The following is a 55,543-nucleotide window of genomic DNA, read 5'->3' as shown; positions in this document are numbered from 1 at the left end:
AACCTGACCGGCAACTATGCGATCATCGCCTTCCATTCACCCTTTTGCTACGGCGTTGGCATTACGGTGATGGAGGTTATTCGAAATCGCGGCCAAGGTGGCCCCCGCATGGTCAAATCCATCTTGTCGGCCATGTTCCGCAACGCACTGATCCTTGGCATCGCGCTGGGTTTTGCCGTGAACCTGTCGGGTATTGGCATACCTGCGGTCGTGGACGAAGCGCTGGGCCTTGTGACTCGCGCCGCCCTGCCCGGGGCGCTATTCGCGCTTGGCGGAGTGCTTGTGAAGTACAAGCCTGAAGGTGACCTGCGCACCATCGCGTTTGTTTGCGCAATATCACTAATGCTGCATCCCAGTCTTGTCTGGTTATTCGGCTCAACAGTTGGTCTGCCGCAGGACCTGTTCCGCTCGGGCGTGCTGACGGCGGCGATGGCGCCTGGTTTCAATGCTTACATCTTTGCCAATATGTACGGACGGGCAAAACGGGTCGCGGCCTCGTCCGTCCTGGTCGGAACCGGCGTCTCGATCCTGACAGTCTGGCTTTGGCTGACATTATTGGGATAGCGTGACGTCCCACGGATTGACTTTGCACCAGCCGGACACACCTATCTGAAAAGCCACAGGATACTCCTAAATGCCGCACGCCCTTATCGTAGCCCACGGCCAACCCTCGGACCCGGCCCCTGCCGAAGCGGCGCTAGCTTCCTATGCGGCAGAGGTCGATGCGTATTGCGATGGCGTCAGCGTTCAATCAGCTACTCTTGCAGCACCAGGAATGCTGGAGGCTCGTTTGGATGAACTGCCCGACGAAACCGTCATCTATCCCCTTTTCATGGCCAAGGGGTGGTTCGTGACACGTGCGCTGCCCAAGCGTCTGGGTGATAGAAACATCCAAATTCTGGACCCGCTGGGCGTTGACCCTGAACTCCCCGCTTTGGCTGCGGGCGCGTTGCAGGATACGCTATCAGGCAAGGGGTGGGACGCGGACAAAACGGATCTGGTTTTGGCGGCACATGGATCGGGCCGGAGCCGCAATCCGTCAGCTGTCGCTATTGAGTTTTCCAGGGAATTGGCCGGGTGCGTGACCTTCCAATCCATCCGCGTCGGGTTTGTGGAAGAGGCCCCGTCCATTGCCGAAGCCGCGACCGGGGCTGGCGATCAATCTCTGTGCCTACCCTTCTTTGCCTGCACCGGCGGGCATGTTTTGGAGGACGTGCCACAGGAGCTAGAGCAAGCGCGGTTCAAAGGCCACGTGATGCCGGTTGTCGGAGAGCTTCCCCCGATCAAGCGCCATATTGCGGAAATTCTGACACGGGCTATTGCGCTGGATTAACTTAAATACCCGCCCCGCGCGGAATTAGAAGTCATTGCGAACTGGCCGGCTTCAGCCCAGTGGTCGCAAGTGCCGAGTACAGACAATGCCGCGACCGTCCCTGCCGCTTTGCCTCGTACAGCGCCTGATCCGCTGCATTTAGCAGCTCTGCCGCATCCGGCGTGCCAAACTGCGTGGACAGAGCCGTTCCGATGCTAGCTGAAATCTTACACTGGGCACCCTGAAACATCATGGGTTGGCATAGCCTGCTGATCAGGCGCCCCGCTATGTCAGACAGGACACTTTCGTCGACCAGACCTTTAAAAATGATAACAAACTCATCACCACCGATCCGGGCGACCGTGTCCTCATTTCGGGTCTCTTCCTCCATAATGCGCGCGGCCTGTTGCAACACAAAGTCCCCCGCCGCATGGCCAAGGCGATCGTTGACACTTTTGAAGTAATCCAGGTCCAAATGCATAAGCGCAAAAGCGCAATTGCCCGAGATCAGGTGGCCGAGAACCACATCCATCGCGCGGCGGTTTTTCAACCCCGTCAACATGTCTGTCACCGCCTGCTCTTCAGCGGCCAGCATAGCCCCCTGCAGTCGCAGGTTCAGTGAACGCGACGCCTCCATCGCGGCTGTTTTCGCCTCAACCAGGTACAACAGTTCGATCGCCAGATCCGTGCCAGAGAAATCCGCGCTGGTCAGGGCATAGTCACGAACAGCGTCCAGGATAGAAATCCCGAAGGACAGGTTGATGATGGCCCCGTTCCCTTTTGGCAAGGGCGCGATCAGCCCCGTCAGCGCGGTCCGAGGCTCGTCGTGAAATTTCAGATGTACCTTGCCACCGGTCAGAGACAACAGCGTGGGAATCGTTGTTACTGTTCGTGGTCGTACCAACTCAAAAACGTCCAGAAAATCGCGACCCCGCATCGGGTGACCCGGGCGAAGCTTTTGTAACGTCGGCCCGGCATTCACGATCCTGCCCTGATCATCCACCATCACGAACATGGGGCATAGCGTGTCCAAAAGAGCCGAGAGTTCAGAGGTTTGCATCATGATTTGCGCGCCCCCAGATCGAAATGACGCCCTTCGGCGAACGCGCTTTCGATCAGAACGATCGTGATGACCTCAGCGTCGCCGGACTGCCCTTCATGCGACAGCATAGCCAATGCTCCATAATCGTCTGCAATTGCCCGTAATACGCCGACCATCACGCTGGAATAGCCCGGCAGACCGGGGTAGCAGTACAAATGATATTCTGCCGGTGACACCTCACACAACTCCAGCATTGGTAGACGCAGATCGGATACTGCAAGGCGGGCACGATCCGATAAGTCATCCAGCGAGTGCAGGAATTCGACATATGTCACACCGCCGAACCGAAGCAGTCGGCGCAAATCTTCCATATTGGGGTGCGACACCAGATAGGTTCCAAGATCCTCCAGTATCTCCGCCCGTGGGCGATTTAGGTCAGCACATAGCGCGTCCAAAACCTGCGCGGTCATGGCGTTGTCATAAAGCAGCATTGCCTCAAACTCGGCAAAACCCAGGCCCGCAGCCTCGGTCACCCGCAGCCAGCAGGGTTGTCCATAAGTCGCGCAAACAAATGATTGTATTGCCCGATTGATCAGACCATGCATGAGATGCCCCAGATTGGTTACACCCCAATCTGCTCAGATAATCCTTAACAAATGCCAAAAAAACACGATGCGTTGATGACAATCCGACAGAGTCTCAATCTGGAAGTCACTGTTGTTACATTAGAAATCCGTCGGCGCGCCGCCTTCAGCCTTTCGGCGGGCAACAAAGTCCTCCAGCTCTTCGCGAATCCCGTCATCTATCGGCGGGGGCTCAAAGCTGGTTACGATTTCCTTGAACATGTGGTGGGCGCGCTCGGCCGTCCAGATGCCGCCAGCCACGTCCCAACCTTCGTAGTTTTTCCAATCACTCAGGAAGGGTTGGTAGAATGCGGTCGTGTAGCGGTCCTGGGTGTGTTGAATACCAAAGAAATGGCCATCGTTTCCAACGGCCTTGATCGCATCCAGCGCGATTTCGTCCGGGCCTGTCGCTGTAATTTCCGGTTGCATATACCTTTGGATTTGCTGCAGAATTTCGCAATCCATGATGAATTTTTCGGGGCTCGCAATCAGGCCGCCCTCAAGCCATCCAGCCGCATGATACACCATGTTGGTGCCCGACTGCACAGCAGCCCAGAGCGAGTTCGACGTCTCCCACACAGCTTGTCCATCGGGTACGTTCGCCGCACACACACCTGACGAACGCATCGGCAGACCATAGTAGCGCGCCATCTGGCCGGTCATCTGGGTTGAGCGCATATATTCCGGCGTTCCAAATGCAGGTGCGCCGGATTTCATGTCAACATTGGACGTGAACGTCCCGATAACACAGGGAATTCCGGGCCGGACATATTGGAACAGCGCAATTGCGCACAGAGCCTCGGCCAAGGATTGCGCAACCGCACCGGCCATCGTAACGGGCGCCATTGCACCGGCCAATGTGAACGGCGTCACGACAATTGCTTGCCCGCGCCGCGCAAGACGCAGGCAGCCGTCAATCATCGGATGGTCGTGTTTCAATGGTGAGGTCGAGTTGATGTTGGTATACATCCGCGGGGTCGCTTCGAACTCTTCATGGCTGTGACCCCCAGCGATCCGCACCATCTCCATCACGTCCTCAACGCGTTCCTTACCCAGCGAATAGGCATGCATCGCCTTGTCGGTCAGCGTTAGCTTGTCATAGAGCACGTCCAGATGTCGGACGCTGGCGTGGATATCGACCGGCTCGACCGGGTAGCCCCCGGCAAAGTGGATACAGTTGAAATACTGTGTCAGCTTCAGCAAATTCCGGCACATCTCACGGTTACCGGCCACCTTGGTTCCGATCTCAAGGTCCCAGTAGTTCGGAGGAGAAGACACGTTCCCGAACAGCAGGGTTTTGCCACCAACCTCAATCGTCTTGTCGGGGTTTCGTGGCGTGATCGTGAACTTTGATGGCGCTTTGGCCACCATTTCCATCACAAAGTCACGACCCATGCGAACGTTGTCGCCGTTGATCGTACAGCCCGCTTCTTTCAGGATGCCAAGGGCTTCTTCGTTGTAGAACTCGATCCCGATCTCTTCGAGGATGCGCATGGCCCCCTCGTGGATCGCTTCGATTCCAGCTAGGTCCAGCGGTTCGGTGGGTTTGTCGGTATTGATCGGCGGGTTCCACGGCATTTGGTCGATCACCGCGCTGCCCCTGCGTGCCGCCGCACCTGCCCGTCCCCCTCCGCGCCGTTTGCGAGTATGTGTGTCAGCCATTGGATCCCTCCGGAACTTGCTTTCTTCAAGCAAGCCCTGAAGTCGGCCCAGTGGCCGCTCTGTCTGCGACAAGGTTTGTCGGTTTTATTACTTGGACAGTCGAATTCAGCCGAAGCTGGATCAGTTTTCTGCCAGCCAGGCGGGAATGTGACCGATGTCCGGCAGCACGACATCTGCCATCGGCGCGAGCGCTTCGGCCGGCGCCAACCCCGTCAGCACACCGATTGTGGTCATTCCGGCAGCTCGCCCGGCCTGCAGGTCATGCAGGCTGTCCCCCACCATCGCCACGCGCGACGGGTCAATGCCAACATGGGTCGCAAAAGCAATCAATTGCCCGGGTCCGGGTTTGAATCCATGGCCGCTGTCGTAGCCAGCAACAAAATCGAAGTGGTCGCGAATCCCGACTGAGGCGAGATGTTGCAACGCAGGCATTTCCCCGTCATTCGTGGCTACACCCAGTTTTAGGCCCGCCTGCCGCAAAGCATCGAGGAAGGGAACCAGTGGAACAGCCGGAGCCTGTGTCGCCGTAGCCGATTCCGTGTTCAGAATGTCGATCAGCTCATCGCTGGGCATATCCGGGAAATAGGGTGCAAGGGCTTCGGCGATCTCATCGACGGTCCCCGCAATCACGATGCTGTCTTCAGCATATTCTTCCGAAACCGGATCAAACCCGATGGCCCGTCCCAGTTCGGCGGCCCGCTTTTGGTCGCCATCTGACAGCTTTTCCAACACGCTGCGCCCGAAACCACCCCATGTGTCCGCAAAGTCAAACAGTGTTCCGTCCTTGTCGAACAAGATCGCATCGATGGGCATTACATGCTCCTGTCAGTGAATTGAATCAGGTCCAGTGAACGTCGCCACCAGACAAAACAGCCCGCGCCTGACCCGGCAGATCATAGGGCACGGAATTGGCGTCACAAAAGGCGATCACCCACGAATCGTCAAGCATCAAGAATTCAAGAACCGAACTCAGGAACTCCGACTCTGATGCGCGAACTCGCAGATCCTCGGTGGATGCACCCGTCGAGCCCAAAAAGATCGGCAGCAATTCGTCATTCCCGACCAGCCAGCCAAGGACGTTCAGGGCAAGCGTTTCGGCGGATTGGGCGGTGATCGGCATAAAGAGGCCTCGAATATGCACTTGGAAAGGGTTTGTTAACCAGACTCATAAACACTTTGGCAACGCATGCAATCAACGGTGACAGATATGTCCGTGCAGGGAACCATCCTTGTCCTCGACGGGACTTCGACCAATCGCATTATGCTAAAAGTCCAACTGACAGCCGCGTGGTATCACGTGGTTCAGGCTGAAAAGCTGCAGGGGCTGGCCGGGCTGCTAAGTCGCACACGCCCCGATCTGGTTCTGGTGGCGCAAACGCTGCCCGATGGCTCGGCTGCGGACGTCAAAAGACTGGTGATGGCCAACCCGGAACTGGCCGATGTACCGGTCGTTGCAATCGCGCCGCAGAACGACAAAGCGGCAAGATTGCAGGCATTGGCAGATGGGTTGGACGACGTGTTGGCGGCCCCGTTCAAGGACACCCTGCTTCTGGCGCGAATTCGCAGTCTGCTGCGCGCGCGCGCTGATACGCAAGAGCTTCAATTGGGCGACGAATCACATCCAGTCGGATTTGCAGAACCCTCGACTGTGCTGATTACGCCGTCGAAATCGGCCCATGTGGCCATACTGACCCAAAGCGCCCGGATCGGGACATTGTGGAAAACCGCGTTGTCCGAGAGATCACATCACAGCCTAAGCACACATGCAGCTTCGAACATGCGTGCCTTGCTGTCAGGGCCAGTGCCAGACGCGATCCTAATCGAAATAGATACGACGGCCGCGGGCCTGAGTACGTTGGCGGACCTGAAGTCACGGGGGGCAACTCGGCATACCGTATTGATCGCCGTCTTGGCCGATGAAAATGCGACAATGGCGAGCGAGGCGCTGGATCGTGGCGCTGACGCCGTGTGTATGGGGGGGCTCCACCTCGAAGAGGTTAAACTACATCTGGATAACCAGATCGCGCGAAAGGCCCGAATGGACCAAATGCGCGCCTCATTAAAGCGCGGGCTGGCCGAGTCGTGGGTCGACCCCCTGACTGGGTTGCACAACCGTCGCTATGCTATGCAAGCTATGGATAAGTTGGCACGACAACCATCGCAAACCGGTCACGGTTTCGTTGTCATGTTGGCAGACCTGGATCATTTCAAAACCATCAACGACCGTTTTGGGCATGTCAGCGGCGACCAGGTTTTGACCGAGGCCGCAAAGCGCATGAAGCGCACGGTTGGCGCGGCGGGTTTTGTCGCGCGCATCGGGGGAGAGGAGTTTATGATAGGTCTGCCTGACAGCTCTCAGGCTGGGGCGATGGATCTGGCTAAAACCCTGCGCGACTGTATCAGCAAGACACCATTTTCTCTGCCCGATACCTCGGCCCCTGTGCCAGTCACCATTAGCATCGGCCTGACGGCGCCGATCCCGCCCCTGCCCCCTGGTGACCCGGTGGAGCGGTTGCTGAAATCCGCCGATACTGCGCTTTATGCAGCCAAGAAGGCTGGTCGCAATCAAGTAAGGATCAGGCAGAGCGCTGCCTGAAACCCTCAGTCCTTTTTCTTGTGGCCACGCGGGCCTCGTTTTACGACCTCTTCCAACCGGTCGGCATAGACTAGACGATCTTCATCGCTCATGGCTTCAACCCGGGCCAACCACTCTTGCTGCAGGGCATCCTGCAGGTCCGCCATGGACTGCGCTTGTTGGTCCAGCAGGGCCTGAACCGCTACTGCGTCAAAGGGATTTGCCCGCAAAGCAGTGCTGAGTTGGGCAAAATCCTGGGATCGGTTGTGTGCACCCTTTTTGTGTCGGTCGAACAGCTCGCCCCGCATGGCTTTACGCTCTTCCTTTGGCAGCGCACGATACAGCGCCGAACCAAAACCTGGCGGAGACTTTGCATGATCCCCCCCTTTGACCCGCAGCGCAGTTCCCAGGGCGACACCAACAATCAACAGGTTCAGTGCCAGCGAGATGACCAACAGAACCGACATCCAGCGGTTTTTGGGTTTGGGGCTATCGCTCATTCGGCGTCCTCCAGAAAACTCGTATCCAGACTTAGGTCAGCGACCACGAAACTAACATCCTGCGCGTAAATGTAATTGGCGGGATCAGGCAGAAATTCCGGTGCTGAAAAGCCGATCCAGACGCCCGCCATACTGGCAGCAACCAAACCGCCCATTCCCTGCCAGCCGCCAAACCCGGCCAGCAGGCGCGCCCACAGAGAGTTTGTCTTTGGCTCATCTGGCTTCAGGCGACCCAACCGAACAGATTCCGCGTCGGTGAGAATGCGCACAGCCAGATCATCCGACAACTCATGCCGATCCTGCCGGGCTTGGGCGAACAACAGATCCAGATTGTCTTTGTCGTCAGTCATCGTCGTACCCCAGTTCATCTCGTCGCCCGGCCAGAATTGCCGCTAACGACCGTTTTCCTCGTGCCGTAAGGCTTTCCACCGCTTCCACCGAAATACCCATGATCCCAGCGATTTCAGGGTTGGGCAATTCCTCAATATGCCGCAAAACAACAGCTTGCCGCTGACGTTCGGGCAGTTGTGATAGTGCCATTTGCAGTGCATCCTTTCGGGCTGCGTCCTGTAGACGGTCGGCTGCACTGGCCTTTTCATCTGCTGGCTCTGGCACATCCGCCAGTCGGTCCGGCGTCTTTTTGCGGCGCAGATCAACACACAGATTTAGCGTCACGCGATAAAGCCATGTCGATACTTTGGCCTGACCGGGTACCCAATCGGGTGCCATTTGCCACAGGCGCATCATCGCATCTTGTGTCACATCTTCAGCCTCGGCGCGGTTGCCCAGAAACCGAAGGGCCACTGATAAGCTGCGCGGCGCAAGCCGATCGGTGAGAACGCGCGCCGCCGCGGCATCGCCATCGGCAAACTGCCTGAGCAACACATCGTCGCCCAATTCGTCCGCGGCGTAATCCACGCCGCGAACGTATTGTGGAGCAGAGGTCAGGTCCTCCATCCCGCATCAGCTGTCGTCAGAGTCCGCTTTCCCATGTTTCTTGTGGCGCTTTCCCATTCTGTCTTTTGCATCGGCAAATTCCTCTTCCGAGATAGCGCCGTCCTCGTTCGCGTCGATCCGGTCAAACATCTTGTCAGCACGGCGCGGCTTGGGCAACTCGTCCTCGCTCAGAAAACCGTCCTTGTTGGCATCGTTGCGTTCAAACATCTTCGTAACACGGTCGTTGGCCTTCTTTTGACCTGCTGCCTGCATCTCTTCGACGCTCAGCTGGCCGTCGCCATCGGTGTCGGCATTGGTGAAACGCTGATTCCGATGAGCCTGCATTTCTTCCTTGGTCACCTGCCCGTCACCGTTCGCATCGAGCTGTTGAAAGGTCACAGGTTCGCGATCTTTACCCCCTGCGGCGAAAACGGATGTGCCAGTGATTGCCAGTGCTGACACAATGATTGCCGGAATGAATTTGGCGCTTTTCATAACGTTTTTCCCTTGTTTTCGCGGCGCCATTGCCGCTGCTTACATAGGTTCAAACGGGGCAGGCATCCCATTCCGTCGCAGGAAGTGAAACTTTTTTAAAAACGTTATAGCGATGCAAAGCGACGCACCCCCTTTCCCGAAGCTGCAAACAAGCGTTATATCCTCACCATTGGAACGCGCGAGTATCAACATGACAGATCAGACGATCGAAACCCACGATGTAGAAGACCGCCCGACAAAGCCAGCACTGGTCAAAGGGTTCCGTTGCCGTTGCCCAAATTGCGGCGAAGGCAAACTGCTGCACAGCTACCTCAAGGTTAACAACGAATGTTCGAATTGCGGGCAAGAGCTGTTTCACCATCGCGCCGATGACGGGCCGGCCTATCTGACTATTCTTCTGGTGGGTCACCTGCTGGCACCGGCGCTGCACTTATCTTATGTCCATTGGCGCCCAGAGCCCCTGACGATGTTCCTGGTTTTGGCATTTGGCTGTACCGCCCTGTCACTATTCCTGCTGCCACGATTGAAAGGGGCAGTTGTCGCCTATCAATGGGCTCGTCGCATGCACGGCTTTGGCCAGTCCACGTGATCTTGGACCACAAGTTGAGCAACGGATGACGGTGGACAAAACAGCCATACGCGACGCGGCGACAGTCATCGTTTTGCGGGATCGTCTGACCAATCCATCCATCCTGATGGGGCAACGCGGTGCAAAAGCCGCGTTCATGCCCAACAAATTTGTCTTTCCAGGCGGCGCTGTCGATGCGTTTGATGCAGATGTTGCACTGTCAACAGATCTGCCCGCTGTGTGCTGTGATCGCCTTGCGGAGCGGTCACAAGCCGGGCTGCAAAATGCCTTGGCGGCAGCGGCGATCCGAGAGCTTTGGGAAGAAACCGGACTGATTTTGGGCCAACCAGGTGATTGGGCGGGCCCGCGGACCGAAGATTGGGCGACATTTGCGCAGATGGGATACCGCCCATCGGCACAAGCACTTCAGTTCGTTTTTCGTGCCGTCACCCCGCCTGGGCGACCCCGCCGGTTCGATGCACGCTTTTTCCTGGTAGACGCCGCCGCAATACAGGGCGATCTGGATGATTTCAGCCACGCCTCGGACGAGCTGTCACATCTGCAATGGGTGCCGCTGGACCGGGCGCGCGAATTCGACCTGCCGTTCATTACAGAAGTCGTGCTGGCCGAAATCGCCGCTCGGGTGACAGACCCAACGCCACCTGAAACTGTTCCGTTCTTTCTGAACAGTGAGGAGGAAAGCCTTTTCCTCAAACTTCGCGGTTATCCCATGCCAGAAGCAGACTAAGGGCCGGTGGCCCTCAGACACGTTATTTCATGCGGCTGATTACCGTGGTGACTTCGGGCTTTTTCCCAATCTCGGTCTTTGTTGTTTGGCGAACGATCCGGCGTATTGCCTCTTCCAGTTTGTCATCGTCGCGCAGGGTTTTGGCATCGGCCCGCATCAGGAACTGATTCAGGTCTTCTTCCAGAACTTCAACCAATGCAGCGCGGGACGATCCAATCTCGGACAGACCCATCGTATCGCACCACGGCTCGCCCAGTGGTTCGTCCTCTTCGTCCAGAATGACCGTGACAGTGACGTGCCCGTTCAGCGCCATGCGAATCCGGTCACGCACCACCCCATCCAGGGCGCCAACTTTGACCGTGCCGTCCAGGTAGGTCCGACCGGTTTCGACATAATCGACAACCCGTGGCGCATTCCCTGTCAGATCCAGCATGGTTCCGTTGACGGCCAGAATACCGGTACGCCCACCAGCTTCGGCCAGTTTGGCATGCTCGCGCAGGTGACGATGTTCACCGTGCATCGGAATGATCATCTGCGGATCGACAAGCCCGTGTACTTTCTCAAGATCCGGACGGTTGGCGTGACCAGACACATGGTACAGGCCCGCACTGTCATCGACCACATCCACGCCCTTTTCACTGAGCTGGTTCATGATGAAAATCACGCCACGCTCGTTGCCTGGGATGGTTTTGGACGAGAAGAGAAACAGATCGCCCTCTTTCAGTTCCAACCCGCGGTATTTGCCCCGCGCAAGTTGTGCGCTGGCCGCGCGGCGTTCTCCCTGGCTGCCGGTGACGATCAGCATCAGGTTCTGGCGCGGCATGTCCACAGCCTCTTCGGCGCTGACGACGCGTGGAAAGCTGGTCAGAATGCCCGTTTCGGTTGCGGCTTCGATCATCCGGCGCATCGCGCGACCCAGCAGAACGACCGAGCGCCCCGCCCGTTCACCCGCCTCGGCCAGTGTTTTCACACGCGCGACGTTCGACGCAAATGTTGTGGCAACAACCATACCGCTGGCTTCCTCAACCAGCCTGGTGATCTCGGGGCCGACCTCGGATTCCGAACGACCCGCATGGGGGGAAAACACGTTCGTACTGTCACACACCAGCGCTTTGACGCCAGACTTGGCAACCTCAGCCCAGAGATTGGGGTCAAAAGGTTCACCCACGATCGGATTTTCATCCAGCTTGAAGTCGCCGGTATGTACGATCCGCCCCTCTGGCGTGTCGATCACCAGGGCAGCGCTTTCGGGGATCGAATGCGAGACCGGCAGGAAACCCACCTTGAACGGACCAACGGAAATCTGTTCGGGCCAGGCCGATGCAGTATGCACGGCATCCTCGGGGTGTCCGTGCTCTTCCATCTTGCGGCGCGCGATGTTGGCAGTGAAGGCCCGTGCGTAGACAGGCGCACCCAGCGCCTCATAGCAATGCGCCACAGCGCCCACGTGGTCCTCGTGTGCGTGGGTAACGAACACGGCTTCCAGCCGGTCGGCACGTTCGCGCAGCCACGAAATGTCCGCGTGGATCAGGTCAACGCCCGGGGTGGTGTCCATGTCCGGAAATGTCACGCCCAGATCCACAAGGATCAGCCGTTCCTGACCGGGTTTGCCATAGCCGTAGACATAGGCGTTCATGCCAATTTCGCCGGCACCACCCAGCGGTAGGTAGATCAATCTTTCGCTGCTCATGTCGAGCCATTGTCCTTGTTATAGCGATGTATCACGGTAAGTCCGTGCATCGTCAGATCATCTTCGATTGCGTCAAACCCCACGTCCGCCTGATCGAACAGCGGCGCGAGCCCACCGGTTCCAACGACTTTCATCGGCATTCCATATTCCGCCTTGATCCGGGAAATCAGCCCCTCGATCAATCCGGAATAGCCCCAATACACGCCGGATTGGATACATCCAACCGTATTCGTGCCAATCACATTTTCAGGGCGGGTGATATCGATATGCGGCAGGGCAGCTGCGCCCTGATGCAACGCCTCAAGACTGAGATTCACGCCAGGCGCAATGATCCCGCCGACATAGGCCCCATCCGCCGCAACCACATCAAAGTTCGTCGCCGTGCCAAAATCCACGACAACCACATTGCCGCCATGCCGGTCAAACGCAGCCACCGCGTTGGCCAGTCGATCCGGGCCGGGCACTGTACCCTCGTCAACACGCGGATTCATCGGCAGCAGGCAATCGGGCTTGCCCACGACCAGCGGCCGACACCCAAAGAACCGATCCGCAAAGACCCGCAGGTTGAACACAACCCGAGGTACGGTCGAGGCGATGATCACATCAGTGATTTCAGCCTCGATCCCATAATGTTTCACCAGCGTCGAATACCACGTGAAATACGCATCCGCCGTGCGCGCATGGTGGGTCGAGGTGCGCAAGGTGCACAGAAACCTTTCACCGTCCCAGATCGAGAACACAGTGTTCGTGTTACCGCAGTCGATAGCCAGAAGCATCTGAGCCTCCTTCAGAAAAACACATCCGCCGCCGGAATACTGACGCGGCCTTTGGCGGTGTTTAGGACAAGGTTGCCCCCTGCGTCCACCGTTTCAAAGGTTCCAACCGTTTCCGACGCTGCGGTACGGGCGGTGATGACCTCACCCAACTTGGCAGCCCGGGCCAACCACGCGGTGCGGATCGGTTCGAACCCGTAAGTCACGAATTGGCTCTCGTATCCGGCATAGGCGTCGGCAAGTTCTGTCAGGAAATCCTCGGGCGTTACGTTAGCTCCGGCTTCGGATAACAGGGAAACCGGTCGAACGGCACCGGGTTCTACCTGATCTGCTCCGGGTGCCTCTGACAGGTTCACGCCGATGCCGATGGACAAGTGCGAGACGCCGCGCCCCTGCCCTGTGCTTTCCAACAAGATACCCGCGAGTTTGCCGCCGTTCAGCAATACGTCGTTGGGCCATTTTAGGGACAAGCCCGTCGCCCGACCTGTCACTGCAACGCAGGCGTCAAACAGCGCCAGCGCAGCCACAAAGCTGCGTAGTGCGCCCTGTTCCGGATTTCCCTGTGGCCGCATCAAAAGGGTCGCGGCCAGATTTCCCTTGGGATTGGCCCATGCCCGACCCCGTCGCCCACGCGCCGCCGTTTGGTGATGCGCCATGATCCACACCGGACCAGTCGTGGTCGGGGCCATGCGGGCGGCCTCGTTCAATGTGCTGTCGACCTCTTGCAGAACGTGCAGGCCGTATCCCTGTGGCCAGTCTGTCATGTCAAAAAGGCCCGGTCCGCTGACCGTGCCCCCAAGTTTGATGTGTTACGCTGATCAATTGACAAGAGTAGCCGCCGCAGCTGCTGCTGCGCCTTCAATACCGAACTGATAGAACACGCCCACCAGCATCAACGCGGCAGAGCCCATCAAAGCAACCCACAGAACTGGCGAAGAATGTGTTTCGATCGGGTCCTCGTTTTCAGCTCCGAAATACATGTAGAACACGATCCGCAGATAATAAAACGCGCCGATGACAGAGGCGATGGCTGAGGCGATCACCAGCCCGGTCAGGCCCGCGCTTACACCGGCTTGCCAGACACCGAACTTGGCGAAAAAGCCCAGCATCGGCGGCACGCCCGCCAGGCTGAACATCAGGACCAGAACCGCTAGCGCCTTGCCCGGTTCGCGTTTGGAATATTGGCGCAGGGCGTCGATGTCCGTGACCGGTTTACCGTCCCGCTCCATCATCAGAATGAAAGCGAAAGTGCCGATATTCATCGTCACATAGATGGCCAGATACATCAGCATAGCCTTGATGCCCAACTCGGTCCCTGCAGCCAGTCCGATCAGCGCATAGCCCATATGGGCAATAGACGAGAACGCCATCAGCCGCTTGATATCGCGCTGACCAATCGCTGCGACCGCACCTAGCAGCATCGACAGAACAGAAAGCAGGACAATCACCTGTTGCCAGTCCTTGATCACGCCTCCAAAAGCGTCATGCATTACGCGTGCGAACAGGGCCATCGCCGCCACTTTCGGAGCTGTGGCAAAGAAGGCCGTGATTGGCGTGGGCGAGCCTTCGTATACATCCGGTGTCCACATGTGGAACGGCACAGCGGACACTTTGAACGCCAGACCCGAGATCAGGAACACCAGACCAAACAGAAGGCCAACCGAAATCTCACCATCCTGAACCGTCTGGATGATACCCGAGAACAGCGTGGTGCCTGTGAACCCATAAACCAGCGAGGCACCGTACAGCAGCAGGCCCGAGCTGAGCGCACCAAGCACGAAGTACTTCAATCCGGCCTCGGTCGATTTGGCACTATCCCGGCGCAGCGCGGCCACGACGTACAGCGACAGTGACTGCAGCTCCAGCCCCATGTACAGCGACATCAGATCGCCAGCACTGACCATCATCATCATGCCGACAGCGGCCAGCGCGACCAGCAACGGAAATTCGAACCGCAGCAGATCGCGACGCGCCATGTATTCCTGGCTCATCACCAGAATGGCAGCCGCAGATAGCAGGATCGCCACCTTCGAGAACCTTGCGAACCCGTCATCGACAAACATGCCATTGAACGCGACATTGGTACCATCGCCGTTGGTCGCGATCCAAATCGCCAGCAACGCCATCAACCCAGCGGTTGTCCAGACCAGCAAAGGTGCCAGCCCGTCTTTCGTCGTGTAGACAGCCGCCAACAGCGCCGCCATCGCATATACGGCCAGAACAATCTCTGGCAGGATTATCGTCAGATCAGCCTGGATCATTTCTCCAAAGCCCCCTTAATGCGATGCGGCTGACTGGGTCGCGGCCTCAGCCGCGGCCAGAGCCATGTCATAGTTCGAAATCAGCGCTGCGGTCGAGTTGCCAATTACATCGGTCACCAGCGACGGGTAGACGCCCAGCAGGATGGTCATCACGATCAGCGGCGCAAAGATCAGCCGCTCGCGCGAGCTCATATCCGTCATCGCCTTGAGGCTTTCCTTGATCAAATCGCCAAAGACCACCCGACGATACAGCCATAGCGCATAAGCAGCCGAGAAGATCACGCCAGAAGCCGCCACAGCCGTCACCCAGGTATTCACCTGGAAAGTGCCCATTAGCGTCAGGAATTCTCCGATAAACCCACTGGTGCCCGGCAGGCCTACATTGGCCATGGTGAACAACATGAAGACCAATGCATAGGCTGGCATGCGAATGACCAAACCACCGTAAGCCTCGATGTCGCGAGTATGCATCCGGTCATAGATCACGCCAACACACAGGAAGAGCGCAGCCGAGATGAACCCGTGGCTAAGCATCTGGAAGATCGCGCCGTCAATGCCCTGCTGGTTCGCAGCAAAGATGCCCATGGTCACAAAGCCCATATGCGCGACCGAGGAATACGCGATAAGCTTTTTCATATCTTCTTGCACCAGCGCCACCAGCGAGGTGTAGACAACCGCAATCGCTGACATCCACAACACCAGATCAGTCATCACTGCCGAGCCCACCGGGAACATCGGCAAGCTGAACCGCAAGAAGCCGTAGCCGCCCATCTTCAACAGGATCGCAGCAAGAACGACCGATCCAGCAGTCGGCGCCTGAACGTGCGCATCCGGCAGCCAGGTGTGTACCGGCCACATTGGCATCTTCACCGCGAAGGATGCAAAGAACGCCAGGAACATCAGCGTCTGCATACCGCCGACAACGTAGATGCCAAGCACGCTGAACCCTTCGGACGAGAAGTGGTGGCTCATCAGTGCTTGGATATCCGTAGTGCCCGCGTCCGCATACATCGCGACCATCGCCACCAGCATCAGCACTGATCCAAGGAAGGTGTAGAGGAAAAACTTGAAGCTGGCATAAACCCGGTTCGCACCGCCCCAGATGCCGATGATCAGGAACATCGGGATCAGCCCTGCCTCAAAAAACAGGTAGAACAGCACCAGATCCAGCGCCATGAACACGCCCAGCATCAGCGTTTCCAACAACAGGAAGGCGATCATGTATTCTTTGACGCGGTCCGTGACGTGCCAGCTGGCCAGAATGGTCAGGGGCATGATGAAGGTGGTCAACAAGACAAACAGAACGCTGATACCGTCCACGCCCATCTTGTATTTCAGACCCAGCAGCCATTCGCCTTCTTCCACCATCTGGAAGCCGGTGTTGGACGGATCAAAACCAGTGTAAATGCCGATCGAGACCAGGAACGTCACCGTGGTTGCCACCAGTGCGACCCATTTGGCATTGCGCTGAGCCGCCACGTCCTCGCCATGCAGGAACAGGGCCAGAATGCCTGCTGCCACAGCGGGGATGAAGGTGACGATTGAGAGGATATTATCCATTAGTGTGCGCCTCCGCCGATCGATATCCAGGTGACAAGGGCAGCGATACCCAGAACCATCCAGAAGGCGTAAGTAAAGATGTAGCCCGTCTGCGCCTTGCCAGCGAGGCGGGTAAAGAAGGGTACAACACCCATGGCCACCCCGTTGAGGAAACCGTCAATGGTGTTGCCGTCACCCCGTTTCCACAGGAACCGGCCGAGCGCGATGGTGGGTTTGACGAAGACCGCGTCATAGATCTCGTCAAAGTACCACTTGTTCAGCAGAAACAGGTACAGAGGACGCTGGTTCTGCGCCAAACGCGCCGGCAGCGACGTGTTCACGATGTAGAACCAGAAGGCCACGATAAAGCCCAAAGCCATCGCGACAAAAGGCGAAACCTTGACCCACTTGGGGGCAGCATGCGCATCGTCCAGAACATGGTTGTCCGGCGCGATGTAAATCGCGCCCTCGCCCGGCTCACCCGCGAAGACGTAATGGTGGTCGTCGCCGTGCGCCGCTTTTTCTTCGTGTCCGGCTTCATCACCATGGCCTTCATCCGCGTGCGCCTCATCCGCATGCGTATCGTCTCCATGGGTCGTATCGGCTGTACCGTGATCACTGGCCTCTGCATGCTCGGACGCCTCAGCCACCGGTATACCGTAGAACTTGCCGACCTTGTCTGTGTGACCAAAGAAGCTGCCATACCAGATCATCCCGGCAAACACCGCGCCTAAGGACAGAACACCCAGCGGCACCAGCATGGTCATCGGACTTTCATGCGCGTGCTCATGCGTATGCTTGTCGCCACGCTCTTCGCCATAAAAGGTCAGGAAAATCAGACGCCAGCTGTAGAATGACGTGAACGCCGCCGCGATCACCAGCATCCAGAAGGCATATCCGGTGCCGCCGGCAAAAGCGCTTTCGATGATGGCATCCTTGGACAGGAACCCGGCGAACCCAATTTGGGTCAGCGGGATGCCGACGCCTGTAATCGCAAGGGTGCCGATCATCATCGCCCAGAATGTATAGGGGATTTTCTTCCGCAGGCCACCGTATTCGGTCATCTCCTGCTCGTGATGCATCGCGTGGATCACCGAACCTGCGCCAAGGAACAACAGCGCCTTGAAGAAGGCGTGGGTCAGCAAGTGGAACATCGCTGCCGAATACATGCCAACACCCGCGGCCACGAACATGTAGCCCAACTGAGAACAGGTCGAATAGGCAATGACGCGCTTGATGTCGGTCTGAACCAGGCCAACGGTTGCAGCAAAAAACGCGGTCGAGGCCCCAAGGAAGGTGATGAACCCGGTGGCACCCGGCGCAAATTCCATCAATGGCGACATCCGGCAGATCAGGAACACACCAGCGGTCACCATGGTTGCGGCGTGGATCAGCGCCGACACAGGCGTCGGACCTTCCATCGCGTCCGGCAACCAAGTGTGCAGGATCAACTGCGCTGATTTACCCATCGCGCCAATGAACAGCAGAACGCAGATAACCTCGATGGCAGTCCACTCACCCCACAGGAAGTGTAGCTTTTCTTCGGCCAGCGCAGGGGCCGAGGCAAAAATGTCCGAGAAATTGATGCTGTCCGTCAGGAAGAACAGCGCGAAGATGCCCAGAGCAAAGCCAAAGTCGCCAACCCGGTTTACGATGAATGCTTTCATCGCTGCCGCATTGGCCGTGGGCTTGCGATAATAGAACCCGATCAGCAGGTAAGAGGCTACACCCACACCTTCCCAACCAAAGAACATCTGAACCAGATTGTCCGCTGTCACCAGCATCAGCATGGCGAAGGTGAAGAACGACAGATAGGCAAAGAAACGCGGCTTATAGCTTTCGCCCTCGCGCCATTGCGGATCGTGATCCATGTAGCCGAAGGAATAGAGGTGTACGAGCGCCGAAACCGTCGTCACCACGATCAGCATGATCGCGGTCAGACGATCCAGCCGAACGGCCCAGCTTGTCGACAGCGAGCCACTCTCGATCCAGCGCATGATCTCGATCTGCTGGGTCACACCGTCGAACGAGAAGAACACGATCCATGACAGCAGACAGGCCAGAAACAGCAGGCCCGTCGCCGTCCACATGGCGGCTTTCTCGCCAATGAACTTCCAGCCGAACCCGCAGATCAGCGCGCCCACCAGCGGGGCAAAGAGGATGGTGGTTTCCATAATCTCTTACCCCTTCATCATATTGACGTCTTCAACCGCGATGGTGCCACGGTTGCGAAAGAAGCAGACCAGAATGGCCAGCCCGATCGCGGCCTCGGCCGCCGCCACGGTCAGCACGAACAGCGTAAACACCTGCCCGACCAGATCGCCGAGGAAGCTTGAAAACGCCACGAGGTTGATATTCACCGCCAGCAGCATCAGTTCGATGCTCATCAGCAGGATGATGACGTTCTTGCGGTTCAGGAAGAGACCGAAGATGCCGATGACGAACAGCGTCGCCGCGACTGTAAGATAGTGTTCAAGTCCGATCATCGTCTTAAAGCCCCTGCCCCGGTTTCACGTCCTTCAACTCCATCGCCTTGGCCGGGTCGCGCATCATCTGGCCGATGATGTCCTGACGCTTGATGTCCTTGCGGTGGCGCAGAGTCAGAACGATGGCGCCGATCATGGCCACCAGCAGGATCAGGCCCGCCAGTTGGAACAGAAGGAAGTATTGATCATAAAGGATAACACCTAGGGCCTCAGTGTTGTGCCGGTCCACCGGGATCGGCTGCTCCAGATTGGCTGCCGCACCCTGCGCGCTGTCCCAGGCCCCAAAGGCCATGACGAACTGCATCAGGATGACCAGACCAATAAGCAAGGCCAGCGGCATATAGCGCGCCATCTCAGCCTTGAGCTCGGCAAAGTCCACGTCCAACATCATCACCACGAAGAGGAACAGCACCGCGACCGCGCCGACATAGACGATGATCAGCAGCATCGCCACGAACTCGGCCCCCAGCAGCACGAACAGCCCCGCCGCGGACAGGAACGACAGGATCAGCCACAGCACCGAGTGCACCGGCTGGCGGCTGATCACTGTGAACAGCCCGCCGGTGATGGCACTGATGGCAAACAGGTAGAAGGCAAAGACGGTCATTGATCCGTATCCTCATTATCGCCCAGAACCTCTTGCGCCAGTTCCAGCGCGCGGGTCATGGCCGGGATGCCGGCAAAGACCGACATCTGACCGATCGCTTCCACGATCTCTTGTTTCCTGGCGCCCGCTTCCAGCGCGTGGCGCACGGTCTGACGCACGGCTGCATCGGCCTGCGCGCCCTGACAGGTCAGCCCGGCCAGCGTCAGCAGCAGCCGCGTCTTGGCGTCCAGCCCGTCCTTGTTGACGGTGTTGCCAAACATCATCTCCATGACCTCTTTGGGCATGGTCGGCCACAGCGCCTCGAACCCCTTGGGTGAGAAATTCTCCATCGCCGGGTTCATCGCCTTGGCCATGTCCTGCGCCTGTTTCATCATCAGGTCGAACGGATTTTGGGGCGTGTCAGTCATCGGTACGGCGCGTCCATTTCCAGATTGCGGGCGATCTCGGCTTCCCAGCGTTCGCCGTTATCCAGCAGTTTTTGCTTGTCGTAGAACAGCTCTTCGCGGGTTTCCGTGGCAAATTCGAAGTTCGGACCTTCGACGATGGCGTCCACCGGACAGGCCTCTTGGCAGAAGCCGCAATAGATGCATTTCGTCATGTCGATATCATAGCGCGTAGTGCGGCGGCTGCCGTCCTCGCGCGGTTCGGCGTCGATGGTGATGGCCTGCGCCGGGCAAATCGCTTCACACAGCTTGCAGGCGATGCAGCGCTCCTCACCGTTCGGGTAACGTCTCAGGGCATGCTCACCACGAAAGCGTGGGGAGAGAGGGCCTTTTTCGTGCGGGTAATTGATGGTGGCCTTTGGGGCGAAGAAGTACTTCAAACCCAGCTTCATGCCTACCCAGAAATCCTGCAGCAGAAAGTATTTGGCGGCGCGAGTGTAGTCGATTTGGGTCATGATCAGCCTCCTACGCTCCAACGGGCGAACGCGCCCCAGAACCAGTCGAATTTTGCCGCGAAGGCCACAAAGACCACCCAGGCCAGCGAGAAGGGCAGGAAGACTTTCCAGCCCAACCGCATCAGCTGGTCATAGCGGTAGCGGGGCGTGATAGCCTTGACCATCGCGAAGAGGAAGAAAAAGAACGCCATCTTGGCGACCATCCACAGCACTCCGTCCGGCAAGCCGGGGATCGGTGACAGCCAGCCGCCGAAGAACAGTAGCGTGGTCAGGGCGCACATCAGGAAGATGGCGATATACTCACCGGCCATGAACAACAGGAAAGGCGTGGCCGAGTATTCAACCTGATAGCCCGCAACCAGTTCCGATTCCGCCTCGGGCAAGTCGAACGGTGGACGGTTGGTTTCCGCTAGCGCCGAGATGAAGAACAAGAAAACCATCGGGAAATGCGGCAACCAGTACCAGCTGAAGAAACCGAACCGGCCATCCTGCGCCTCGACAATGTGGCCGAAGTTCATGGAACCGGTTGAGATGATAACCCCAATAATAATCAGGCCAATGGAGACTTCATAGGAAATCATCTGAGCCGCAGAGCGCAATGACCCAAGGAAAGGGTACTTTGAGTTAGAGGCCCAACCGCCCATAATCACGCCATAAACTTCCAGTGAGGACACGGCAAAGACATACAGGATTGCGACATTGATATCCGACAACACCCAGCCATCATTGAACGGGATCACGGCCCAGGCGATCATCGCCAATACGAATGAGGTCAGCGGAGCGAGGATGAACACAGTGCGGTCGGCCCCGGCGGGTATGACCACCTCTTTTACCACGTACTTCAGGGCGTCAGCCACCGATTGCAGCAGTCCATAGACGCCAACCACGTTGGGGCCGCGGCGCATTTGGACGGCGGCCCAGATCTTGCGGTCGCCGTAAACAAGGAACAACAGCGAAATCATCACGAAGGCAACAACTGCAAGCACTTGCGCCAGAATGATGATGGCTATTCCGCCTGGGGTGTTAAAGAATTCAGCCATTGGTCCTCACACCGTGGGTATTCAATTTTTCGCGGGTGATGATCAGGCCAAGTGCCTGCGCATCTTGCGGTTGGGTCGGCGCATAGGTGTAAACAGCATCCACAGCCATCGCGCTACCTTTTTCATTGCGTTTCATGCGCAATTCCCTGATGCCCGCACCGCAAGCGATGTTGACTTCTGAAAGCGATATGAAACGGGTCTGGTTCATTCTGCCGCAATCTTCCCGGTATTCCGAGACTGCGCCTGAGCAGAAAGCTCGGCCATCAACTGCGACGCCCGTGCAATCGGGTTGGTCAGATAGAAATCCTTGATCACATTGCGGAACGTTGCCTGACCCAAAGGGCCAGCATCCAAGGGCTGGACCTCATTCTCGATCACGTGGTCGATCTGGGCCAGATGCGGGACAGCTTCGATCAACGCTGTGCGCAGTTGCGCCAGCGAGTCGAAAGGCAACGTAGCGCCCAGCTCCGCCGACAGCGCCCGCAAGATGGCCCAATTCTCTTTCGCCTCACCCGGGGCGAACCCGGCACGCATCGCCAGTTGTGGTCGGCCTTCGGTATTCACGAACAGCCCGTTTTCCTCGGTATACGCGGCACCAGGAAGGATCACATCGGCACGGTGCGCGCCACGATCACCATGGCTGCCCTGATAGATCACAAAGGCCCCTTCGCCGATTTCAACCTCATCTGCGCCGAGATTGTAGATCACGTCAGCCGCACTTACGGCATCCATGCCATTTTCGTTGGTGGCATCCACATCCATCGCCCCCACGCGAGACGCAGCACTGTGCAGGATCAGCAAACCACTTTCAGTATTGGCTGCAATCGTTTGCGCGGCGGCCAGCACAGCTGCGCCGTCGGCCTCAAGCAGCGCACCCTGCCCGACGATGACCAGCGAGGCTTTGCCCTTGATCTCATCATCACCGCCCATATCGACAACCTTTTGCAACGCCGCGCGGTCGTCGCCCATATGGTGATACGCGTAGGTCAGATCGACTGCAGGCCCAACCAAGGCCACCTCGGTCCCATGTGCCCAGGCCTTGCGGATACGCGCGTTCAGAACCGGAGCTTCGTCACGCGGGTTCGTTCCGATCAGCAGAATTCGCTCGGCTGTGTCGATATCCTCGATCGCGGCCGTCCCGGCATAAGCACCGCGATTTCCCGCAGGCAGCTTGGCTCCATCGGTTCGGCATTCAACGACACCGCCCTGCTCTTCGATCAATTGCTTCAGCGCGAACGCGGCCTCGACCTGAGCGAGATCACCAACGATACCTGCAGGTTTTTCCGCCCCTTTCAGCGCTTCGGCAGCTTTGGTCAGCGCCTCGGGCCACGAGGCCGGGCGTAGCTTGCCGTTTTCGCGCACGTAGGGTTTGTCCAGACGCTGACGACGCAGGCCATCCCAGACGAACCGAGTCTTGTCGCTGATCCATTCTTCGTTCACGCCGTCATGGTTGCGCGGCAGAAAGCGCATGACTTCGCGCCCTTTGGTATCGACACGAACGTTCGAGCCCAGGGCGTCCATGACGTCGATGCTCTCAGTCTTGGTCAGCTCCCAAGGGCGCGCTGTGAAGGCATACGGCTTCGAAGTCAGCGCCCCAACCGGGCACAGGTCGATGATATTGCCCTGCAAGTTCGAATTCAGCGTCTCGTTCAGATAGGACGTGATCTCGGCATCTTCGCCACGCCCGGTCTGACCCATCTGTGTGATCCCGGCGACCTCGGTCGTGAACCGCACGCAGCGGGTGCAGCTGATGCAGCGGGTCATCGCGGTTCCGACCAGCGGCCCCAGATCCAGATCGTCCACGGCGCGCTTGGCTTCCTTGAAGCGCGAGCCCGACATGCCATAAGCCATCGCCTGATCCTGTAGGTCACACTCGCCACCCTGATCGCAGATCGGGCAGTCCAGCGGGTGGTTGATAAGCAGGAACTCCATCACGCCTTCGCGCGCTTTCTTGACCATGGGCGAGTTCGTCTTGACCTCTGGCGGCTGACCTTCCGGTCCCGGGCGCAGATCGCGTACCTGCATTGCACACGACGCCGCAGGTTTGGGCGGGCCGCCGACAACTTCGACCAGACACATCCGGCAATTCCCGGCGATCGACAGACGCTCGTGATAGCAAAAGCGCGGCACCTCGACCCCGGCCTGCTCACAGGCCTGGATCAGCGTCATCGCACCATCGACTTCGATTTCCTGCCCGTCGATATTCACTTTGCGGAGGTCAGACATGGTCTAGTTCGCCCTCAAATACACGCCAATGGCGCTGTTTCTTTCGATCTCTGCCTGCCCCAACGTGCAGAAAGATTTCGGATTGTCATAAGACACACCGTTCGCGGCCAGATATGTCTCGCCTTTGGCCCGCATCCGGTCCTTTTCGGCATCCGATTCCACGTAAGCGCGGATTTCGCCGTCCGAATACCCCAGACTGTTCGCTTTGGACTTGAGCCCCCACATCACGCCAATCGCCTTCAGCCTGCGCCCGCTGATTGACGGGCAGTAATCCGAAATCTCGTTTGCGATAGCGATGTAATAGAGTTCGTCGTCAATCTCTTTGACTTCGCGCAAGGGCGGCTTTGCCGCGACCGCAGTCGGAATAGCCAGAACAGACAACACAGTAAGCAGTTTGATACCAGACATCACAAATCCTTTCGTCTTGGACAGGCCAAAACGATCCGGGGCTGGCGCGCTATTCAATAACACGTCTTGCGTCACGCCCTGATATGCGAAAAACCGGTTCATGGTCGCTGGCAGGTTCCTGCAAAGGTCAATTTATTGTCGGTGATGCGCAAATTCTGCGGTTCGGTGTCGGGTCCGACTTTCCAGTTGATTTTAGAAGTCCCAAAGGAATCGATACAGAATTTGGTTCCTTCATGCCGTCCCGCTTCGCGCGCGCCATCCAAAGACGCGGACACGCCGTTCACCACAACTGTGAAATCCGTCGGAGCGTTCTTTTTATCGACGGCTTTCGCCTTGGCCCGGAAGGCCTTGCCATCAAAGAGGATTCGGTCACTGGACGACGTGCCGCAGGCCGAGACAAAAACCGCAGCACCCAAGGCGGCGGTAAATACCACACGTCCCATCCTGAATTTTGATCCAGTCAACGAATAAGTACCTTTCTTTTCCATTAGAACGCCGCCACCAATGCCATGAAGCCCATCACAACCATGCAGGCCCATCCGACAACGTAGGATACCGATCGAACGCCGCTGTGCGGTTGTCCAATACCACGCATGTGAATAACCAACATGACGATGCGCGCAATCAGAGCGACCGATGCCAAAAGGTTCACCCAAAACGGGCTAACCCCAAGCAACATGGCCGCGACCGTGACAGCGACATAGGCTGGCAACGTCTCGGTCCCGTTCAGATAAGCCCGGTTCAGGCGATACGCCTTGTCGGAATAGTCCTGTTCCGGCGTTGCCCCGGGGGCCAAGCCCTTGCCCTGTTTGGCCAGCGCGGAAAACGGCGCAAGCGCCAGAATGATCAACGTAAAGACTACGAGGGATGCGATTGCATGTGAATACTCAGCAAAAGATTCCATTAGTTCAACTCCCTGATCTCAACTTGGTTTGGGTTTGATCCGATATCCCGCAACTTGATCACTCCGCCGCCATCGCGCCCATACGGCCCGATTTCTGGGCCTTGATACGGTCTTCAATCTCTTCGCGGAAGTTGCGGATCAGGCCCTGGATCGGCCAGGCTGCAGCATCGCCCAAAGCACAGATCGTGTGGCCTTCGACCTGCTTGGTCACGTCAAACAACATGTCGATCTCTTCCAGTTCGGCCTCACCCCGCACCAGACGGTCCATAACGCGCATCATCCAGCCGGTGCCTTCGCGGCAAGGAGTGCACTGACCACAGCTTTCATGTTTGTAGAACTTCGACAAACGCCAGATCGCTTTGATGATGTCAGTAGACTTGTCCATCACTATTACAGCCGCCGTCCCCAGACCGGACCCCAGATCATTGCGCAAATGGTCGAAATCCATGATCGCGTCGCGCATGTCTTCACCGCGGACACAAGGAACTGATGAACCGCCAGGGATCACGGCCAGCAGGTTGTCCCATCCGCCGCGAATGCCGCCACAATGGGTTTCAATTAGCTGTTCGAACGGGATCGACATCGCCTCTTCAACCACGCAGGGGTTATTGACGTGGCCCGAGATGGCAAACAGTTTGGTGCCTGCATTGTTCTGGCGGCCAAATCCAGCAAACCAATCCGCACCACGGCGCAGAATGGTCGGCACAACGGCGATGGATTCCACGTTGTTCACCGTGGTCGGGCAGCCGTAAAGCCCCGCCCCAGCCGGGAACGGAGGTTTCATGCGCGGCATGCCCTTTTTGCCTTCAAGGCTTTCGATTAGCGCGGTCTCTTCGCCGCAGATATATGCGCCCGCCCCGTGATGCAGGAACAGGTCGAAATCCCAACCCGAACCGGCGGCGTTTTTGCCCAGCAATCCGGCATCATAGGCCTCATCAATCGCGGCTTGCAGCGCCTCGCGCTCGCGGATGTACTCACCACGCAGGTAGATATAGCAGGTATGCGCATTCATCGCGAAAGACGCGATCAGACAGCCTTCGATCAGCGTATGCGGATCGTGGCGCATAATCTCACGGTCTTTGCAGGTGCCGGGCTCGGATTCGTCCGCGTTCACCACCAGATAGGCCGGACGACCGTCGCTTTCCTTGGGCATGAACGACCATTTCAGACCGGTGGGAAAACCCGCGCCGCCGCGACCGCGCAGGCCCGAGTCCTTCATCGTCTGGATGATCCAGTCACGCCCGTTCCCAATCAGGCCAGCTGTGCCGTCCCAATGCCCGCGGGTCTGCGCGCCTTTCAGCGTACGCTCATGCATCCCGTAGATATTGGTAAAGATCCTGTCCTGATCCTTCAGCATCATGTCTTACCTTCAGCTGTCCTGACGCATGCGCCAGAGTTGAAAAATGTTCACGCCCGCATAGATGAAACCCGCCAAAGCGGCGAAATCAAACAGCAGCGCATAGCGCCCGGGCAATCCCAGTGCCGGGCCGATGAACAACGAAATGGCAAGCCACAAGAGCATGGTCACCGCAATGACCACCCCGATATGTCGGCCCTTGCGGGCCATGGCCTGTTCTTTTTCTTTGTCCATCTCACCTTGATGCCCCGAACGGACACCGTCCTATTCAGTCTTGGTAGGTGCCGTCTTCTTTGGCACGTTTTGCAAATTCGGTTTCTTCGCCTGTCGCCAGTAGGGCTGCTTGTTCGATCCAACCGTCCCGCTCGATCCGGCCCTTGAATTTCAGCCGCGCATCTACCCAGGCCACCTGTTCCGGCGTCCATGCTGCGATCTGGTCAAAGTGGAAAAAGCCAAGTTCGTTCAGCGTCTGTTCAAGCTTGGGCCCGACCCCTTTTAGCATCTTGAGGTCATCCGCTTTGCTATCCCGCGCGGCGGTCAGAGTTTCGGGCTGATCCTCTTTGATCAGCGCCTTCTTTGCCTCTTCCGCCTGCTTCACGGCGGGTTTGGCGGGTGCCGGCGCCTTTGGTGGCTTTGGAGCGGCCTTGGTCGCCGCAGCCTTGCCGTCTTTGCCCAGCCATGGCGTCAGGATCGGAACCTCGGTCCCGTCGATGCGCTTGACCGTATCACCAAGTTCTTCGGCCAGTTCAACACTGGCATTGTACTGCGGTTTTCCGGCATCGTAGTCCGTGAGGCTGGTCAGACCGCTCAGCGGTTCTGCCGCGTATCTGCCATTCTGCGGACCCGTTGTCGGCACCTTGCCGGCGGCCAGATCGTCAATGATTTTGCCAAAACTGTCAGCAGTCAGATCTTCGTAATAATCCTTGCCGATCTGCGCCATCGGCGCATTGGTGCAGGACCCGAGGCATTCCACCTCTTCCCAACTCAATTTGCCATCAACTGAAAGCTCATGCGGTTTGGCAGCGATCTTCTCCTTGCAAACCGCGATCAGGTCTTCGGCCCCACAGATCATGCAGGAGGTCGTTCCGCAGACCTGAATATGCGCGACAGTTCCAACCGGTTGCAGTTGGAACATGAAGTAGAACGACGCAACCTCGAGCACCCGGATATAGGCCATGCCCAGCATGTCGGCGACAGATTCAATCGCGGGACGGCTCAGCCAGCCTTCTTGTTCCTGCGCGCGCCACAACAGCGGGATAACCGCGCTGGCCTGACGGCCGTCAGGGTATTTGGTGATCTGTGCTGTGGCCCACTGCTGGTTGGCAGCAGTGAAGGCAAAGCTTTCAGGTTGTTCGGGGTGCAGACGGCGCAGCATTAGCAGGCATCTCCGATCACGATAACATAGGGGTCTTCCTGATGCGCACGACCTTGATCGACAAGGCGGGCAATCAGATCAGGCGTTTCGGCCTGTGTGAAACCGGCTGGGCTCAATTTGATCTGGGCCTCTTCTTCGACCATGCGACACCCGTTCAGACGCACAAAATCATAAAGCGCATCGGCACGGCCCGCCGTATCCTCTGGCGCAAGCCCATGCGCACCGCAGATCGCCGGAGCAATTTCGAATGTCGCACCGTCCAGCCCGGCCACCCCCTGTTCAGCCCAGGAGTTTATCACAGCGCTGACATCTTCGGGTCGCAAGTCATGGGCAGAAAAGGCTTCCTCGGCGCGCGATACATCCAGCCGGCAGCCGTTTTCGCGCATGACCTCTAGCACTTTTGCCGTCGGATGGGTCGAGGTTGCTTGTAGCGGTGTGGCGGCTGCAAGCGCCAGGATCAAAACAAGGCGTCTCACCGGTCAATCTCTCCGAACACGACATCCATCGTCCCGATGATCGCGGCGACGTCGGCCAACTGATGGCCCCCGGCAATGTGGTCCATGGCCTGCAAATGCAGGAAGCCCGGCGCGCGCAGCTTGGCGCGGTAGGGTTTGTTTGTGCCATCAGCAACCAGATAGACGCCGAACTCTCCCTTGGGAGCCTCGACAGCGGCATAGACCTCGCCGGCAGGCACATGGAAGCCTTCAGTGTACAACTTGAAGTGATGGATCAGACTTTCCATCGAAGTCTTCATGTCCGAGCGTTTCGGCGGAGTGATCTTGCCGCGTGCCAAAACGTCACCGGGGCAGTCACGGATTTTGACAATGGCTTGTTGGATGATCGACAGCGACTGGCGCATCTCTTCCATACGCACCAGATAGCGGTCATAGCAGTCGCCGTTTTTGCCGACGGGGATCTGAAACTCGAACTCGTCATAGCATTCATAGGGCTGCGCGCGTCGCAGATCCCATGCCAGCCCCGATCCGCGCACCATCACGCCCGAGAAACCGTATTTCTGGATGTCATCCTCAGTCACGACACCAATATCGGCGTTGCGCTGTTTGAAGATACGGTTTTCGGTCAGCAGACCGTCGATATCGTCCAGAACGGCAGGGAATTCGTGGCTCCATGCTTCGATATCGTCCAGCAGTTCGGGCGGCAGGTCCTGATGCACACCACCGGGCCGGAAATAGGCCGCGTGCAGGCGGGCACCGCAGGCACGCTCATAGAACACCATCAGCTTTTCGCGCTCTTCGAAGCCCCACAGAGGCGGGGTCAACGCGCCCACATCCATCGCTTGCGTGGTCACGTTCAGAAGGTGGTTCAGAATACGCCCGATCTCGGAATACAAAACCCGGATCAACGAGCCCCGGCGCGGCACCTCGACACCGGTCAGCTTTTCGATGGCCAGACACCAGGCGTGTTCCTGGTTCATCGGCGCCACATAATCCAGACGGTCGAAATACGGCAGGTTCTGCAGATACGTCCGGCTTTCCATCAGCTTTTCAGTGCCACGGTGCAGCAGGCCGATGTGCGGGTCACAGCGTTCGACGATCTCGCCGTCCAGCTCAAGCACAAGACGCAAAACTCCGTGCGCCGCAGGGTGTTGCGGGCCGAAGTTGATGTTGAAATTGCGGATCTTCTGTTCTCCACTCAGCGCGTCAGTGCTGCCGTCATCGTATCTTGAGCCGTCCATCAACGCCCCCGTTTCTTTTTAGCATCAGCCCGAACCCGGACCTTTTCCGTCTCGGCAGCCTTGGCTGCGGCCCCTGCCAGCAGGACCCCCAGCGCACCCAAAGCGATCAGTTCCCCCAGCAGCATCAGCATCTTATCGGCGCTCCAGCTCTTGCAGTTTCAGCCCGACCCACCACAGCAACGCGATCGTGCCAAAGGGAACCAGACAGAGAAGGCACCAGAATTTGTTGATCCCGAAAAACGGCAATATCTTCACCATCGGGATGATGGTCAGCGCAGACAGGATCAGCCACCAAATGCCACCCATTATTCAGCCTCCTGCTTTTCATCACCCGGCAGTATGTAATTCGCGCCTTCCCACGGGGACATGAAATCGAACTGACGGTATTCCTGGACTAGCGACACCGGCTCATACACAACGCGCTTTTGGGCCTCGTCATATCGAACTTCGGTGTATCCTGTGGTTGGGAAATCCTTGCGCAGCGGATAGCCACGGAATCCATAGTCGGTCAGGATGCGCCGCAGATCCGGGTGGCCTGAGAACAAGATGCCGAACATGTCGAACACTTCGCGCTCAAACCAATTGGCCGAGGGATGCACATCCACGATCGAAGGCACCATGTCCTCTTCGCGGATCGAGACCCGCAGGCGGATGCGCTGGTTCTGATACATCGACAGGAAGTGATAAACCACGTCAAAACGCTTGGCCCGTTCGGGATAGTCGACGCCGGTGATATCGACGAGCGTGGAGAACTGGCAGCCGCGGTCGGACTTCAGGAATTCAATGAATTCCACAACGTTCGACAGCGCCACATCTACGTTCAACTCACCATGGGTTACGTCCCAGGACAGAACACAATCAGTTCGCTTCAACTCCAGCTGGGTGCCGAGTTCTTTGAGTGCTTCGCTCATCAACTCTCTCCTCAGCGCACGATGGTGCCGGTACGGCGGATTTTGCGTTGCAACTGCATCAGACCGTACAACAGCGCCTCAGCGGTCGGGGGGCAGCCGGGGACGTAGATGTCCACTGGAACAATACGGTCGCAGCCTCGAACAACGGAGTATGAATAGTGGTAGTAGCCGCCACCATTGGCGCAGGAGCCCATTGAGATCACATAGCGCGGCTCGGGCATCTGGTCATAAACCTTACGCAGAGCGGGGGCCATCTTGTTGGTCAGGGTGCCAGCCACGATCATCACGTCCGACTGACGGGGGGAAGCACGGGGTGCGATGCCAAACCGTTCCGCATCGTAACGCGGCATCGAGGTGTGCATCATCTCAACCGCGCAGCAGGCCAGACCGAAAGTCATCCAGTGCAGCGAGCCGGTGCGAGCCCAGTTGATGATGTCCTCGGTCGAGGTCAGCAAAAACCCTTTGTCCTGCAGCTCGGCATTCAGGGCCTGGGTGGCGACTTCTTTGTCGACGCCGGCGGTGTTTGCACCCGTCATCACTCCCATTCCAGGGCCCCCTTCTTCCATTCATAGGCAAAGCCGATGGTCAGGACACACAGGAACACGATCATGGACCAGAAGCCAACATCGCTGATGTCCTTGAAGCCGACAGCCCAGGGGAACAGAAACGCGATTTCCAGGTCGAATATGATGAAGAGAATCGCGACCAGATAGAACCGGACATCAAACTTCATCCGCGCATCATCGAACGCGTTGAAACCACATTCATATGCGCTGACTTTCTCGGGGTCGGGATTGCGGACCGCCAGAACGACTGCCGCCAGAATCAAAACGATTCCAAGGCCCACAGCTACGGCCAGAAACACCAGAATCGGGAGATACTCCCGCAATAGGTCTTCCACGTACAGCTCCTTTCCTGCGCATACCCTGAAAGGGAGCGCCGTCAATTGGCGTGTTGACTGGACATTCTCTATCCCTGCGGGGTCAGAGGGTCAACCGAACACAAACGCACAGGGGGTTAATATTCGACTTATCGAAGCTCTGTCACAGAAGGTCACCCACACAATCGCGACCACATCACAAGTGGCGCCTAAACCTTACTAATCCATGCAGGTTTTCTTTTTTCAAAGAATGCGCCGATTCCTTCCTTGGCCTCTTCGGTTTCCCACCTGTCAACCAGCTCGCGGATCGTGTGGTCGATCACGGCATCGTCAATGCGCGGCCCCAGCTGGCGTACCAATTGCTTGGCCGATGCCACCGCGCCGGGTGCACAGGTAAGATAGGGCAGGACTTCGGACTCAACCGCATCATTCAGGTCGGCAGCGGGCACAATTCTGGCCAGCAGACCCAGTTCCACTGCTTCTGCGGCTTGGAATATCCGGGCCGACATGAACACGCGCCGCGCGCGGGCTTCGCCCATACGGGCGATGACATAGGGGCCAATCGTGGCGGGGATCAGACCCAGCTTGGTCTCTGTCAGCCCCATTTTGACCGTGTCCACTCCGATCGCCACATCACAAACCGACGCCAGTCCCACACCGCCGCCAAAGGCATTGCCGTGGATCGCACCGATCAGCGGTTTGGGCAACGTGTTCAGCGCCTGCAACATTTCGGCCAGCTTACGCGCCTCGACAAACCGGGTCTCGGATTCTGCCGCCATCTGAGATTGCATCCACCCCAGATCACCGCCTGCACAAAAGCTTTTGCCCGCAGCGGTCAGTACAACAACACGCACTGCGTCGTCGCTTCCAAGCTGGTGCGCGGCTTGCGTAAGATCAGTGATCATCTGCGCCGACATGGCGTTGTGCTTGTCCGCACGGTTCAGGGTCAGAGTGGCCACACCACGCGCGTCCGTGGTCACCGCAATCGTTTCAAACATGTCCGCTCCTTACTGGGATCGCATGGCGCGCGCCATCTGCGCGGCCTCTTCGATGACCGCAAGGTCGAGGCCGGTCTGATATCCAAGCCGCTCCAGATGAACCACAACAGCTTCGGTAGCGACGTTTCCGGCAGCGCCCGGCGCGTAAGGACACCCACCCAAACCTCCAACGGCGCTGTCGAACACCCGAACGCCCAGCGCCAGCGCAGCGTCGATATTGTCGATGGCCCGCCCGTTGGTGTCGTGGAAATGCCCCGCCAGCCGCGTCATCGGTACGCGCTCGCGCACTGCCAGCAACATGTGGGCGATAGTGTCGGGCGTGCCCTGCCCGATCGTGTCCCCCAGCGATACTTCGTAACACCCCATCGAAAACAGCCGGTCCGCAACTTCGGCTACCTTTTCGGGCGGCGTTGGTCCGTCATAGGGGCAATCAGTTACGCAAGACACATACCCACGTACTGGCAGGTCGATGTGGCGCGCAGCTTCAAGAATCGGGGCAAAGCGGTCGATGGATTCTTCGATAGTCGCGTTGATATTGGCTTTTGAGAACCCTTCCGAGGCCGAAGCGAATACCGCGATCTCATCCGCCTTTGCGGCCAGAGCGTCTTCGTATCCCTGCATGTTCGGCGTCAGCGCGCCATAGCGGACGCCGTCGGCCCGTTTGATCCCGGCTAATACTTCCGCGCTGCCCGCCATTTGCGGCACCCATTTGGGCGAGACAAAACTGGCCACTTCGATGCGGTTGAAACCGGCCTTGCTCAGGCATTCGACCAGAGCCACCTTTTCCGCCACTGCAATTTCGCGCTTTTCGTTTTGCAGACCGTCGCGCGGACCCACTTCGAAGATTTCGACCCGTTCACCCATTGCTGTGTCCTTCTCTGATTGCCGCATTCGATCCGACTGTGCCACGTTGTTCGAGAAGGGGACAGTTCATTCCTCCTCCAACCGGACCAACGCCGCCCCGGCCTCGACCTGCGCCCCGGCATCCGCCAGCACTTCGGCAACGATGCCGTCGCGGGCGGCCAGCAGGGAATGTTCCATTTTCATGGCTTCGAGGATTGCCAGCCGGTCGCCTTCTTGCACGGCTTGACCCACCTGCGCAAAGACAGCTTTGACCAGACCCGGCATCGGGGCCTCAATCACATTGGTGTCGCCAGCGGCACCGGCATCGCGGTCCAATGGATCAACAATTTCCAGGACTTGACCATAGTTTTCAAAAACTGTGATCTGCGAACCCGAGACAGACACGCGCGGCATAGGGGCTCCGTCGATCATCCAACCGCCCGGACCGCGTTGGGCAAGGATCGTGTGTTCTCCGACCTGCCAGACCTGACGGTTCTGACCTTCTACCTGAACGTCCAGATCAATATCATCACCTGCCCGCAACTGGACCGCACGATGCAGCGGTGCCCATAGCGAAAACCCTGTTTCCTCAACTGTATCCACCAGATCCAAAGCCGTCATCGCGGCCGCGACGATCGAAGACGCCGGGATCGGCTCTGCACGGGCCAGCGCGTCCAGATCGCGACCAATCAGGCCAGTATCAACATCACCGACGGCAAAGCCCGGATGCCGCGTCAGTGCGCCAAGAAAGCCAAGGTTCGTGACTGTCCCCGCAACCTCAGTGCCTTTCAGGGCGCGATGCAATTGTTCCAATGCGACAGCGCGTGTGGGGCCGTGCACGATCACCTTCGCGATCATCGGATCATACCAGGGGCTGATCGTATCACCCGCGCGCACGCCGCTATCGGCACGACATGCCGCCGGGAAGCGCAGATGGGTCAGCGTGCCGGTCGCCGGTAAAAAGCCTTTTGGCACGTCCTCTGCATAAAGCCGCGCCTCGAACGCGTGACCCGAGATCGACAGGTCACTCTGCTGTTTGGGCAGGCTCTCGCCCGCTGCAACACGCAACTGCCATTCGACGAGGTCCACGCCGGTGATCGCCTCGGTCACCGGGTGTTCAACCTGCAAACGTGTGTTCATCTCCATGAACCAGAACCGATCCGGGCGCAGCCCGTCCGAGGCATCCACGATGAATTCAACCGTGCCCGCGCCTTTGTAACCGATGGCCTCGGCGGCACGTACGCCCGCCTGCCCCATCGCGTCGCGCATCTCGACGGTCATGCCCGGGGCCGGCGCTTCTTCAATCACTTTCTGGTGCCGCCGTTGCAGCGAGCAGTCGCGTTCAAACAGATGCACCGCATGAGTACCGTCGCCAAACACCTGAACCTCGATATGGCGGGGCTTGGAGACGAACTTCTCGACTAGAACAGCATCATTGCCAAAGGCTGTGCGAGCCTCACCCCGGGCGCTGTCCAGTGCCTCGGCAAAATCCTCGCGCTGTTCGACCAGCCGCATACCTTTGCCACCGCCACCCGCGACGGCCTTGATCAGGACCGGATAGCCAATCGTGTCGGCCGCACCCGCCAGATGCTCGGGGTCCTGATTGTCGCCGTGATACCCCGAAACAACCGGCACGCCAGCCTGCTCCATCAATACCTTGGCCGCGTCTTTGAGACCCATCTTGCGGATCGCATCCGCCGAAGGGCCAATGAAGGTCAGGCCAGCCGCCTCGACCGCATCCACGAAATCAGGGTTTTCCGAGAGAAATCCATAACCCGGATGGATCGCCTGCGCCCCGGTATCGAGCGCGGCTTGAATGATCACGTCGCCCTTGAGATAGCTCTCAGCCGGCGCCGCACCACCGATATGAACAGCCTCGTCCGCCATCTGCACATGCCTGGCCGACGCATCGGCATCAGAATACACAGCCACGCAAGTTACGCCCATTTTCTGAGCGGTTTCCATCACCCGGCAAGCAATCTCGCCCCGGTTGGCAATCAGGATTTTATTGAACATAGTTTAGCCCTTATCCACCAGGTCTTCGATCAGGCGGAACCGTTCGCAAAGCAATTCCATCTCGGGATCAAACCCGCCGTTACGCTCAAAGTAACGCCGGTGAGCCTCGCGCCACCCGTCTAACGTTTCGTTTTCACCTTCGGCCAAGGCGAAGTCTTCGGTCATGTCACAATAGCGGCAGATCGAAACCTCGACCGTCTCAATCACCAATGCGGGACGATCATCCCATTCAAGGGCAATATCGCGCCGCCCAACAACCGGGGTATCAAGGCTGCCTTCTGGATAATCGCGCAGAGCGCCGCAGGTTGCCGTTTTTTGCCCTGCCCGAACCAGCGCTAAAAGCTCGGCACTCAGGATTGCACTGTCGCCGAATTTGAACGTCTGTGCATCGGGATAACGCGCTTTTATTTTTTCCAGGTCGGTGCTCATCTTACATCCTGAACACGCCAAAGCGTGTCTCCTCAATCGGCGCATTCAGTGCCGCGTTCAACGACAAGGACAGCACGTCCCGGCTTTTGCGCGGGTCGATAATTCCGTCGTCCCACAGCCGCGCTGAGGCATAGAGCGGATGGGATTGTTCTTCGAACATCTCCAGCGTGGGGCGCTTGAAGTCGGCCTCTTCTTCCGCCGACCAAGTTCCGCCTTGGCGTTCAATCCCGTCCCGCTTGACGGTAGCCAGAACACCCGCCGCCTGCTCTCCACCCATCACGGAAATGCGCGAGTTCGGCCATGTCCATAGGAACCGCGGTTGGTAAGCCCGGCCCGACATGCCGTAATTCCCCGCTCCGAACGAGCCACCCACCAGCATGGTGATTTTCGGCACATTGGTTGTGGCCACCGCTGTTACCATCTTGGCCCCATGCCGCGCGATGCCTTCGTTTTCGTATTTGCGACCAACCATGAAGCCAGTGATGTTCTGCAGAAATACCAAGGGGATTTTGCGCTGCGAACACAGCTCGACAAAATGCGCGCCCTTCTGTGCAGCCTCGGAAAACAGCACGCCGTTATTGGCGATGATCCCGACCGGGCAGCCTTTGACATGAGCGAACCCGGTCACCAACGTTTCACCAAAGCGCGGCTTGAATTCGTCAAATCGCGAGCCATCGACCAACCGCGCGATCACCTCGCGAATGTCATAGGGCGTGCGCAGGTCGGCGGGGACGACGCCCAGAATTTCTTCGGGGTCATAGGCCGGATCCTCGGGGTTGGCCCAATCCACTGTCTGTGGCTTGCGCCGGTTCAGCGATCCGACAGCCCGCCGCGCCAAAGCCAGTGCGTGGGCGTCATCCTCGGCTAGATAATCCGCCACCCCGGACAGGCGCGTATGGACATCTCCGCCACCCAAGTCTTCGGCGCTGACCACCTCACCCGTCGCGGCCTTGACCAAAGGTGGTCCGGCGAGAAAGATGGTGCCCTGTTCCCTGACGATGATCGTTACATCCGACATCGCGGGCACGTAGGCCCCGCCAGCCGTACACGACCCCATCACCACAGCGATTTGCGGGATGCCCTTCGCGCTCATCCGCGCCTGATTATAGAAGATGCGGCCAAAGTGATCGCGATCGGGGAACACTTCATCCTGATTGGGCAGGTTTGCGCCGCCGCTGTCGACCAGATAGATGCAGGGCAGTTGGTTTTCTTCGGCGATCTCCTGCGCGCGCAGGTGCTTTTTGACTGACATCGGATAATAGGTGCCACCCTTCACGGTGGCATCGTTACACACCACCATGACCTCTTGCCCCTGCACCCGGCCAATCCCTGCAATGACCCCGCCACAGGGCGCAGCGTCACCATACATCGCATGCGCCGCCGTCGCGCCGATCTCAAGGAACGGCGACCCCGGGTCCAACAGGTTCGCCACCCTACGACGCGGCAGCATCTTGCCCCGCGATTCATGCCGTGCGCGGGATTTTTCGCCGCCGCCCATGCGGGCGGCCTCGGCGGCGTCGGCAATTTGCGCCAACGCGTCCAGATGAGCCGCGCGGTTTTCCCGGAAGCCTTTGGACGAGGGCAAAGCAGAGGATCGGAGCTTCATCTTGTGTACTCTCTTAGAAAATCTCGAACGGGGTTTTCGCTGACTGCAAAGCTCTGCATCAGACGCGCGTAACCTTGCGCCACGTTGCTGGAACAAACTGCGTCAAGTTTTTTGATCTCTGGCTCTTCCAGAAAATCTTCCAGATCCGACATCGGGACCATAAAATAGTAGTCAAATGGCAGCATCTCGGCCGCCATCTCCATCGCCTCGACGGCGTCTTCGTTATCCCCACGGCACAAATAGGCCAGGGATAGGTTGCGATAGGCGTTTCCCATATCGTCATAGGCGCCATCCGCCTCGTACTGGCTTACGGCCAGTTTGAAACGCCCGACGACCTCGCGATTGTAAAAGTTCTCGTCCGCTTGCGCTTCCGGCAGAAACATCGAGACATAGGCCAGATTTTCATCATGCCATCCGTCGGTTTGCATCTCGGTGCTGAAGACACTTCTCAGCATGCGGATTTCGGGTTCATATTTCAGGGTGCTGTAAGAGGCAGAGATTGCATCTAAATAGTTGTCATAAAATGCAATTTTTCGTTTGTCTTCGTCATCAAGGCTCGCCACTCGACCGGCTACTTTGCGCAATTCAGAAATAGCCTCGTCGGGATAATCATAATAAACTAGAAGGTCCGCCAGTTGCAGTTGCTCTATGACTGCAATTTTGTCTTCGACGGCATTTTCGATTGTGTCCCGCATCCACGTCTCGAAGTAAGCCTTGCCCGCCCAGGCGGCACCGACGACCGCAATTGCGGTGGCGCTGAATTCAATTCCCGTTCTGACGCTGGATTTATCCGGCATGGCATTCCTCCTCAGACGCGCGACGTTTCAATTCCTTTCGGACTACTTTTCCGGTCACGGTCAAAGGCAATTCTTGCACAAAAGCCACTTCACGGGGGTAAGAATAATGCGCAAGGCGGGTTTTAACCCACTCCTGCAACTCGGATTCTGAGGCGTCGGCCGCCGGTTTCAAAACCACATATGCCTTGACGATTTCTGTCCGCAGCTTGTCGGGCTTGCCGACCACGCCCACCGTTGCCACCGCCGGGTGGGTCAGCAGGCAATCCTCGATCTCTGCCGGGCCGATACGATAACCGGACGAGGTGATGACATCATCGTCGCGTCCAACGAAACGCAGGTATTCACCCTCCCACACACCTCGGTCGCCGGTGATCAGCCAGTCGCCACGGAACTTCTCAGCCGTCGCCTCGGGCCGGTTCCAATACTCCAAAAGCATCGAGGCTGAGCCGCGCCGGATGACCACGTCACCCTCATCAGCCGTCGGGTTGCCGTCCTCGTCGATCACCGCAATTTCGTGCCCCGGGACCGGTTTGCCTATGCAACCGGGCCGCACCGGGAAGTCATCTGAGCAGGAAGAGACAACCATGTTGCATTCGGTCTGGCCGTAGAATTCGTTGATCGTTAGACCGAACGCCTCCTGCCCCCAGGCTAACATCTCGGCCCCCAGCGGCTCACCCCCGGACGCGACTGACCGTAGCCCGGGAAGTGCCTGATCCGCCGCCTTGAGCATTCGAAGTGCCGTTGGGGGAAAGAACACGTTCCGCACACCACCGCGCGCGATCACATCGGTGCAGGCTTCGGGGGTGAACTTGTCCAGCCGGGCCGCTACAACCGGAACGCCCAGCGCGAGACCAGGCATCAACACATCGAACAGCCCACCGATCCAGGCCCAATCGGCAGGTGTCCAGAGGCAGTCGCCTTCGCACAGGTTGTTATGGCTGATCGAAACCCCCGGCAGGTGGCCGGTCAGCACCCTGTGGCCATGCAACGCACCTTTCGGACTGCCCGTGGTGCCGGATGTATAGATCAACACCGCCGGATCCTCTGGCCCGGTGTCAGCGAATGGCACAACGCCTCCGTCTTCGCCAATCTGGTCCGCCATGAGCGGTTCTGCCAGATCTCCTAACAGCATTGCACCTTCCGGGTCGGTCAGCACAACCTGCGCTCCGGCATCGCCCACCCGAGACCGCAGGGCATCCTGTTTGAATAATTTGAACAACGGCACCGAGATCGCGCCTATTTTCCAGATCGCCAGATGCGCCGCCGCACACCACGGTGACTGGCTGAGCAACACGCCCACGCGATCCCCCGGCTGCACTTTCTTCGACAGTGCGCGCGCGATGCCGTCTGTCATTTCAGCAAGCTGCCCGTAGGTGACGCGCCGCTCGTCGCTTCCTGTCAAGTCGATCACGGCGACCTGATCCGGCGCGTGATCAAGACACTGACGCGCCATATTCAGACGAGATGGCACGTCCCAGCCCCCCGCTGAACGCAAACCCGGTATGCGATTAGCTTCTATCACGCTGCAATCCCCTTATTTTCAAGGGCCTTACCGGGGAAGCCTCCGATGACCCTGTCACACAGATTTGATGCAGATCAGAGTGCGCGGACCGCGCGGCTGTCAATTCAATCTCATCAACTGAACCAAAGGCAAGACCATGACCAACAAACTCGCCGCTTTGACACTTTCCACCGCGCTGGTGGCGCTTGCTGCCCCCGCCTTTGCCCAATCGCAGGGTGATTGGACCGTCGGTGTCGGTGTCGGTTACCTCAACCCCAAGTCCGACAATGGCACGCTGGCCGGACAAAAGGCCGAGATCGACTCGGACACCCGCCCGATCTTCACTGCCGAGTATTTCATCCGTGACAATCTTGGCATCGAACTGCTGGCCGCTACACCGTTCAAGCACACCGTAACCCTGGGCGGAAGCACCGAGGCTGGCACCGTCAAGCACCTGCCGCCCACCCTGTCGCTGAACTATCACTTCCCGACCAACAGCGCATGGAAGCCCTATGTCGGTGCCGGTCTGAACTACACCATCTTCTTCGACGAGCAGTCCGCACTGGGTGATCTGAAGGTCGATGACTCTTTCGGTGTCTCGCTGCAGGCCGGTCTGGACTATATGGTCTCGGACAATGGTGCTGTCCGTCTGAACGTACGTTGGTTTGATATCGACACGGACGTCAAACTGAACGGAACCAAGATCGGCAAAGCCGATATCGATCCCTTCCTTGTCGGCGTATCCTACGTTCATAAGTTCTGATCCTTCCAAGGAAAACGCTTCGCAGTTCCCTCGTCTGCGAAGCGTTTTCTTCTCTCAGCGCATCTCGTTCATCAGTTCCCGCCCGATCAGCATCCGGCGGATTTCGCTAGTGCCCGCGCCAATCTCCATCAGCTTGGCATCGCGGAAAATCCGGCTGACCGCCGAGTCAGACAGGAACCCTGCCCCACCCATCGCCTGAACAGCCTGATGCGCCTGCGACATGCCCTGTTCTGAAGCATAAAGACAGCACGCAGCCGCATCCTGACGGGTTACATCCCCCCGGTCACAAGCCTTGGCGACCTCATAGACATAGGCCCGTGCGGAATTCATAGCGGTGTACATATCGGCGATCTTGCCCTGCATCAGTTGAAAGCTGCCGATCGGTTTGCCGAACTGCTTACGCTCTGCCAGATAGGGCATGATCTCATCCAGACAGGCCGCCATGATGCCGGTTCCAATTCCGGCCAGAACCACACGTTCGTAATCCAGCCCGGACATCAGAACCGCAACGCCCTTACCTTCTTCGCCCAAAACGTTTTCGAACGGCACCTCGACATCTTCAAAGATCAGCTCGGCCGTGTTCGAACCGCGCATCCCCAACTTGTCGAAATGGGGCGAAGTCGAGAAGCCCTTCATCTCTTTCTCAATCAGAAACGCGGTGATGCCCTTCGATCCGGCCTCCGGGTTGGTCTTGGCATATACGACCAGCGTATCCGCGTCCGGCCCGTTGGTGATCCAGTATTTGTTGCCGTTCAGCCGGTAGTGATCATTGCGTTTTTCCGCACGCAACTTCATCGACACAACATCGGATCCGGCGGAAGCCTCGGACATGGCCAACGCACCAACATGTTCGCCCGAGATCAGGCGCGGCAGGTATTTCGCCTTTTGCTCGTCATTACCGTTCAGCTTGATCTGATTGACGCACAGGTTCGAATGCGCGCCATAAGACAGAGAGACCGAGGCCGATGCCCGCGCAACCTCTTCCACAGCTACAGTGTGGGCCAAATAGGACATCCCTGCCCCACCGTATTCCTCGGATACAGTGATGCCGAGCAAACCCAGATCGCCCATCTCTTTCCAAAGCTCGTTTGGAAATGCGTTCGAGGCATCGATTTCACCCGCCATCGGCTTGACCCGCTCCTGCGCCCACCGGTGTACCATTTCACGCAGGGCATTCACGTCCTCGCCCAGATCAAATTGCATGGCCGCCGTGAACATAAGCGATCTCCTCTTTCGCATTAATGAACAGTTGTTCAATAAATAGCAGCGAATCTGAATTGGGTCAACGACGGCATCCCAAAAACAAACCGCCGCCCTGATCGGGGCGGCAGTTTCATACAAATAAAGCGTGCGCGTCACGCGCACTCGATTGGATTACGACTGATACACTGCGCTCACCTCTGCCCGAATGATCCGTGCGATCAGCGCGCAATCATCAAGCGAAAAGGTTAAGGGAACGCGCATGTCGACGATCCCGGCGAGGATTCGATCACTTTTTGGCATCGGCGCGCTGTCGGCATATCGCCAGCTGTCATAGCGCGATGTAAAGCCGTTCGGCTCGGCCCCGCCGAACCACTTAAGCTCGACCCCCCGGGCCGCGCAGCGCTGGATAACCTCGTTTACCCGCTCCGCCGACCAATCGAGCAACAGGAACTGGATCGAGGAACCGACAAATGTCTCGGCCTCTGGCCGGTCGACAACGCTCAGACCTGGCGTCTCGCGCAGGCCTTTTTCGATTTCGAAATAGCGTTCGTTCCAGCGTTCGATCTGCCGATCCAGATCGCGCAATTGCGGGCGCAGGATTGCGGCCCGCAGATTATCCATTCGCCCCGAGACATTGGGGGTATGATACTTGATCCGCTCAAACACCTCTGGCCCCGGTGCCGCAAGGTGGCGTTCGTACAGCATGTAGGACCCCGACAGCATCGTTGCCTTTGCCGCCAGTTCCTCATCATCGGTGATAAGCAAGCCGCCCTCGCCCGAATTGACGTGTTTGTAGGTCTGGCAGGAATAGCAGCCAATCGCGCCTTGTCGGCCCGAAACCTGCCCATGCCACGCAGCGCCCATTGTGTGGGCGCAATCCTCGATCACCGTGACACCTGCGGCATCGCACATCTGCATCAGCCGATCCATGTCACACAGATGACCACGCATATGGCTCAGCATCAAAACGCGGGCCTGATCCAGCTTGGTTTCGAGATCGCCCAGATCAATCGTAAGGTCTTCGGTCACACCCACAAAAACGGGGCGCGCACTGACCGAAGCAATAGATCCGGGCACAGGTGCCAGAGTGAACGTGTTCGTCAGCACCGGGTCCCCCGGGTTGACCCCCACGGCCCTCAGTGCCGTTGCCATCGCATAGCCGCCCGAGGACACGGCCAGACAGTATTTGGCACCTGTCTGGGCGGCAAATTCCTGTTCCAGCAGGGCGGTTTCGCCCAATTCGCCAGGTACGACGTTATAACGATGCAGACGCCCGTGGCGCAGTACCGCCAGCGCGGCCTCAACCGCCTCTTCTGGAATGGGTTCCTGCTGTGTGAAGCTGCCAGTGAATATCTCGGTCATAAGAGTGTTCTGGTCCTGCAAAACGTTCGGGTCAAGGGATTACGCGGCCGCACCAATCAACTCTGCAACCAATTCTGGTAAATCATGGAAATGGTGCAGCAGAGCTTCGGGTTCCAGCGCGGCCATATCATCGCCGGACGGGCCGAAGGTAACCAATACCAACGGCACACCCGCGGCGCGGGCCGTGTTTCGGTCAGTGTCGGAATCGCCAATCAGAACACATAAATCAGGATGACCACCCGCCCGGCGTGCAGCTTCACGCAGCGGTTCCGGATCAGGCTTGCGCACCGACAGCGTGTCTGCACCAACTAAAGAGGCAAACAGGTCACGCACTCCCATCTGCGTGAGCAACTGATGGGCCAAGGCTTCAGGCTTATTGGTACAGATGCCAACCCCGTAACCTGCGGACTTCAACAATCCCACTGCGTCCAGCGCGCCAGGGTAGAAATGGGTATGCGTGTCGATATCGTCGGAATACGCTTCAAGCAGCATCGGGTAGTAGTCTTGAACCGTTGCATCGTCATAAGCGCCCACCCGTTTCAACCCATGGGTCAGCATCATTCGGCCACCGCGCAGCGCAACGCCCGCATCTTCGCCGTGAACCAACACATCCCCATGCCCCATATGCCGAAAACAGTGGTTGGCGGCGGCCAGCAAATCGCCCGATGTATCGGCCAAGGTCCCGTCCAGATCGAAGATAACCGTACGCATAATGCCCCCTAATTCGGCGAGTCTTCGCCATAAGTGTTGCAAACGGCAATCTTGTTTGATGCCCGAACCGCTTGCGCCTTTGAACTCAGCGGATAAAACGGGTCGCAACAAAACACAAAGAGAAATCGTTTTTATGACCATCGCCCTTGTTATCCTTGCCGCCGGAAAAGGCACCAGGATGAATTCGGATACCCCAAAAGTTTTGCACCCTATTGCCCAAACGCCGATGTTGGTACACGCGATGCGCGCCGGTGCGGTGCTATCACCCGATCGAACCGTTATTGTCACTGGTCACGGCTCTGATGAGGTTGCTAAAGCCGCCGAATCCGAGGATGAAACGGCACAGATCGCCGTTCAGGAAGAACAGCTTGGAACAGCGCATGCGGTTGCACAGGCGCGGGATGCTCTAGACGGTTTCGATGGCGATGTCATCGTCCTTTACGGCGACACACCCTTTATCGACCCCAGAACACTGGAGCGTATGATTGAGGCGCGCACATCCTTTGATCTGGTCATGCTGGGCTTTGATATTGCCGAAGTTCAGCCCCGCTATGGCCGGTTGATCATGGATGGCGAAAAACTGGTCGAAATCGTTGAATACAAAGACGCAACCGAAGAACAGCGCGCCATTCGCTTTACCAACAGCGGACTATTGGCCTGCAACGCAAAACTGCTGTTCGAATTGATTGACGCGGTCAGCAATGACAACGCCTCGGGCGAATATTACCTGACCGAAATCGTGGCACTGGCAAATGCGCGCGGTCTGTCGGCGACAGCGATCAAATGCGATGAGGCTGAAACGCTGGGCGTGGACTCTCGGGCCGATCTGGCGGCGGCCGATGCCGAGTTTCAGACCCGTGCGCGTAACGAGTTGTTGGCTTTGGGCGTGACGCTGATGGCCCCCGAAACGGTTTATTTGTCAGCTGACACGATCGTAGGCCGGGACACGGTGATTGAACCCAACGTCGTCTTTGGCCCCGGTGTTTCCGTCGAAAGCGGCGCGACGATCCGGGCGTTCTCACATCTGGAAGGCTGCCATGTTAGCCGCGGTGCCATCGTTGGCCCCTATGCCCGCCTGCGCCCCGGTACGGAACTGGCTGAACACACGCGTATCGGCAATTTCGTTGAGGTCAAGAATGCCCAGATCGCCGAAGGTGTAAAGGTCAACCACCTCAGCTATATCGGCGACGCCTCGGTCGGTGAAGCAACCAATATCGGCGCGGGGACGATCACCTGCAATTATGACGGCGTCATGAAACACCAGACGACCATCGGGCAGAACGTCTTTATCGGCTCCAACACCATGCTTGTTGCCCCCGTTTCAGTGGGTGACGGCGCGATGACCGCGACGGGTACGGTGGTCACGCGTGACGTGGAACCGGATGCGCTGGCCGTGGCGCGCGCCAAGCAGGAGAACAAGCCCGGCTATGCGCGCAAACTATTTGAGATGTTGGCGGCGAAGAAGGCACGCCGCGACAGAGGAGCCTGATCTATGTGTGGAATTGTAGGTGTACTGGGTGAGCATGAGGCCGCGCCAACTTTGGTCGAAGCACTAAAACGGCTTGAGTATCGTGGTTATGACAGTGCCGGGATTGCCACGGTCAATGCTGGCACGCTTGGTCGTCGTCGTGCGGTAGGCAAGCTGGTCAACCTGAGCGATCTGCTGGTGCACGACCCCCTGCCCGGAAAATCCGGTATCGGTCACACCCGCTGGGCCACCCATGGCGCACCATCGGTGACCAACGCGCATCCGCACAAGGCCGGCCCAGTGGCGGTTGTGCATAACGGTATCGTCGAGAACTATCGTGAGCTGCGCGCAGAACTGGCGGAACATGGGATCGATTTTTCAACAGAAACCGATACCGAAACCGTCGCTCTATTGACCAAGCATTATCTGAAGACCGGCCTCTCACCGATTCAAGCCGCGTTTAAGACGATCGACCGACTTGAGGGCGCGTTTGCATTGGCGTTCCTTTTCGATGGAGAGGACGACCTGATTATCGCCGCGCGCAAAGGATCTCCACTGGCCATCGGGCACGGAGATGGCGAGATGTATGTGGGTTCAGACGCCATCGCACTGGCCCCACTGACCGACCGTATCACCTATCTTGAAGAGGGCGACCGAGCAATACTGACCCGGACCTCTCTGGAGATTCGCAACGAAGATGGTGAATTGGCGAACCGCGAAACGCGTCGGATCAAGCTGGATCATACGCGAACCGGCAAGAATGGCCACAAGCACTACATGGCCAAGGAAATCGCCGAACAACCCGTGGTGATTGCTGACGCGATCCAGTCTTATTTGCCCGGTAACGGCGATCAGGTGGTGCTGCCTGACACCGATCTGGATTTCGCCAAACTGGATCGGTTGACCATGGTGGCCTGTGGCACGGCATTTTACGCCTGCCTGACGGCGAAGTACTGGTTCGAGCAATTGGCCCAAATGCCCGTCGAGGTCGATATCGCCAGCGAGTTTCGCTATCGCGAACCTCCGATCACGGGGCGCACGATGGCGCTGTTCGTGAGCCAGTCGGGTGAAACTGCCGACACTCTGGCGGCACTGCGCTATTGCGAAGGCAAGGCGGACAAGATCGTCTCGGTCGTCAACGTCCCCGAAAGTTCGATCGCCCGTGAAAGCGATATCGCCCTGCCCATCCATGCGGGCGTTGAGATCGGCGTGGCTTCGACCAAGGCGTTCACGTGTCAACTGAGCGTTCTGCTGATGATGGCGCTCAAGGCGGCTGCGGATCGTGGTACGCTAACCGACGACGAGCTGGCCGACCACTATGCTGCGCTACGCGGCCTGCCAACGGTGATGAATGCAGCGCTGGATCAGAATCCGGCCATCAAGACGTCCGCACAGCGCCTGTCCGAAGCCCGCGACGTTCTGTTCCTGGGTCGCGGCCTGATGTATCCGCTGGCGATGGAGGGGGCGCTGAAGCTCAAGGAAATCAGCTATATCCACGCCGAAGGTTATGCTTCGGGTGAGCTGAAGCACGGACCAATCGCCCTGATCGACAAGAATATGCCTGTGGTGGTCATGGCCCCGCGCGACGCCGTGTTCGACAAAACGGTGTCGAACATGCAAGAGGTGATGGCGCGCAAGGGTAAGGTTATTCTAGTCTCGGACGATGACGGGATTGCCGAGGCTGAAGATGGCGTCTGGAGCATCATCCGGATGCCGCATGTCCACCCCAGCCTGGCGCCGATCCTCTACTCGGTGCCTGCACAACTGCTGGCCTATCACACGGCGGTGGCCAAAGGCACGGATGTAGACCAGCCGCGCAACCTGGCAAAATCGGTTACAGTGGAGTGAGACATGGCCAAGCAATTTCCGGAACTGGACGACGGGCAGCGTAAATTCATCGAAGAACAGCACATGTTCTTCGTCGGCACTGCGGCACCCGACGGACGGGTCAACATCTCGCCCAAGGGTATGGATTCGCTACGCGTTCTTGGCCCGAACCGGATTGCCTGGATGAACTTAACCGGCAGCGGCAACGAAACCGCCGGTCATCTGCTTGAAGCGAACCGCATGACGCTGATGTGGTGTTCGTTCACGACCCGCCCCATGATCCTGAGAACGTATGGCACCGCGCGCACGCTGCATGTGGGGGATGAGGGCTGGGATGAATTGGCTGGCCTGTTCCCCGATCACCGTAGTGCGCGTCAGATCTATGATCTGGATATCGATGTGGTCCAGACTTCGTGCGGCTATGCCGTGCCGTTCATGGAATATCAGTCCGAACGCGACACGATGCAGAAATGGGTCGATGGCAAGTCCGACGAGCAGATCCAATCCTACTGGGTTGAAAAGAACCATCAGACCATTGATGGCAAACCCACGCGCACCCGACCCTGAGTTTATTGATGATTGAAGCCTATCTGGACCAGATCAAAGCCCATTCCGATCCCGAGCGCGCCGAACAAATGGCGGCCTATCACAAGGCCGACCGCCCCCATCTGGGCGTGGCAAACCCGATCCTGAATGATCTGACCAAAACCTGGCGACAGGAGTTGGATGTGGCAGCGCGCGTCGAACTCGCAGATGCGCTGTGGCAAACCAATATTCACGAAGGACGTCTTGCCGCCGCAAAACTGCTGACACAGGCGCGCATCCGACCGGATGATGCCGTTTGGGACCTGCTGCAAAGCTGGTTGCCGGATTTTGATGCCTGGGCCGTGGCGGATCACGCCTGCATGGCGATGCAAAAGCGCCTGTCAGCCGACCCTTCGCGGCTGGATCAGGTGGAAAGCTGGACAGAATCGGACCACATGTGGACCAGGCGCGCGGCGCTGGTGGCGACCCTGCCCTGGACCAAGCAGAACCACCCCAAACCGGTAGACCTGCAACGCCGAGACCGCATTCTGGGTTGGGCTGCAGGCTATGTGCCCGATCGCGACTGGTTCATTCAAAAGTCTGTTGCGTGGTGGCTGCGGGAGCTGTCCAAGCACGACCCGGACCGCGTCATTGCCTTTCTGAAGGCACATGGAGATGCGATGAAACCGTTCGCACGAAAAGAGGCTGGCAAATATCTGAAAGGTCAGTTGGAATAAACTTCCAATTCAACCAATTCATCGAATGGCAACAGCAGTGCCCGCATCGCATCCAGCGAAAGGCGGCTGCCGCCCCCGGCTGGCCCGGATGCCGGAATCAGCGTGATATAGGCCTGCGCGCCTGTCCGCGGCACAACCACGCGCCCGGTGAATTCAGTCTCCACCAAAGACGTTTCCAGCCATCGACCAGGTGTTGTGGGATCTCCCAGACCGGCAATCGTGGTTTTTGGACCGAGCCAACCAGTGGCGGCAACGGCAACGGGTTGCGGCTCGACCACCTCTTCTACAACGGCTGGTTCTGCTTCTTCGGGGGGCTTGTCACCACCAAAGACACGATCGGTGGTCGACCGCACGGTGTCACATCCCGCCACCAGAACACAAAAAGCCAAAAGCGCATATCTCATGACGCAAACCTATCGCCCTGCGCGCATCTGTTCCAGCGCAAAGCGCAGTTCGCCCTTGTCGCAGGGCGGTTGCAGCTTTACCTATGTCGCATGACAGCTCCGCTTATCGACCCGTTCGCACGTGCCATCACCTATCTCCGCGTATCCGTTACGGATCGCTGCGATTTCCGCTGTGTCTATTGCATGTCCGAGGACATGACCTTTCTGCCCAAGAAAGACCTGCTGACGCTGGAAGAGCTTGACCGCATGTGCTCGACCTTTGTGAACATGGGTGTTGAAAAGTTGCGCATCACCGGCGGTGAGCCTCTGGTGCGCCGCAATATCATGACATTTTTCAATTCGATGACCCGACATCTGGACAGCGGCGCACTGAAAGAGCTGACGCTAACCACCAATGGTTCGCAACTGCACCGATTTGCCGATGATCTGTACGCCGCAGGTGTGCGTCGCGTGAACGTATCGCTGGATACGCTGGACGAGGATAAATTTGCCAAGGTCACCCGCTGGGGACGGCTCAAACAGGTGCTGAACGGGATCGACGCCGCGCAGAAAGCCGGTCTCCGGGTCAAGATCAATGCGGTCGCCTTGAAAGGGTTCAATGAACCCGAGTTGCCAAAGATCACTGAATGGTGTGCCGAGCGTGACATGGATCTGACCTGGATTGAGGTCATGCCCATGGGCGATATCGGAAACGAAGACCGCCTGGACCAGTACTGGTCTCTTGAAGATGTGCGCAAGGAATATGAAAAACACTATTCCGTCACGGATCTGGCCGAACGGACTGGTGGACCTGCGCGTTATGTACGGCTTGAGGATACGGGCCAGAAAATCGGCTTTATCACTCCGCTGTCGCATAACTTCTGCGAAAGTTGCAACCGCGTGCGCCTGACCTGCACCGGTGAGCTGTACATGTGCCTTGGGCAAGAGGATATGGCCGACCTGCGCGCCCCGCTGCGCGATCATCCCGACAGTGATAAATCATTGGAAGAGGCAATCAGGTCCGCGATCACCCTCAAGCCCAAAGGGCATGATTTCGACTATTCCCGTCAGGCCGTCGACGGCCAGATGAGCCGCCACATGAGCCACACGGGCGGCTAAAGTGCCAAACAACCCCGACCAGCCAACGCTGCTGTACAAGCTGTATTGCGGCCTGACTTCCGTTGCGGCCCCGCTGGCATGGCGCACGGTTCGCAAAAAGCTGCAGACGGCGGGCGTTCCCGAAACGCGCCAGCAGGAACGCCTTGGCCACGCCACGCAAACCCGCCCGGATGGGCAGCTGATCTGGTTCCACGCCGCCAGCGTTGGCGAAACTCTGTCGGTCATCAGCCTCATCAAACGTCTGGGCGAAGGCCTGCCCCAGGCTGAGTTTCTGATTACCTCCGGAACCCCAACTTCGGCCGCGCTGATCGAAAAACGAATGCCACCGCGCGCACGCCATCAATTCCCACCACTAGACACAGCCGGACCGGTGAAGCGTTTTTTGGATCACTGGCGCCCTGACGCCGGCGTCTTCGTCGAAAGTGAAATCTGGCCACGCCTGATTGTCGAAGCATCTCGGCGCGAGGTTCCGCTGGCGCTGCTCAACGCGCGCCTATCGGATCGCTCGGTCGATGGATGGAAGAAGCGACCCCAAACCGCGCGATTTATTCTGGACCATTTCACACTGTTCCTAACCCAGAATGACAAGACTGCGGCAAATCTTATCGACATGGGCGCACGCCCCGATCGGGTACAGCCCGGCACCAACCTCAAAGCCATGTCGGATCCGCTGCCGGTCGATCAGACCACGCTGAGCGATATCCGCGCTCAAATCGCCGACCGCCCGGTCTGGATCGCCAGTTCGACCCATGCAGGTGAGGAAGAAACGGTTCTGGCCGCGCATGCCAAGCTGTTGCAACGCTGGCCCCATCTGCTGCTTCTGCTGATCCCCCGGCACCCCGAACGACGGTCAGAGGTTGCAGATCTTCTCGAGTCCGCCGGGCAGTCCGCCGCCTTCCGCACCAAGGGCGACAAGATCGCGCCGCAGACTCAAGTTTACGTCGCTGACACACTGGGCGAAACCGGCACATGGTACGCATTGTGCCCAATCGTGTTCCTGGGCGGCTCGCTCAAGGAAATCGGCGGTCACAACCCGTTTGAGCCCGCACAGGCCGGTGCCGCTGTGATCACTGGTCCGGGGTACTTCAATTTTTCTGAAACCTTCGCGCCACTGATCGAAAGCGGTGGCGCGGCCGAGGTCAACTCCGCCCCGCAACTCGCGGATGCCGTTGCAAATTTGTTGTCAGACGACACCGCGCTGGACAAAGCGCAGGCTGGCGCGAAATCCTGCGTAAATCTCCAGAAATCCGCGTTGGGCGATGTGATCAACACCTTGTGCGAGACACTCAGCCTCGCCTGACGCAGCAAGGGTCCACTTTCATCTGCCATAAATATCCCGGGGAGCGCGAGGGGCTGGCCCCTCGCTTCCTTACGCCTACATCAGGCTGCGGGCATCCGTTGTTCTACGATCCCGGCCCACCAGCTGCATCCAGCCGGAATCGCCTCGTCGTTAAAATTATATTCGGGATGATGCACAGCCGCTGTATCGCCATTGCCAACCAGGATGTACGCTCCGGGCCGTTCTTCCAACATAAAGGCAAAGTCTTCACCGCCCATGATCAAGGGCGCTTCGTCACAGTTTCCAGACACCGAGCGCGCGACATCCGCAGCAAAATCGGTCTGCTCGTCGCTGTTTACCATCACCGGATAACCCCGGTAATAGGTCACATCGGCCTGACCACCAAAAGTGGTGGCGATACCTGCGCAGATTTCCTGAACGCGCTTTTCAGCCAAGTCGCGCATATCCTTGCTCATCGTGCGCACGGTCCCTTTGATCTTCACCGATTGGGGGATCACATTGAACGCGTTTGACGACGTCTCAAACGACGTGACCGAAACCACAAGACGATCAATCGGGTCAGCATTGCGCGATGCAATGGTCTGCAGCGCCAAGACAGCCTGAGCAGCCATCACAGTGGAGTCGACCGTTTCATGAGGCTTGGCGGCGTGCCCGCCTTTGCCTTCGAAAGTGATGTCGAACTGATCTGTAGCCGCAAAAAAGGCCCCAGGCCGAATGGCGAAGCTGCCCACCGGGCGGCCGGGCCAATTGTGCATGCCGTAGACCTCTTGAATGCCCCAGCGGTCCATCATGCCGTCTTCGCACATCTCGCGCCCACCGCCGCCGCCTTCTTCGGCTGGTTGGAAGATCACAATCACAGTGCCGTCAAAATTGCGCGTCTCGGACAGGTATTTCGCGGCCCCTAACAGCATCGCCGTATGCCCGTCATGGCCGCAAGCGTGCATCGCGCCATCGGTTTTTGAGGCATAGTCCAACCCCGTCGCTTCGTGGATCGGCAGCGCATCCATGTCTGCACGCAACCCGATCACCTTGCCGCTGGTGTCCGTCTTGCCCTGTATCACGCCGACAACTCCGGTTCGGCCGATGCCTGTCACCACTTCATCACAGCCAAAGTCTCGCAATCTTTCGGCGACCAGGGCACTGGTGCGGTGGGTTTCGAACAGGATTTCCGGGTTTTCATGAATATCGCGTCGCCACTCGGTGATTTCACCCTGCAACTCGGCGAACCGGTTTTTGATCGGCATGTTGGTCTCCTAACTGTTGGTTTTCCGGCCTGCTGCACCGCTATGACCCCGCCATGACTTCAATCTGTTTCGGCAGGTCGCAACGAACCCGCCAACAGGACAATGAATACGGCCAGCGGCAACAGCGCCGTGAATGCTACGCGCAATGTAAGCATCTCTGCGAGAAACCCAATAAGCGGCGGGCCAATCAACAGGCCTCCGTACCCCAGCGTGGCGACGCTGGCGATCGCCTGCCCCGGCGGTACGTTGGGATCACTTGCCGCCCGGCTGAACGCCAACGGCATGATCACCGCGTATCCGACCCCCATCATCGCAAAACCTGCCAATGCCAGCCCTGCCTCGGCAGCGGACACAACACAGAACACACCCAAAGCGGCGCAAGCCCCACCAAATCGCGCTGTTGCCACCGGTCCAAACCGCGCAATGACAAACCCGCCTGCCAAGCGGAAAGCAACCATGGCTACCGAGAATACTGCATAGCCCAATGCCGCAATGCTTTCGGCGGCGTCGGTCACGTCCCGTAGGAAAATCGCACTCCAATCCGCCACTGCACCTTCCCCCAAAGCTCCGCACAGAGCGGTGAAGCCCACAAGGATCAAAGCGCCTGAAGGCAAAGCAAAAACCTTGCCTCCGGACACGGCCGCGCGGCGCGATGTCCAGCGTACCCATGACAATGCCAATGCCAGCCCAACGACGATCCCGCCCGCCAGCAAAAAGTGTTGGATCACTGTCAGCCCCATCTGCACCGCTGCAAATCCGCTGAGGGCGCCCAACCCTGCCCCAAGGCTCCACATCGCGTGGAATGATGACATCACGGGCTTCTTGTACGCCTGCTCAACCTCTGCCGCCCAGGCGTTCATCGCCACATCCATCGAGCCGTGGAAAGCCCCGAATACAAACAAAAAAGCCGCAAGAGACCAGAAGCTACCCGCGAGGGCCAGAAGGATCAACGAAACCGTATAGAGAACGGCAATGTACCGCGTCAGAACCACCGCGCCGAACCTGTCGGTCAACCGGCCTGTGATCGGAAATGAACACACCGCGCCCGCCGCCATGAACAACAGGCCATATCCCAGTGTCTCATGCGTCAGGTCCAGTTTATCCCTGACCGCTGGAATGCGCGATGCCCAGATGCCGAACAATGCGCCATTCAATATGAACATGGCGGCCACGGCCCGCCACGCCGACACGATTCCAATCACAGAGAATTCCTCGACCCAAGTGTCAAACGCGTTTGTTGTACAACTCGCTGGTCCAAAGGCAAATACGGATCTACTCCAACCGCTTTCGAATCCTACGAACGGCAAACCATACCGCCAAGACAACCGGAATCGTCACCGCTGCGCTTAACATCCCTTTACTGATCCCGGTATCCGTCAGGGGGTAGAGCAGATAGCTGACCAGCGATACGGCGTAATAGCTGATCGCGACCACGGAAAGCCCCTCGACTGTGTGCTGCAGACGCAGCGCCAGATCCGCGCGGCGATCCATGCTTTCCAACAGGGCCTGGTTCTGTGCGCTTCGCTCAACATCTACACGGGTTCGCAGCAATTCCCCTGCACGGATGGCCCTATCTGACAGGGCTTGCAGGCGGCGTTCCGTGGATTTCACCGTACGGATCGCCGGGTCGTATCGGCGCATCATAAAGTCCGCAAAGTTCTGACCGCCTTCAAAACGCTCTTCGCGCAGGACCTCAATCCGCTGATTTACGATGGCCTCATAAGCACCCGTGGCTCCGAACCGGAACGAACACTGCGCCGCCAAAGTTTCCAGTTCAATCGAGGTCGACAGCAAGTCCTGAAGCAACTCGTCGGGCTGGGCAGAATTGTCGGTCATCTGCCCCATCAGTCGCGTCAGCTTTTCATCCAGCTTTCCGATACGAGGCATTAGTTGTTTGACCCGTGCAAAACCCAGCATAGACATTGCCTTGTAGGTCTCGATCTCACACAAACGCTGGACGATCCGTCCCGTCCTGCGCCGACCGGTTCCATTCGCGACAAACAGCGCAAACCGCATGTGCCCTGCCGGATCGATACGAAAATCACTTGCGCAAACAGCTGCGTCATCCAGCACCCGAGCAACAGCCAGGCTTTCTGGTTCGAACCAATCCAGCAGCTTGGATTTGATCACCTCGTCGCCTTCGCGTTCGACAACACGCACCATGGCCGACGTGACCCTCTGACCGGGGCTGGCCATCAACCAGTCGGGCGGAAAAACCTCAAAATCAGCCGGGTTGAACGCACGCTCGCTGACGTTCTGGGCGATGGCCGTATAGGTCACGAACTCGGTATGTTGTTCCCACTTCAACCAATGGCGGCCGATTTGTCCGGCATAGTGCGTGGCGTCAGGCTGCGGGTGCTGAGCACCGTGGCGGTCGAGAAGATCGATCAGGTGATCCAGATCTTCGCGGCGATCACGTGCGACGGCGGCAACAGATTTCTTGATCGCAAGAAAGACCACTGTACAGGGCATTGCCGCCACCGGAAACGGACGGGCGTGCAATTCATTAGCCAGCGCATAGCGCAGCGGATGGTCATCTATCGGCGTCATCTTGGGCTCCGTTTCGTCCGAGGCACTATACGACACCTTTAAAATTCATCAATTCTCTTTTTATTTCATATACTTACATGGATACTACGGTATACAAACCCGCTATCTCATTGATTTGGCTGCCACAGCTCGATCGGGTTGCCCTCAGGGTCATGGATGCGCGCGAACTTGCCAACCTCACTGTCCCACTCTGCGTTAGTTTCAACCTTGATCCCTGCGGCTTCAAGCTGCGCAATCATGGTGGCCAGATCATCGACACGAAAATTGATCATCCACTGCTGCTCGGATCTTCCGAAGTACGCGGTGTCCTGCGCAAAGGGGGCGAAGACTGTGTAACCCTCGCGCTGTTTCCATGGCTCCGGGATATAGTGATTTACACCCAGATGCTTTTCATACCACGCGCTCAAGGCCTCGGGATCACGAGCGCGAAAGAACACGCCGCCTATGCCGTTCACTTTTTCCATCGGGCACCTCCTTTTCAATTCAGGATACACCAAAAACAGAAAAGGCGCCCACTGGGGCGCCTTTACGATAGTTATCATGACCCGGCTTATTCGATCATAGGCAGTAGTTTGTCGAGGCTTGCCTTTGCATCGCCATAGAACATGCGGGTGTTTTCTTTGAAGAACAGCGGGTTTTCGATGCCCGA

General features: G+C 58.1%; 62 protein-coding genes (1 of these 62 cut by a window edge). 12 read left to right on the top strand and 50 right to left on the bottom strand.

The genetic code is table 11. From position 1 onward, the window contains the following. Positions 1–564: the 3' portion of an AEC family transporter gene (locus QMP16_RS21350; RefSeq protein ID WP_282154029.1), read on the top strand. Its footprint begins 369 nt before the window's first position; only the last 564 of its 933 coding nucleotides appear in the window; its start codon lies off the left edge, out of view; the stop codon is at positions 562–564. 70 nt (positions 565–634) lie between these two features. Continuing rightward, positions 635–1,333, top strand: a complete 699-nt coding sequence (locus QMP16_RS21345; RefSeq protein ID WP_282154028.1) for a CbiX/SirB N-terminal domain-containing protein — start codon at positions 635–637, stop codon at positions 1,331–1,333. 31 nt (positions 1,334–1,364) lie between these two features. On the opposite strand, the gene QMP16_RS21340 is transcribed toward QMP16_RS21345, so the two are convergent. From QMP16_RS21340 to QMP16_RS21320, 5 genes are all read right to left on the bottom strand, one after another. Further along, a complete protein-coding gene (locus tag QMP16_RS21340; RefSeq protein ID WP_282154027.1) occupies positions 1,365–2,375 on the bottom strand; it encodes a GGDEF domain-containing protein in 1,011 nt (336 codons plus the stop codon). Continuing rightward, positions 2,372–2,959, bottom strand: coding sequence for a heme NO-binding domain-containing protein (locus tag QMP16_RS21335; protein ID WP_282154026.1), 588 nt, complete (start codon positions 2,957–2,959; stop codon positions 2,372–2,374). Before QMP16_RS21335 ends, QMP16_RS21340 begins: the two co-directional genes overlap by 4 nt. Positions 2,960–3,079: 120 nt before the next feature. Then, a complete protein-coding gene (locus QMP16_RS21330) occupies positions 3,080–4,639 on the bottom strand; it encodes a trimethylamine methyltransferase family protein (RefSeq protein WP_282154025.1) in 1,560 nt (519 codons plus the stop codon). 120 nt (positions 4,640–4,759) lie between these two features. Further along, positions 4,760–5,452 (bottom strand): HAD family hydrolase, encoded by a 693-nt coding sequence (locus QMP16_RS21325; protein WP_282154024.1) that lies wholly within the window; start codon positions 5,450–5,452, stop codon positions 4,760–4,762. A 25-nt stretch (positions 5,453–5,477) separates the two neighbouring features. Beyond that, the gene (locus QMP16_RS21320) at positions 5,478–5,759 is read right to left on the bottom strand and encodes a DUF3572 domain-containing protein (protein ID WP_058279646.1); all 282 of its coding nucleotides are present in this window, start codon (positions 5,757–5,759) and stop codon (positions 5,478–5,480) included. A gap of 66 nt (positions 5,760–5,825) precedes the next feature. On the opposite strand from QMP16_RS21320, the gene QMP16_RS21315 reads away from it, so the two are divergent. After that, positions 5,826–7,235, top strand: coding sequence for a diguanylate cyclase (locus QMP16_RS21315; RefSeq protein ID WP_282154023.1), 1,410 nt, complete (start codon positions 5,826–5,828; stop codon positions 7,233–7,235). Positions 7,236–7,240: 5 nt separating this feature from the next. Here QMP16_RS21315 and QMP16_RS21310 read toward each other — a convergent pair whose 3' ends face one another. From QMP16_RS21310 to QMP16_RS21295, 4 genes are read right to left on the bottom strand one after another with little or no spacing between them, the layout of a single operon-like run. Next, the gene (locus QMP16_RS21310) at positions 7,241–7,714 is read right to left on the bottom strand and encodes a periplasmic heavy metal sensor (RefSeq protein WP_282154022.1); all 474 of its coding nucleotides are present in this window, start codon (positions 7,712–7,714) and stop codon (positions 7,241–7,243) included. After that, complete coding sequence (locus QMP16_RS21305; RefSeq protein ID WP_282154021.1) at positions 7,711–8,064, bottom strand: hypothetical protein; 354 nt, start codon at positions 8,062–8,064, stop codon at positions 7,711–7,713. The genes QMP16_RS21310 and QMP16_RS21305 overlap by 4 nt, the downstream gene beginning before the upstream one ends. Next, entirely contained in the window at positions 8,057–8,671 is a 615-nt protein-coding gene (locus QMP16_RS21300; protein WP_282119195.1) for an RNA polymerase sigma factor, read from the bottom strand. The genes QMP16_RS21305 and QMP16_RS21300 overlap by 8 nt, the downstream gene beginning before the upstream one ends. A 6-nt stretch (positions 8,672–8,677) precedes the next feature. Then, complete coding sequence (locus QMP16_RS21295) at positions 8,678–9,145, bottom strand: EF-hand domain-containing protein (protein WP_058279674.1); 468 nt, start codon at positions 9,143–9,145, stop codon at positions 8,678–8,680. A gap of 190 nt (positions 9,146–9,335) precedes the next feature. Between QMP16_RS21295 and QMP16_RS21290 the strand changes: the two genes are divergently transcribed. Together QMP16_RS21290 and QMP16_RS21285 are read left to right on the top strand one after the other, a co-directional pair. Next, the gene (locus tag QMP16_RS21290) at positions 9,336–9,734 is read left to right on the top strand and encodes a DUF983 domain-containing protein (protein ID WP_282154020.1); all 399 of its coding nucleotides are present in this window, start codon (positions 9,336–9,338) and stop codon (positions 9,732–9,734) included. A 25-nt stretch (positions 9,735–9,759) separates the two neighbouring features. After that, positions 9,760–10,461 carry an NUDIX hydrolase gene (locus QMP16_RS21285; RefSeq protein ID WP_282154019.1) on the top strand — a complete coding sequence of 234 codons (702 nt, stop codon included), beginning with the start codon at positions 9,760–9,762 and terminating at the stop codon, positions 10,459–10,461. Between the two features lie 22 nt (positions 10,462–10,483). Here QMP16_RS21285 and QMP16_RS21280 read toward each other — a convergent pair whose 3' ends face one another. The 33 genes from QMP16_RS21280 to QMP16_RS21120 all read right to left on the bottom strand — a co-directional run bounded on the left by QMP16_RS21280 (position 10,484) and on the right by QMP16_RS21120 (position 39,654). Next, the gene (locus tag QMP16_RS21280) at positions 10,484–12,151 is read right to left on the bottom strand and encodes a ribonuclease J (protein WP_282154018.1); all 1,668 of its coding nucleotides are present in this window, start codon (positions 12,149–12,151) and stop codon (positions 10,484–10,486) included. Further along, a complete protein-coding gene (locus tag QMP16_RS21275) occupies positions 12,148–12,927 on the bottom strand; it encodes a type III pantothenate kinase (RefSeq protein ID WP_058274409.1) in 780 nt (259 codons plus the stop codon). Before QMP16_RS21275 ends, QMP16_RS21280 begins: the two co-directional genes overlap by 4 nt. An 11-nt stretch (positions 12,928–12,938) precedes the next feature. Then, entirely contained in the window at positions 12,939–13,688 is a 750-nt protein-coding gene (locus QMP16_RS21270) for a biotin--[acetyl-CoA-carboxylase] ligase (RefSeq protein WP_282154017.1), read from the bottom strand. 54 nt (positions 13,689–13,742) lie between these two features. Beyond that, positions 13,743–15,185, bottom strand: a complete 1,443-nt coding sequence (gene nuoN / locus QMP16_RS21265; protein ID WP_282154016.1) for an NADH-quinone oxidoreductase subunit NuoN — start codon at positions 15,183–15,185, stop codon at positions 13,743–13,745. Between the two features lie 15 nt (positions 15,186–15,200). Further along, positions 15,201–16,745: an NADH-quinone oxidoreductase subunit M gene (locus tag QMP16_RS21260; RefSeq protein ID WP_282154015.1), complete on the bottom strand. Its 1,545-nt coding sequence runs from the start codon at positions 16,743–16,745 to the stop codon at positions 15,201–15,203. Then, entirely contained in the window at positions 16,745–18,898 is a 2,154-nt protein-coding gene (gene nuoL / locus QMP16_RS21255; protein WP_282154014.1) for an NADH-quinone oxidoreductase subunit L, read from the bottom strand. Before nuoL ends, QMP16_RS21260 begins: the two co-directional genes overlap by 1 nt. Positions 18,899–18,904: 6 nt before the next feature. Beyond that, positions 18,905–19,210 (bottom strand): NADH-quinone oxidoreductase subunit NuoK, encoded by a 306-nt coding sequence (gene nuoK, locus QMP16_RS21250; protein WP_005984024.1) that lies wholly within the window; start codon positions 19,208–19,210, stop codon positions 18,905–18,907. A gap of 4 nt (positions 19,211–19,214) precedes the next feature. Then, complete coding sequence (locus tag QMP16_RS21245) at positions 19,215–19,817, bottom strand: NADH-quinone oxidoreductase subunit J (protein ID WP_282154013.1); 603 nt, start codon at positions 19,815–19,817, stop codon at positions 19,215–19,217. After that, entirely contained in the window at positions 19,814–20,224 is a 411-nt protein-coding gene (locus QMP16_RS21240; RefSeq protein WP_058274403.1) for a carboxymuconolactone decarboxylase family protein, read from the bottom strand. The genes QMP16_RS21245 and QMP16_RS21240 overlap by 4 nt, the downstream gene beginning before the upstream one ends. Further along, the gene (gene nuoI / locus QMP16_RS21235; RefSeq protein WP_282154012.1) at positions 20,221–20,715 is read right to left on the bottom strand and encodes an NADH-quinone oxidoreductase subunit NuoI; all 495 of its coding nucleotides are present in this window, start codon (positions 20,713–20,715) and stop codon (positions 20,221–20,223) included. Before nuoI ends, QMP16_RS21240 begins: the two co-directional genes overlap by 4 nt. 2 nt (positions 20,716–20,717) lie before the next feature. Next, positions 20,718–21,755, bottom strand: a complete 1,038-nt coding sequence (gene nuoH / locus QMP16_RS21230) for an NADH-quinone oxidoreductase subunit NuoH (protein WP_282154011.1) — start codon at positions 21,753–21,755, stop codon at positions 20,718–20,720. After that, entirely contained in the window at positions 21,748–21,891 is a 144-nt protein-coding gene (locus tag QMP16_RS21225) for a hypothetical protein (RefSeq protein WP_282154010.1), read from the bottom strand. The genes nuoH and QMP16_RS21225 overlap by 8 nt, the downstream gene beginning before the upstream one ends. A gap of 68 nt (positions 21,892–21,959) precedes the next feature. Then, positions 21,960–23,981, bottom strand: coding sequence for an NADH-quinone oxidoreductase subunit NuoG (gene nuoG, locus QMP16_RS21220; RefSeq protein WP_282154009.1), 2,022 nt, complete (start codon positions 23,979–23,981; stop codon positions 21,960–21,962). Between the two features lie 3 nt (positions 23,982–23,984). Next, the gene (locus tag QMP16_RS21215; RefSeq protein ID WP_348774624.1) at positions 23,985–24,491 is read right to left on the bottom strand and encodes a DUF5333 domain-containing protein; all 507 of its coding nucleotides are present in this window, start codon (positions 24,489–24,491) and stop codon (positions 23,985–23,987) included. Continuing rightward, positions 24,488–24,832 (bottom strand): hypothetical protein, encoded by a 345-nt coding sequence (locus QMP16_RS21210; RefSeq protein WP_282154035.1) that lies wholly within the window; start codon positions 24,830–24,832, stop codon positions 24,488–24,490. The genes QMP16_RS21215 and QMP16_RS21210 overlap by 4 nt, the downstream gene beginning before the upstream one ends. Before the next feature lie 44 nt (positions 24,833–24,876). Continuing rightward, the gene (locus QMP16_RS21205) at positions 24,877–25,293 is read right to left on the bottom strand and encodes an MAPEG family protein (RefSeq protein WP_109310434.1); all 417 of its coding nucleotides are present in this window, start codon (positions 25,291–25,293) and stop codon (positions 24,877–24,879) included. 58 nt (positions 25,294–25,351) lie between these two features. Beyond that, a complete protein-coding gene (gene nuoF, locus QMP16_RS21200; RefSeq protein ID WP_058274474.1) occupies positions 25,352–26,650 on the bottom strand; it encodes an NADH-quinone oxidoreductase subunit NuoF in 1,299 nt (432 codons plus the stop codon). 12 nt (positions 26,651–26,662) lie between these two features. Beyond that, positions 26,663–26,884, bottom strand: a complete 222-nt coding sequence (locus QMP16_RS21195; RefSeq protein ID WP_058274396.1) for a DUF5337 domain-containing protein — start codon at positions 26,882–26,884, stop codon at positions 26,663–26,665. A gap of 34 nt (positions 26,885–26,918) precedes the next feature. Further along, positions 26,919–28,025, bottom strand: a complete 1,107-nt coding sequence (nuoE, locus tag QMP16_RS21190) for an NADH-quinone oxidoreductase subunit NuoE (RefSeq protein WP_282154008.1) — start codon at positions 28,023–28,025, stop codon at positions 26,919–26,921. Beyond that, positions 28,025–28,501 carry a hypothetical protein gene (locus QMP16_RS21185; protein WP_282154007.1) on the bottom strand — a complete coding sequence of 159 codons (477 nt, stop codon included), beginning with the start codon at positions 28,499–28,501 and terminating at the stop codon, positions 28,025–28,027. Before QMP16_RS21185 ends, nuoE begins: the two co-directional genes overlap by 1 nt. After that, on the bottom strand, positions 28,498–29,721 hold the full coding sequence (locus QMP16_RS21180) for an NADH-quinone oxidoreductase subunit D (protein ID WP_282154006.1): 1,224 nt from the start codon (positions 29,719–29,721) through the stop codon (positions 28,498–28,500). Before QMP16_RS21180 ends, QMP16_RS21185 begins: the two co-directional genes overlap by 4 nt. After that, positions 29,721–29,852, bottom strand: coding sequence for a hypothetical protein (locus QMP16_RS21175; RefSeq protein WP_282154005.1), 132 nt, complete (start codon positions 29,850–29,852; stop codon positions 29,721–29,723). Before QMP16_RS21175 ends, QMP16_RS21180 begins: the two co-directional genes overlap by 1 nt. Position 29,853: 1 nt before the next feature. Beyond that, positions 29,854–30,027 (bottom strand): hypothetical protein, encoded by a 174-nt coding sequence (locus tag QMP16_RS21170; protein WP_058274391.1) that lies wholly within the window; start codon positions 30,025–30,027, stop codon positions 29,854–29,856. Then, positions 30,027–30,632, bottom strand: coding sequence for an NADH-quinone oxidoreductase subunit C (locus tag QMP16_RS21165; protein WP_058274390.1), 606 nt, complete (start codon positions 30,630–30,632; stop codon positions 30,027–30,029). The genes QMP16_RS21170 and QMP16_RS21165 overlap by 1 nt, the downstream gene beginning before the upstream one ends. 11 nt (positions 30,633–30,643) lie before the next feature. Next, positions 30,644–31,177: a NuoB/complex I 20 kDa subunit family protein gene (locus QMP16_RS21160; RefSeq protein WP_037307875.1), complete on the bottom strand. Its 534-nt coding sequence runs from the start codon at positions 31,175–31,177 to the stop codon at positions 30,644–30,646. Then, a complete protein-coding gene (locus QMP16_RS21155) occupies positions 31,168–31,533 on the bottom strand; it encodes an NADH-quinone oxidoreductase subunit A (protein ID WP_282154004.1) in 366 nt (121 codons plus the stop codon). Before QMP16_RS21155 ends, QMP16_RS21160 begins: the two co-directional genes overlap by 10 nt. Before the next feature lie 188 nt (positions 31,534–31,721). Beyond that, positions 31,722–32,510, bottom strand: a complete 789-nt coding sequence (locus QMP16_RS21150; RefSeq protein WP_282154003.1) for a crotonase/enoyl-CoA hydratase family protein — start codon at positions 32,508–32,510, stop codon at positions 31,722–31,724. A 9-nt stretch (positions 32,511–32,519) separates the two neighbouring features. Further along, on the bottom strand, positions 32,520–33,374 hold the full coding sequence (locus QMP16_RS21145; protein ID WP_282154002.1) for a hydroxymethylglutaryl-CoA lyase: 855 nt from the start codon (positions 33,372–33,374) through the stop codon (positions 32,520–32,522). Between the two features lie 66 nt (positions 33,375–33,440). After that, the gene (locus tag QMP16_RS21140; protein WP_282154001.1) at positions 33,441–35,369 is read right to left on the bottom strand and encodes an acetyl/propionyl/methylcrotonyl-CoA carboxylase subunit alpha; all 1,929 of its coding nucleotides are present in this window, start codon (positions 35,367–35,369) and stop codon (positions 33,441–33,443) included. A gap of 3 nt (positions 35,370–35,372) precedes the next feature. Beyond that, the gene (locus tag QMP16_RS21135) at positions 35,373–35,798 is read right to left on the bottom strand and encodes an ASCH domain-containing protein (RefSeq protein ID WP_282154000.1); all 426 of its coding nucleotides are present in this window, start codon (positions 35,796–35,798) and stop codon (positions 35,373–35,375) included. Between the two features lies 1 nt (position 35,799). After that, positions 35,800–37,404, bottom strand: coding sequence for a carboxyl transferase domain-containing protein (locus QMP16_RS21130; RefSeq protein WP_282153999.1), 1,605 nt, complete (start codon positions 37,402–37,404; stop codon positions 35,800–35,802). Next, positions 37,401–38,201, bottom strand: coding sequence for a hypothetical protein (locus QMP16_RS21125; RefSeq protein ID WP_282153998.1), 801 nt, complete (start codon positions 38,199–38,201; stop codon positions 37,401–37,403). The genes QMP16_RS21130 and QMP16_RS21125 overlap by 4 nt, the downstream gene beginning before the upstream one ends. Then, positions 38,191–39,654 (bottom strand): AMP-binding protein, encoded by a 1,464-nt coding sequence (locus QMP16_RS21120; protein ID WP_348774626.1) that lies wholly within the window; start codon positions 39,652–39,654, stop codon positions 38,191–38,193. The genes QMP16_RS21125 and QMP16_RS21120 overlap by 11 nt, the downstream gene beginning before the upstream one ends. A 205-nt stretch (positions 39,655–39,859) precedes the next feature. Between QMP16_RS21120 and QMP16_RS21115 the strand changes: the two genes are divergently transcribed. After that, entirely contained in the window at positions 39,860–40,465 is a 606-nt protein-coding gene (locus tag QMP16_RS21115) for an OmpW/AlkL family protein (RefSeq protein WP_109310444.1), read from the top strand. A gap of 54 nt (positions 40,466–40,519) precedes the next feature. On the opposite strand, the gene QMP16_RS21110 is transcribed toward QMP16_RS21115, so the two are convergent. From QMP16_RS21110 to QMP16_RS21100, 3 genes are all read right to left on the bottom strand, one after another. Beyond that, a complete protein-coding gene (locus QMP16_RS21110) occupies positions 40,520–41,683 on the bottom strand; it encodes an isovaleryl-CoA dehydrogenase (RefSeq protein ID WP_282153997.1) in 1,164 nt (387 codons plus the stop codon). A gap of 156 nt (positions 41,684–41,839) precedes the next feature. Beyond that, complete coding sequence (locus QMP16_RS21105; RefSeq protein WP_282153996.1) at positions 41,840–43,030, bottom strand: DegT/DnrJ/EryC1/StrS family aminotransferase; 1,191 nt, start codon at positions 43,028–43,030, stop codon at positions 41,840–41,842. 39 nt (positions 43,031–43,069) lie between these two features. Further along, positions 43,070–43,741 carry an HAD-IA family hydrolase gene (locus QMP16_RS21100; protein ID WP_282153995.1) on the bottom strand — a complete coding sequence of 224 codons (672 nt, stop codon included), beginning with the start codon at positions 43,739–43,741 and terminating at the stop codon, positions 43,070–43,072. A 133-nt stretch (positions 43,742–43,874) separates the two neighbouring features. On the opposite strand from QMP16_RS21100, the gene glmU reads away from it, so the two are divergent. The 4 genes from glmU to QMP16_RS21080 are packed head-to-tail and all read left to right on the top strand — an operon-like array spanning position 43,875 to position 48,298. Then, positions 43,875–45,230, top strand: coding sequence for a bifunctional UDP-N-acetylglucosamine diphosphorylase/glucosamine-1-phosphate N-acetyltransferase GlmU (glmU, locus tag QMP16_RS21095; protein WP_282153994.1), 1,356 nt, complete (start codon positions 43,875–43,877; stop codon positions 45,228–45,230). A gap of 3 nt (positions 45,231–45,233) precedes the next feature. Beyond that, positions 45,234–47,057 (top strand): glutamine--fructose-6-phosphate transaminase (isomerizing), encoded by a 1,824-nt coding sequence (gene glmS, locus QMP16_RS21090; RefSeq protein ID WP_282153993.1) that lies wholly within the window; start codon positions 45,234–45,236, stop codon positions 47,055–47,057. Between the two features lie 3 nt (positions 47,058–47,060). After that, positions 47,061–47,603 carry a pyridoxamine 5'-phosphate oxidase family protein gene (locus tag QMP16_RS21085; RefSeq protein WP_282153992.1) on the top strand — a complete coding sequence of 181 codons (543 nt, stop codon included), beginning with the start codon at positions 47,061–47,063 and terminating at the stop codon, positions 47,601–47,603. 8 nt (positions 47,604–47,611) lie between these two features. Further along, on the top strand, positions 47,612–48,298 hold the full coding sequence (locus QMP16_RS21080) for a DNA alkylation repair protein (protein WP_282153991.1): 687 nt from the start codon (positions 47,612–47,614) through the stop codon (positions 48,296–48,298). Here the strand turns inward: QMP16_RS21080 and QMP16_RS21075 are convergent. After that, positions 48,286–48,702, bottom strand: a complete 417-nt coding sequence (locus QMP16_RS21075) for a hypothetical protein (RefSeq protein ID WP_058274375.1) — start codon at positions 48,700–48,702, stop codon at positions 48,286–48,288. The genes QMP16_RS21080 and QMP16_RS21075 overlap by 13 nt on opposite strands. Positions 48,703–48,792: 90 nt before the next feature. On the opposite strand from QMP16_RS21075, the gene moaA reads away from it, so the two are divergent. Both moaA and QMP16_RS21065 read left to right on the top strand, forming a co-directional pair. Beyond that, positions 48,793–49,800 (top strand): GTP 3',8-cyclase MoaA, encoded by a 1,008-nt coding sequence (gene moaA / locus QMP16_RS21070; protein WP_058274374.1) that lies wholly within the window; start codon positions 48,793–48,795, stop codon positions 49,798–49,800. A gap of 1 nt (position 49,801) precedes the next feature. Continuing rightward, positions 49,802–51,100: a 3-deoxy-D-manno-octulosonic acid transferase gene (locus QMP16_RS21065; protein ID WP_282153990.1), complete on the top strand. Its 1,299-nt coding sequence runs from the start codon at positions 49,802–49,804 to the stop codon at positions 51,098–51,100. Positions 51,101–51,180: 80 nt separating this feature from the next. On the opposite strand, the gene QMP16_RS21060 is transcribed toward QMP16_RS21065, so the two are convergent. The 4 genes from QMP16_RS21060 to QMP16_RS21045 all read right to left on the bottom strand — a co-directional run bounded on the left by QMP16_RS21060 (position 51,181) and on the right by QMP16_RS21045 (position 55,358). Then, complete coding sequence (locus tag QMP16_RS21060) at positions 51,181–52,344, bottom strand: M20 aminoacylase family protein (RefSeq protein WP_282119162.1); 1,164 nt, start codon at positions 52,342–52,344, stop codon at positions 51,181–51,183. A 59-nt stretch (positions 52,345–52,403) separates the two neighbouring features. After that, positions 52,404–53,546, bottom strand: coding sequence for an MFS transporter (locus QMP16_RS21055; protein WP_282153989.1), 1,143 nt, complete (start codon positions 53,544–53,546; stop codon positions 52,404–52,406). A gap of 70 nt (positions 53,547–53,616) precedes the next feature. Continuing rightward, positions 53,617–54,894: a DUF3422 family protein gene (locus QMP16_RS21050; protein ID WP_282153988.1), complete on the bottom strand. Its 1,278-nt coding sequence runs from the start codon at positions 54,892–54,894 to the stop codon at positions 53,617–53,619. 107 nt (positions 54,895–55,001) lie between these two features. Continuing rightward, a complete protein-coding gene (locus QMP16_RS21045; protein WP_282119160.1) occupies positions 55,002–55,358 on the bottom strand; it encodes a VOC family protein in 357 nt (118 codons plus the stop codon). Positions 55,359–55,543: the final 185 nt, after the last annotated feature.

Source organism: Ruegeria atlantica (genome assembly GCF_947495585.1).
Taxonomy (GTDB): domain Bacteria; phylum Pseudomonadota; class Alphaproteobacteria; order Rhodobacterales; family Rhodobacteraceae; genus Ruegeria; species Ruegeria atlantica_G.
Note: the sequence above shows the minus strand (reverse complement) of the source record. Positions and strands in the feature narration are given on the sequence as shown.

Bases quoted from the DNA above. Each gene is read 5' to 3' on its own strand.
- QMP16_RS21340 (WP_282154027.1), bottom strand. From the start codon at position 2,375: ATGATGCAAACCTCTGAACTCTCGGCTCTTTTGGACACGCTATGCCCC.
- QMP16_RS21110 (WP_282153997.1), bottom strand. From the start codon at position 41,683: ATGTTCACGGCGGCCATGCAATTTGATCTGGGCGAGGACGTGAATGCC.
- QMP16_RS21295 (WP_058279674.1), bottom strand. From the start codon at position 9,145: ATGAAAAGCGCCAAATTCATTCCGGCAATCATTGTGTCAGCACTGGCA.
- QMP16_RS21115 (WP_109310444.1), top strand. From the start codon at position 39,860: ATGACCAACAAACTCGCCGCTTTGACACTTTCCACCGCGCTGGTGGCG.
- QMP16_RS21180 (WP_282154006.1), bottom strand. From the start codon at position 29,721: ATGGACGGCTCAAGATACGATGACGGCAGCACTGACGCGCTGAGTGGA.
- QMP16_RS21325 (WP_282154024.1), bottom strand. From the start codon at position 5,452: ATGCCCATCGATGCGATCTTGTTCGACAAGGACGGAACACTGTTTGAC.
- QMP16_RS21245 (WP_282154013.1), bottom strand. From the start codon at position 19,817: ATGACCGTCTTTGCCTTCTACCTGTTTGCCATCAGTGCCATCACCGGC.
- QMP16_RS21335 (WP_282154026.1), bottom strand. From the start codon at position 2,959: ATGCATGGTCTGATCAATCGGGCAATACAATCATTTGTTTGCGCGACT.
- QMP16_RS21345 (WP_282154028.1), top strand. From the start codon at position 635: ATGCCGCACGCCCTTATCGTAGCCCACGGCCAACCCTCGGACCCGGCC.
- QMP16_RS21105 (WP_282153996.1), bottom strand. From the start codon at position 43,030: ATGACCGAGATATTCACTGGCAGCTTCACACAGCAGGAACCCATTCCA.
- QMP16_RS21045 (WP_282119160.1), bottom strand. From the start codon at position 55,358: ATGGAAAAAGTGAACGGCATAGGCGGCGTGTTCTTTCGCGCTCGTGAT.
- QMP16_RS21135 (WP_282154000.1), bottom strand. From the start codon at position 35,798: ATGAGCACCGACCTGGAAAAAATAAAAGCGCGTTATCCCGATGCACAG.
- QMP16_RS21195 (WP_058274396.1), bottom strand. From the start codon at position 26,884: ATGGACAAAGAAAAAGAACAGGCCATGGCCCGCAAGGGCCGACATATC.
- QMP16_RS21205 (WP_109310434.1), bottom strand. From the start codon at position 25,293: ATGGAATCTTTTGCTGAGTATTCACATGCAATCGCATCCCTCGTAGTC.
- glmS (WP_282153993.1), top strand. From the start codon at position 45,234: ATGTGTGGAATTGTAGGTGTACTGGGTGAGCATGAGGCCGCGCCAACT.
- QMP16_RS21080 (WP_282153991.1), top strand. From the start codon at position 47,612: ATGATTGAAGCCTATCTGGACCAGATCAAAGCCCATTCCGATCCCGAG.
- QMP16_RS21210 (WP_282154035.1), bottom strand. From the start codon at position 24,832: ATGGGACGTGTGGTATTTACCGCCGCCTTGGGTGCTGCGGTTTTTGTC.
- QMP16_RS21260 (WP_282154015.1), bottom strand. From the start codon at position 16,745: ATGGATAATATCCTCTCAATCGTCACCTTCATCCCCGCTGTGGCAGCA.
- QMP16_RS21240 (WP_058274403.1), bottom strand. From the start codon at position 20,224: ATGACTGACACGCCCCAAAATCCGTTCGACCTGATGATGAAACAGGCG.
- nuoI (WP_282154012.1), bottom strand. From the start codon at position 20,715: ATGACCCAAATCGACTACACTCGCGCCGCCAAATACTTTCTGCTGCAG.
- QMP16_RS21100 (WP_282153995.1), bottom strand. From the start codon at position 43,741: ATGCGTACGGTTATCTTCGATCTGGACGGGACCTTGGCCGATACATCG.
- QMP16_RS21145 (WP_282154002.1), bottom strand. From the start codon at position 33,374: ATGGGTGAACGGGTCGAAATCTTCGAAGTGGGTCCGCGCGACGGTCTG.
- nuoK (WP_005984024.1), bottom strand. From the start codon at position 19,210: ATGATCGGACTTGAACACTATCTTACAGTCGCGGCGACGCTGTTCGTC.
- QMP16_RS21050 (WP_282153988.1), bottom strand. From the start codon at position 54,894: ATGACGCCGATAGATGACCATCCGCTGCGCTATGCGCTGGCTAATGAA.
- nuoN (WP_282154016.1), bottom strand. From the start codon at position 15,185: ATGATCCAGGCTGATCTGACGATAATCCTGCCAGAGATTGTTCTGGCC.
- nuoL (WP_282154014.1), bottom strand. From the start codon at position 18,898: ATGGAAACCACCATCCTCTTTGCCCCGCTGGTGGGCGCGCTGATCTGC.
- QMP16_RS21060 (WP_282119162.1), bottom strand. From the start codon at position 52,344: ATGCCGATCAAAAACCGGTTCGCCGAGTTGCAGGGTGAAATCACCGAG.
- QMP16_RS21330 (WP_282154025.1), bottom strand. From the start codon at position 4,639: ATGGCTGACACACATACTCGCAAACGGCGCGGAGGGGGACGGGCAGGT.
- QMP16_RS21270 (WP_282154017.1), bottom strand. From the start codon at position 13,688: ATGACAGACTGGCCACAGGGATACGGCCTGCACGTTCTGCAAGAGGTC.
- nuoE (WP_282154008.1), bottom strand. From the start codon at position 28,025: ATGCTGCGCCGTCTGCACCCCGAACAACCTGAAAGCTTTGCCTTCACT.
- QMP16_RS21085 (WP_282153992.1), top strand. From the start codon at position 47,061: ATGGCCAAGCAATTTCCGGAACTGGACGACGGGCAGCGTAAATTCATC.
- QMP16_RS21075 (WP_058274375.1), bottom strand. From the start codon at position 48,702: ATGAGATATGCGCTTTTGGCTTTTTGTGTTCTGGTGGCGGGATGTGAC.
- QMP16_RS21120 (WP_348774626.1), bottom strand. From the start codon at position 39,654: ATGGCGCGTCAGTGTCTTGATCACGCGCCGGATCAGGTCGCCGTGATC.
- QMP16_RS21160 (WP_037307875.1), bottom strand. From the start codon at position 31,177: ATGGGAGTGATGACGGGTGCAAACACCGCCGGCGTCGACAAAGAAGTC.
- QMP16_RS21125 (WP_282153998.1), bottom strand. From the start codon at position 38,201: ATGCCGGATAAATCCAGCGTCAGAACGGGAATTGAATTCAGCGCCACC.
- QMP16_RS21165 (WP_058274390.1), bottom strand. From the start codon at position 30,632: ATGAGCGAAGCACTCAAAGAACTCGGCACCCAGCTGGAGTTGAAGCGA.
- QMP16_RS21225 (WP_282154010.1), bottom strand. From the start codon at position 21,891: ATGAAACGCAATGAAAAAGGTAGCGCGATGGCTGTGGATGCTGTTTAC.
- QMP16_RS21280 (WP_282154018.1), bottom strand. From the start codon at position 12,151: ATGAGCAGCGAAAGATTGATCTACCTACCGCTGGGTGGTGCCGGCGAA.
- QMP16_RS21290 (WP_282154020.1), top strand. From the start codon at position 9,336: ATGACAGATCAGACGATCGAAACCCACGATGTAGAAGACCGCCCGACA.
- nuoF (WP_058274474.1), bottom strand. From the start codon at position 26,650: ATGCTGAAGGATCAGGACAGGATCTTTACCAATATCTACGGGATGCAT.
- nuoH (WP_282154011.1), bottom strand. From the start codon at position 21,755: ATGGCTGAATTCTTTAACACCCCAGGCGGAATAGCCATCATCATTCTG.
- QMP16_RS21170 (WP_058274391.1), bottom strand. From the start codon at position 30,027: ATGGGTGGCATTTGGTGGCTGATCCTGTCTGCGCTGACCATCATCCCG.
- QMP16_RS21150 (WP_282154003.1), bottom strand. From the start codon at position 32,510: ATGTTTGAAACGATTGCGGTGACCACGGACGCGCGTGGTGTGGCCACT.
- QMP16_RS21285 (WP_282154019.1), top strand. From the start codon at position 9,760: ATGACGGTGGACAAAACAGCCATACGCGACGCGGCGACAGTCATCGTT.
- QMP16_RS21130 (WP_282153999.1), bottom strand. From the start codon at position 37,404: ATGAAGCTCCGATCCTCTGCTTTGCCCTCGTCCAAAGGCTTCCGGGAA.
- QMP16_RS21300 (WP_282119195.1), bottom strand. From the start codon at position 8,671: ATGGAGGACCTGACCTCTGCTCCACAATACGTTCGCGGCGTGGATTAC.
- moaA (WP_058274374.1), top strand. From the start codon at position 48,793: ATGACAGCTCCGCTTATCGACCCGTTCGCACGTGCCATCACCTATCTC.
- QMP16_RS21310 (WP_282154022.1), bottom strand. From the start codon at position 7,714: ATGAGCGATAGCCCCAAACCCAAAAACCGCTGGATGTCGGTTCTGTTG.
- QMP16_RS21320 (WP_058279646.1), bottom strand. From the start codon at position 5,759: ATGCCGATCACCGCCCAATCCGCCGAAACGCTTGCCCTGAACGTCCTT.
- QMP16_RS21175 (WP_282154005.1), bottom strand. From the start codon at position 29,852: ATGCTGATGCTGCTGGGGGAACTGATCGCTTTGGGTGCGCTGGGGGTC.
- nuoG (WP_282154009.1), bottom strand. From the start codon at position 23,981: ATGTCTGACCTCCGCAAAGTGAATATCGACGGGCAGGAAATCGAAGTC.
- glmU (WP_282153994.1), top strand. From the start codon at position 43,875: ATGACCATCGCCCTTGTTATCCTTGCCGCCGGAAAAGGCACCAGGATG.
- QMP16_RS21315 (WP_282154023.1), top strand. From the start codon at position 5,826: ATGCAATCAACGGTGACAGATATGTCCGTGCAGGGAACCATCCTTGTC.
- QMP16_RS21305 (WP_282154021.1), bottom strand. From the start codon at position 8,064: ATGACTGACGACAAAGACAATCTGGATCTGTTGTTCGCCCAAGCCCGG.
- QMP16_RS21140 (WP_282154001.1), bottom strand. From the start codon at position 35,369: ATGTTCAATAAAATCCTGATTGCCAACCGGGGCGAGATTGCTTGCCGG.
- QMP16_RS21215 (WP_348774624.1), bottom strand. From the start codon at position 24,491: ATGAACCGGTTTTTCGCATATCAGGGCGTGACGCAAGACGTGTTATTG.
- QMP16_RS21275 (WP_058274409.1), bottom strand. From the start codon at position 12,927: ATGCTTCTGGCTATCGACTGCGGTAACACGAACACTGTGTTCTCGATC.